Here is a 50,453-nt window from a genome sequence, read left to right as displayed (position 1 = left end):
AAATGGTCCCGTGGTGTAGCGGTTAACATGCCTGCCTGTCACGCAGGAGATCGCCGGTTCGATCCCGGTCGGGACCGCCATTTATGTAAACAACAACGAAACGATTAGGTTTCGTTTTTTTTATGCTCTTTTTGAGGTAGACACTGGACGAAACTTGGACAAACTAGATAGATAAGATACACTGAATATCAGGGAACTTTCCTTAGAACTGCGGAGTTCTAAGGTTTTTTAGGATAGACTCGAATATGAGAGGCTGGGCTTTGCCATGACGATAAAGGACGAATTTCAGTTTATCAGCCGGATCCGTCAAGATGAGGTCCGCCAGTCCGGTTTAGTCGAAGGGATTGGCGATGATGCTGCCCTGTATGGAACGAAATCAGATTACCTTGAAGTTGTCTGTACGGATACGATGGTTGAAGGGGTTCATTTTTTAAAAGAATTATCTTCTCCGAAGGAAATAGGCTATAAGGGGCTTGCCGTAAATGTGAGCGATGTGGCTGCTATGGGCGGCGTGCCAAAGTATTATCTTGTGGCCATTGCGGTACCCAAAACATGGTCAGAACAGGAGCTTGCCGAATTATATGCAGGAATGGACGAGCTGGCTGAACCGCTCCGCATCGATTTGATTGGGGGAGACACGGTCTCGACCTCGGATAAGCTCGTTCTTACCGTGACGGTGGTTGGTGAGGTGAAAAAGGGCAAGCAAAGGCTGCGGAAGGATGCACGTCCGGGAGATGCTGTATTTGTAACAGGTACAATCGGCGATTCGGCTGCAGGGCTACAAGCTTTGCTTGGAAATCTTCACCCAGACCGGGATGCAGCGTCTTTTCTAATCAACAGGCATAAGCGCCCTGTCCCTCAGGTGAAAGCAGGGCAGATTATGAGCTCTGCCGACCGCGTATCGCTGAATGACATCAGTGACGGACTGGCGAGTGAACTAAATGAAATAAGCGAGTCCAGCTGTGTTAAAATAGTGATAGATAAAACAAGACTTCCAATGAGTGACTCAATGAAGTCACTGAACCACGAGGATGCAGAAAAATGGATGCTGTTTGGTGGAGAAGACTTTGAATTAACGGGCACTGTTTCACGGGCTGTATTCACTGATCTGCAAAAGAGATGCCTGGCAGAAGGAATCCTTCTTACGGAAATTGGACGTGTTGAAGAAGGGCCGGCAGGTGTATTTTTTACTGAGGACGGAAAGCAGACGAAGCTTGAGAAGTCCGGATATAATCATTTTAAGTAAGGTGAAGTTATGATAAAGCATGTAGTGAAATCAACTCATACAGACGAAACGACGCGTCTTGCCATAAGACTCGGAGAGCTTTTGAAGCCGGGGGCTGTCATTACACTTGAAGGTGATCTTGGGGCCGGAAAGACGACATTTACTAAGGGACTGGCAAAAGGTCTTGGCATTCGCAAAAATGTCAACAGTCCTACGTTTACGATTATGAAAGAATACCGGGATGGCCGGATTCCTTTGTATCATATGGATGTGTACCGCATGGAAGACAGCGGAGAGGATCTCGGATTTGATGAATATTTTGAGGGTGACGGCGTGACTGTTGTGGAATGGGCAAGCATGATCGAAGAACAGCTTCCAAAGGAGCGGCTTGACATCAGAATTCACCGCTCAGGAGACGATGAGCGTGAAATCATTCTCATTCCTCTCGGTGAGGACTATATTGGTTTATGTGAGGAGCTTGTAACCGGATGAAAGCATTAGCAATTGATACGTCAAACCTGACACTTGGGGTGGCCCTTGTGGGGGAAGAAACGGTGATGGGTGAGTATGTCTCGCACGTCAAACAGAATCATTCGGTCCGTGCGATGCCTGCTGTTGAGTGGGTGCTGAATGAGTGCGGCGTGAAGCCTGCGGAGCTTGACCGAGTAATCGTAGCAGAGGGCCCGGGTTCCTACACCGGGCTTAGAATCGGCGTCAGCATTGCAAAGACACTTGCCTGGACTCTGAACATTCCGCTTGTCAGTGTTTCAAGTCTTGAAGTGCTTGCAGCAGGAGGCACTTACTTTTACGGAATGATCTGCCCGCTGTTTGATGCTCGCAGGGGACAAGTGTATACAGGACTTTATGAATATGAAGACGGCGTTCTTTTAAATAGAAGAAAAGATTGTAATCTTCTTCTTGCAGACTGGCTTGAAGAGCTGAAGAAAGAAGATAAGCAGGTTTTGTTTATTGGCAATGACGTCAGCCTTCACAGGGAACTTATCGAACAGATTCTTGGCGAACAGGCCATATTTGCAGCGATGACAGAGAACAATCCCAGACCATCCATGCTTGGGAAAATCGGGCTAAAAAAAGATCCTGTTGATCTCCATACATTTGTCCCGAACTATATTCGCATGGCTGAAGCAGAAGTAAAGTGGCTGGAACAACAGAAATAAGCAGGTGAAAGAGATGAAGCAGGATACAATGGTCATCCGGCCAATGAATGTAACGGATATAGATGCTGTCTATGAAATTGAAACTCAGTCCTTTGCCACTCCTTGGCTGAAGGAGTCTTTTCATAATGAACTGACGCAGAACCATTTTGCTAAATACCTGGTTGTGGAATTCGACCGGCAGATTATCGGCTATTGCGGACTTTGGATTATTATGGATGAGGCGCAGGTAACGAATATTGCTGTTCTTCCTGCTTTCAGAGGCAATAAAATCGGCGAAACACTACTTCGGCAGGCGATTGGCGTTGCAAAGGAGTATGGGGCAGGGAAAATCTCGCTTGAGGTCAGGGTGTCAAACCATGTGGCACAGTCCCTGTACAAAAAACTCGGGTTTCAGCCGGGCGGAATCAGAAAGCGGTATTATACCGATAACGGAGAAGATGCTTTAGTAATGTGGGTGGGTTTAAAATGACGAAAAAAGATCTGTACGTACTTGGTATTGAGACAAGCTGTGATGAGACAGCTGTATCAATCGTAAAAAATGGACGGGAAATCATCTCAAATGTAGTGGCTTCTCAAATTGAAAGCCATAAACGTTTCGGCGGAGTTGTTCCCGAAATAGCTTCAAGGCATCATGTGGAGCAGCTGACGATTGTTCTGGAAGAAGCGCTGAAGCAGGCTGACATGGGCTTTAAAGATCTCGATGCAATTGCTGTAACAGAGGGGCCGGGACTGGTCGGAGCCCTTTTGATTGGTGTCAATGCGGCAAAGGCTCTTGCATTTGCCCATCAGCTGCCGCTTGTTGGCGTTCACCATATTGCGGGGCATATATATGCCAACCAGCTTATTTCTGAGCTGAAATTTCCGCTGCTGTCGCTTGTCGTTTCAGGCGGACATACGGAACTTGTCTATATGAAGGAACACGCATCTTTTGAGGTCATTGGAGAGACGCTGGATGATGCTGCCGGAGAAGCATATGACAAAGTAGCAAGAACGCTGAAGCTCCCTTATCCGGGAGGCCCTCACATCGACCGTTTGGCTGCAGAAGGAACGCCATCCATTGATCTGCCGCGGGCATGGCTTGAGCCGGATTCCTTTAACTTCAGCTTCAGCGGTCTGAAATCAGCGGTTATTAACACTCTCCACAATGCTGAACAGCGCGGAGAAGTGATTGAGCCCAAAGACCTTGCTGCAAGCTTCCAGGCAAGCGTCATTGAAGTCCTTGTTACAAAGACAGCTGCAGCTGCGGAGAAATATGGAGTGAATCAAGTTCTTCTTGCCGGCGGTGTTGCTGCAAACAGGGGATTACGTGCAGCCCTTACGGAGAAGTTCAGCGGGCTTCAGGATCTTGAGCTTATCATACCGCCGCTGTCTCTCTGCACAGACAACGCAGCAATGATTGCAGCAGCAGGAACCGTCTTTTATGAAAAAGGATACAGAGGGTCGATGAGAATGAACGCAAATCCAGGTCTTGAGCTTCCGAATTAATGGTTATCAACAAGTTATTCACACTCCGTCCAATAACTCCTGCAAGAATTTATGAAAGCTTGTGGAATATGGACGGGGATAACCTGTGGGTAATGTGGATAAAAAACGGTTAAAATGTGGATAATGTGTATAATTCACATGAAACCTTGTAAAACTTGAACTTTAGATTGTGGATAACAAAAAACTCAGCACCGGTTATGGCGCTGAGTTTTTTTATCCACAATTTTTTTTAATCTTCCTGCAGCTGCTCCCAGTCATTCATCAGCTGTTCAAGCTCTTCCTGCAGGACTTCGTTTTCCTGATTAATCTCCTGAACCCTTGTGTGGTCCTGATAAATCTCAGGATCGCAGAGGAGCTGTTCATTTTCTTCTACTTTTTCCTCAATAGCTGAAATGCGCTCTTCCACTTCCTGAAGCTTGCGCTGCTTTTGCCGCACTTGTTTTTTCAGTTCTTTTTCCTGTTCATAGGAGAGCTTATTTCCGTTTTCTTTCTCTTTCACTTCAGGGGCAGCATCCAAAGCAGCAAGCTCGAGCTGCTCTGCTTTTTTATGTTGATAGTAATCGTAATCTCCGAGGTATTCAGTTACACCGCCCGGCGAAAGCTCGTATACCTTTGTCGCGATTCTGTTGATGAAATACCGGTCATGGGAAACAAACAGAATCGTCCCCGGGTAATCAATCAGTGCATTTTCAAGCACTTCCTTGCTGTCCAGATCAAGATGGTTTGTCGGCTCATCCAGAATGAGCAGATTGGCTTTTTGCAGCATCAGCTTTGCAAGGGCAAGCCGTGCCTTTTGTCCGCCGCTTAAGGTTGATACATTTTTCAGGACATCGTCACCGGAAAAAAGGAAGTTTCCGAGTACAGTGCGGATTTCCTTTTCGGTAAGCATCGGGTAGTCATCCCATAATTCATCAAGCACCCGTTTATTGGACGTCAAATTCGCCTGCTCCTGATCGTAATAGCCAATCTTGACGCCGGACCCAAGCTGAAATGAACCCTTTAGTGGAGAGAGTCTTTCAATGATCGTTTTCAAAAGTGTCGACTTCCCGACTCCGTTCGGTCCGACGAGCGCGATGCTGTCACCTCGTGAAACGGAAAAAGAGACATTTGAAATAATCGGATTCGTTCCATCATAGGAAACGGCGATATCATTCGCTTTTAAAACATCATTTCCGCTCTGACGCTCGATATCAAATTTAAAGTGGGCAGACTTCTCATCCCCAAGGGGCCTGTCCATCAGATCCATGCGCTGCAGTTTTTTCTGACGGCTTTGCGCGCGCTTGGTGGTTGACGCTCTAGCCATGTTCCGCTGGATAAAATCCTTCAGCTTCGCCACTTCATCCTGCTGTTTTTCAAATAATTTCAGCTCGCGTTCATAGTTTTCAGCGGCCTGCTCGAGGTAGCGGCTGTAGTTGCCGATGTACTTTCTGCTTGCGTGTCTTGAAATCTCGTACACCTGGTTAACTACCTTATCAAGGAAATACCGGTCATGGGAGACGATCAAAAGAGCACCGCTGTATCCCTGCAGGTATTGCTCAAGCCAGGAAAGTGTAGCGATATCCAGGTGGTTTGTCGGTTCATCCAGCACGAGCAGATCAGGACTTGTCAAAAGAAGCTTACCGAGGGCAAGCCGTGTTTTCTGGCCTCCGCTCAAACGCTGGATCGGTGTTGAGATGTCAAAGTCAGCGAACCCGAGTCCGTGAAGAACAGAACGGATGTCTGCTTCATACTGATAGCCGCCTTTTACTTTAAATTCAACCTGCAGACGGTCGTATTCATTCAGCAGCTGCTGAAATTCCCGTTCTGAAGGGTCTGTTTCGGCCATTTTCATCTCCAGGCTGCGCATCGTTTTTTCCATGTCCTTCAGCGACTGGAAAACGGAGTTCATTTCATCCCAGATGGAAAGCTCGGATTCGAGGCCGGTGTCCTGTGCAAGGTAGCCGATCCTCATATCTTTCGGCTTGATGATCTCTCCTGATTCATAGGAAAGCTGTCCTGCGATAATCTTCAGGAGCGTTGATTTTCCGGCACCGTTTCGGCCCACGAGTGCAATCTTGTCCCGCGTTTGTACTTCAAGTTTAATGTTCGATAATATAAGATCAGCAGCAAAATATTTTGTCAGCTGGTTAATTTGCAGCAAAATCATGTCTTTTCACCTCAGGCTATGATAGTTTAAGTGTAGCTTATCCGAGGGGCACCCGCAATGATTGGGACTTCTGGAAGCGTGTATTTGTCACAATAAGTAAAAAGACAGATTTATAAAAATAGTGTATAGTCTAGGTATGAGGGGCGTAAAAAGATGTCAAATTTTACTCATTTTAACCAGCAGGGCAGAGCCAGGATGGTTGATATATCAGAAAAAAATGATTCAGTCCGCACAGCCGAAGCCATTTCAAGCGTCATCATGAGCCCGGACGTGCATGATAAAATCGTGCATCAGCAGCTTGAAAAAGGCGACGTTCTTGCTGTTGCGCAGGTAGCAGGCATCATGGCTGCCAAAAACACATGGAACATCATTCCGATGTGCCACCCGATTCCGCTTAAAGGGATTGATATCTCATTTGACTGGGAAAAAGACGATGGACAAGTCCGCCTGGTCATACACGCTGCAGTCAAAACAAAAGGAAGTACAGGTGTTGAAATGGAAGCGCTAACTTCCGCTTCCGTCTGTGCACTGACGGTTTATGATATGTGCAAGGCTTTAGACAAGGGCCTTGTTATTGGTCCAACGTACTTATCTCAAAAGACCGGCGGGAAAAATGGGGATTACAAGAGAGATAAATCTGCATCTTTGAATGTGGGGGTTAGAACGTGAACAACATCGAGCAATCAAAAATTCCGCAGGCGACTGCAAAACGCCTGCCTCTATACTACCGTTTTTTAAAAAACCTGCATGCTTCAGGGAAGCAGCGGGTGTCATCGGCTGAACTGAGCGATGCCGTGAAGGTCGATTCCGCGACAATCCGCAGAGACTTCTCCTACTTTGGGGCTCTCGGAAAAAAAGGATACGGCTATAACGTCAATTACCTGCTGTCTTTTTTCAGAAAGACGCTTGACCAGGACGAGGTCACAAAGGTTACGCTGATTGGAGTGGGAAACCTCGGGACAGCTTTCCTTCATTATAACTTTACGAAAAACAACAATACGCTGATCTCACTTGCATTTGATGTGGATGAGAACAAAATCGGCACCGAAATCGGCGATGTGCCGATCTATCACCTTGATCACATGGAAGAGCACCTGCCTGAGGATGTGACAGTCGCGATTTTGACCGTCCCTGCCCAGGCCGCCCAGGCGATTACAGACAGACTGATTGCAAAGGGCATTAAAGGCATTTTGAACTTCACGCCGGCAAGGCTGAATGTGCCCGAGGAAATCAGAATTCACCATATCGATCTCGCCGTCGAGCTGCAGTCGCTCGTCTACTTTTTAAAACATTATCCGAACGCATAAAGAAAGAGGTGAAAACTATGCCAAACCTTGGATTTGGAAGTCTGCTGCTGATTGTTTTTGCTGCTTTATTAATCTTCGGTCCCAAAAAGCTCCCGGAACTCGGAAAAGCGGTAGGGAATTCTCTGCGCGAGTTCAAGTCAGCCACAAAAGGCCTAGCTGATGACGACGATGAAGACAAAAAGAAGGAAGAGAAGTAAGATAGGATGAAAGCAGTTATGAAACAAAACGACATGTCGGTCGTCGATCACATTGCTGAGCTCAGAAAAAGGATCATCATCACCGTCTTTTTCCTGTTTCTCGCTGTGATTGCCGGCTTCTTACTCGCAAAGCCAATCATCATTTATCTGCAGCATACGACAGAAGCAGAGAACTTGACGCTGAATTCATTCCGCATGACAGACCCGATCATGGTCTATATGCAGTTTACCTTTATCATCGCCTTTATCCTGACGTCGCCGGTCATTCTCTATCAGCTTTGGGCCTTTGTCAGCCCGGGGCTCTATGAAAAAGAACGCCGCGTCACGCTGAGCTATATCCCGATCAGCATCGGACTGTTTTTGGCCGGTCTGAGCTTCTCGTATTTCCTGCTGTTTCCGTTCGTAGTGGATTTTATGGAGCGGCTCTCAAATGACCTTGATATTAACCAGGTCATCGGGATCAATGAGTATTTTCAGTTTCTCATTCAGCTGACCATTCCGTTTGGGCTGCTGTTTCAGCTGCCGGTTGTCATCATGTTTTTGACAAGGCTCGGGATTGTCACGCCGATGTTCCTGTCAAAGGTGAGGAAATACGCATACTTTGTTCTGCTTGTGATCGCAGCGCTTATCACACCTCCGGAGATTGTCTCGCATCTCATGGTGTCTGTGCCGCTTTTCATTTTGTATGAAGTCAGTATTTTCGTCTCAAGGTTTGCCTACCGGAAAGCTCAGAAAACACAGTTTGAGGAAGAAAATAAAGAAGGGTAATCCGCTGCCGGATTACCCTTTTTTCTTCGTTTTCACTTTATACGAAAGAGTGAACATTCGGAATGCCACTCCAAGGTCAAACGTTGCAATCAGCATCAGCAGGATGGTCGGAAAAGACCAGAGCCCGTTTTCCGAGCTGTTCACCGCAAGATAGGTGAACAGGATACCCATTGCCAAGTAGAAAATTCCCATCGATACCGGGCTTGTTCTCATTCTTACATGCCTCCAAAAATAAATTGCATTTGTTCCGCCTTTTTCATCATTTCTTCAAGCTGTTCGCGGTTTGACTGCAGCAGCACGACCAGTGTATTCATGGCGACGTGCGCAAAAATCGGAACGAGCAGGCGCTTTGTCCGGATATACAGGAAGGCAAACACAAAACCCATCGATCCGTACAGCAGCAAATGCTGCGGCTCACCGTGCACAAGCGCAAAAACGATTGAACTGATCAAAGCCGACAGAAAGAAATTCATGCGCTGATAGAGAGCGCCAAACAGAATCTTTCTGAAAATGATTTCCTCAAGGATCGGTCCAATAATGGATGTCACTAGTATTAGAAGAGGCGTAACCTTTAATACTTCCATGATAATCTGTGTATTTTCTGATTCTCCCTGAATTCCGAGCACTCTTGTTTCAATGCTCGCTGCGAGAACCTGCACAGTCAGCGCCAAGAATACCCCGGCCACTGCCCAGAGGATGGACACACTTACCGGAGCCGCGTCACCTCTTAATTCCTTGTTGTCTCTGAAGTGGGTGCGCATGAAAAACAGGACGAGGACAAATGCAGCCGCAAAGCTGAAAACGGTCCAGTATCCGGATGCCATAATCTGAGCCATTCTCATGGATTCGCCTTCGCCTACACCAAGCTTAAGGAGCAGCGGGATGCCAAGAATGCCTGAAAACTGCATGACGATGTATGTCAAAATGATTAGCCAGTATTCTTTCTTCAATCGAATGACTCCTTTTTTCGCCGATTATCGGTCATATGTTTATGTGTCAACTAGGCATTATTGTACCATAAACAGGGCAGCATGTAGGAGGATAACGCCTTTATGGTATGCCTCAGAGCGGTGAAACATGTAATTGATGACGATTTCAATTTTTTTTGACTTATCACTTGAATTTGAGTGAGAGATTCTATAATATAATACTTGTGTTAGCACTCAAGACATCTGAGTGCTAATAAATAAGAAAATTTAAATCAATGAAATTTGAGGAGGTTGTTTCACTTGTTAAAGCCATTAGGTGATCGTGTCGTAATTGAGCTTGTACAATCTGAAGAAAAGACTGCCAGCGGAATCGTATTGCCGGACAGCGCGAAAGAAAAGCCGCAAGAGGGCAAAGTTGTAGCAGTAGGTACTGGTCGTGTGCTTGACAACGGTGAGCGTGTTGCTCTTGAAGTTGCAGAAGGCGATCGTATTATCTTCTCAAAATACTCTGGTACTGAAGTGAAGTATGAGGGTGCTGAATACTTAATCTTACGCGAAAGCGACATTTTAGCAGTTATCGGCTAATTTTATAAATATCATAAAAAACTTTTCAGGAGGTAAGAAATTATGGCTAAAGACATTAAATTCAGTGAAGACGCTCGCCGTGCAATGCTGCGCGGAGTTGACGCACTTGCAAATGCTGTAAAAGTAACACTTGGACCAAAAGGACGCAACGTGGTTCTTGAGAAAAAATTCGGATCTCCGCTAATCACAAATGACGGTGTAACCATCGCAAAAGAAATCGAGCTTGAAGATGCATTCGAAAACATGGGTGCAAAGCTTGTTGCTGAAGTTGCAAGCAAAACAAACGACGTAGCGGGAGACGGTACAACAACTGCAACGGTTCTTGCTCAGGCAATGATCCGCGAAGGTCTTAAAAACGTAACTGCAGGCGCTAACCCAATGGGTATCCGCAAAGGAATTGAAAAAGCGGTTGTTGTTGCAACAGAAGAGCTTAAAGCGATCTCTAAACCAATCGAAAGCAAAGAATCCATTGCTCAAGTAGCTGCGATTTCTGCTGCTGACGACGAAGTAGGACAATTGATTGCTGAAGCAATGGAGCGCGTTGGCAACGACGGCGTTATCACAATCGAAGAATCAAAAGGCTTCACAACGGAGCTTGAAGTGGTTGAAGGTATGCAGTTCGACCGCGGATATGCATCTCCATACATGGTTACTGATTCAGACAAAATGGAAGCTGTCCTAGACAACCCATACATCTTAATCACTGACAAAAAAATCACAAACATTCAGGAGATCCTTCCTGTACTTGAGCAGGTTGTACAGCAAGGCAAGCCTCTACTATTGATTGCTGAGGATGTTGAAGGTGAAGCTCTTGCTACTCTAGTAGTAAACAAACTTCGCGGAACATTCAATGCAGTAGCTGTTAAAGCTCCTGGATTCGGCGACCGCCGCAAAGCAATGCTTGAGGACATCTCTGTTCTTACAGGCGGAGAAGTAATCACTGAAGACTTAGGCCTTGACCTGAAATCAGCGAACATCTCCCAGCTTGGACGCGCTTCTAAAGTTGTTGTAACAAAAGAAAACACAACAATTGTTGAAGGCGCTGGCGAGTCTGACAAAATCGCAGGCCGCGTAAAACAAATCCGTGCTCAATTAGAAGAAACAACTTCTGAGTTCGACAAAGAAAAATTACAAGAACGCCTTGCTAAACTTGCTGGCGGTGTAGCAGTCATCAAAGTTGGTGCTGCAACTGAAACAGAACTTAAAGAGCGCAAACTTCGCATTGAAGATGCCCTTAACTCTACTCGCGCTGCAGTAGAAGAAGGTATCGTATCAGGCGGTGGTACTGCCCTTGTGAATGTATACAACAAAGTAGCATCTGTTGAAGGAGAAGGCGACTTCGCTACAGGCGTAAACATCGTTCTTCGCGCACTTGAAGAGCCAGTACGCCAAATCGCTCACAACGCAGGCCTTGAAGGCTCCGTTATCGTTGAGCGCCTGAAGCATGCTGAAGTAGGCACTGGATTCAACGCTGCAACTGGCGCATGGGTAAACATGATCGAAGCCGGTATCGTTGACCCGACAAAAGTAACGCGTTCAGCTCTTCAAAACGCTGCATCTGTAGCGGCTATGTTCTTAACTACTGAAGCAGTAGTTGCTGACAAGCCAGAAGAAAACGCTCCTGCAATGCCTGATATGGGCGGTATGGGTGGAATGGGCGGCATGATGTAATCATTGCCCAAAAACCTGAGATAGCATAATTTGCTATCTTCAGAAGAATGAGAGGTTTCCCAATAGGATTTGGGAAGCCTCTTTTTTATTTTTCGTCGTTATGGATCTAAATGAAATTTGATATTTAATATACTTACAGGTCTCGGTAAACACAGCATGTATACATATAAAAACTAAAAAACTAAATACCCCCCATCACTTGACCTAGAGCCACCTCTAACAGTTACCATGGTTTCACAAGAGCAAAAAGAGGTATAGAAACATAGAGAGTATTGTGCTCTATACTTTGCTTTCTCTTAATCTGAAACTATCATTCTGGAGGTTTTTAAATGATTACTGCTAAAGCAAGAGCTGTTGACGGGCCGGACAAGCCATTTAAGGAAGCCGAAATTAAACGTCGCGATCTGGACACTAAAGATGTATTAATTGAAATTAAATTTGCGGGGATTTGCCATTCTGACATTCATACAGCGCACGGGGAATGGGGAGAGGTGAACTATCCGCTAGTCCCGGGCCATGAGATTGCGGGGATTGTCACGGATGTAGGGCCCGAGGTTACGAAATACAAGGTCGGTGACCGCGTAGGAGTCGGATGTATGGTAGACTCATGCGGAGATTGTGAGAACTGCCACCAAGGGGAGGAACAATACTGTCTGAGAGGAAATGTTCCTACCTATGCCGGTGTCGACAAATACGGTGAGCCGACGCAGGGCGGTTATTCTACTCATATTGTTGTGGTTGAGGACTTTGTGCTGAGCATTCCGGATGAGATTGAGCTTGATCAGGCTGCGCCGCTTCTTTGTGCGGGCATTACGACCTTTTCTCCGCTGCATCACTGGAAGGCAGGTCCGGGCAAAAAGGTAGCGGTTGTCGGTCTCGGTGGTCTTGGCCATATGGCTGTTAAGATTGCACACGCTATGGGAGCGGAAGTGACGGTGCTTTCCCAATCCCTTAAGAAAAAAGAAGACGGCATGCGGTTTGGAGCCGCTGATTACTATGCCACAAGTGATCCGGAGACGTTTGAAAAGCTTGCCGGTACGTTTGACCTGATTATTAACACGGTGAGTGCCAAATTGAAGCTGGATGATTATCTTTCCCTTCTTGCACTTGACGGCAGCCTGGTAAACGTCGGTGCACCTGCAGAGCCGCTGTCACTAAACGTATTCTCTCTGATTGGTCATCGCCGTTCGTTTGCGGGATCATTAATTGGAGGGATCCGTGAAACACAGGAGATGCTGAACTTCTGTGCAGAACATAAGATTGGCCCTGAAATTGAAGTGATTTCAGCCGATCAAATTAACGAAGCATACGACCGTGTATTGAATTCAGATGTGAAGTATCGTTTTGTCATTGATATCAGCACAATGTGAAGTGCCAAAAAGGAAAGCAATAAAGGTTATATTCAGGGTTTCCAAAAATTCAATTTTGGGAAACCCTTTTTATTTTTCTCCAAATGCTTTAACCTATAGCTTTAGATTCCTGCGTTAAACTTCACGCATAAAATGTTTTATTAAATAGGTAAGGGATATACATAGGTGGATCTAATCTAGCCAAAGATTTTCATAGTTTTTTGTGCAGGTTTAAAAGACAGTAATTCAGAAACTGAATTTATTCTGTCATGGCATATTCAAGAAAATAATAAAAAGGAGCATGAATTATGAATATCAATGAAGAGTATGAATGGTTAAAATTTTTTTTCGATTGTTACTATAATCAATCTTTTGAAGGTAACTTAGATGAGAGATTTATTGATATCTTGGATTCTGAGAAAGAGTGGGTAATAGAGAAATTAAGACATGAAATTTTGGAATTGGAAAAGGTTTATACCAAAATAGATAGTGAAAAATGGAATGAAATTGAAGCTTTAGTCCACGAAAACAGTTTAAGATATCTTCCGTATGATTTTGGAGAAGAATTTATTAGAACTGCCAAAAGGCATTTATTTTACAAATGATAAGCCACTTCCTGTACATGGGAAAGTGGCTTTTTTGTTATTAAAGATCTTTCGTTATATTTCCCTATTGCAAAAGATGGGATGTCCTCATTCTGCTTTAACTTAGATGAATATTAAAACGATTTGTGCATCTCCCCCATATCCATAAAAAATAAAACTTTCTATAATTAGGAAAAGATCAAATTCCTAGACAGAGGTGAACAGAAATGAACCTATTTAAAATAGGCGTCATCGGAATCGGAAACATGGGAACATCCCATATTCAAAGGTTACTCAATAAGGAAATTGCCGGTGCTGCCGTAACTGCGGTGTGTGATGGCAGGGAGGAACGGCTGAGCTTGTACAGAGGCTCAGCTGAGATCGATTGCTTCACTGATGTAGATAAATTCTTCAATGAGGCTGACATGGATGGTGTCATTATCGCAACACCTCACTACAGTCATCCTGAGCTCGCACTAAAGGCTTTTTCAAAAGGTCTCCATGTCCTTCTTGAAAAACCGGCAGGAGTTTATACAAGGAATGTTCTTGAAATGAACGAGGCTGCCAAAGAAAGCGGGAAGGTGTTCAGCCTGATGTACAATCAGCGGACGAGCCCTCTTTATCAGAAGCTGAGAGCTCTGATTCAGGCTGGGGAAATTGGTGAAATTAAGCGCACCAATTGGATTGTGACAAATTGGTACCGCTCTCAAAGCTATTATGATTCTAGTGACTGGCGGGCTACCTGGTCTGGAGAAGGCGGCGGTGTGCTACTGAATCAGGCCCCGCATCAGATCGACCTGTGGCAGTGGACGACCGGACTGATGCCGGTGAAGGTTCAGGCGTTCTGTAAGGAAGGAAAGAACCATGATATTGAAGTGGAGGATGAAGTGACCGCTTTTGTGGAGTATGAGAACGGTGCGACGGGTGTGTTCATTACTTCGACCGGTGAGGCGCCTGGAACGAATCGCTTTGAAATTGCAGGGGACAGGGGCAAGCTCGTGGTCGAAAACGATCAGCTGCTTTTTTATAGGTTGACCCAATCGGAAAGGGAGTTCAATGCCACCTTTACGGGGGGCTTTGGGGAGCCGGAATGCTGGAAGATAGAGGTGCCGGTTTATGGGGAGAGTACAGAGCATAAGGGCATCATCCAGAACTGGACGGATGCGGTCCTGAATGGCGCTCCCTTGCTCTCACCAGGGGAAGAAGGGGTGAAGGGCCTTGAAATCAGCAATGCCATTTATCTCTCCTCCTGGATGAAAGAAGCAGTGACACTGCCGTTGGACGCGGATTTGTATTATGAGAAGCTGCAGGAAAAGATACAAGGTTCCACTTTTACAAAAAAGACTGTGAAGAACGTGATACTGGATGTTCAAGGAACACATTAAGGGGAGTGGGAAAATGGTGAAGGATGGAATGACATATGCCCCAAAAGGAAAGCCGAATCCGGTTGTAGGGGAGAATGAGTTCTTTATCTCGGCGGTAGCGCTCGATCACGGGCATATCTATGGCATGTGCAACGGCCTGGTGGAAGCGGGAGCCACCTTGAAATGGGTGTATGACCCGGATCCTGAAAAAGTGGAAGCATTTATAAAGGCTTTTCCGACCGTACAAGCGGCACAATCGCTCGAGCAGGTTCTGGAGGATGAATCGGTTGCTTTGATAGCTGCTGCGGCAATCCCATCAGAGAGAAGTTCATTAGGAAATAAGGTGATGGAAGCCGGAAAGGATTATTTTACTGATAAAACTCCGTTTACTGCCCTGTCTCAACTAGAGGAGACAAAGAGGGTGGCTGCCAAAACGAAGCAGAAATATATGGTTTATTTCAGTGAGCGTCTGCACGTGGAAGGGGCCGTTTTCGCTGGAGAGCTGATACAACAGCAGGCCATTGGGAAAGTCGTTCAGGTGACGGGATTTGGTCCGCACCGATTGAACGCAGCAAGCAGGCCGGCATGGTTTTTCAATAAGGAGCAATATGGCGGCATTTTGTGTGATATCGGCAGCCATCAAATTGAACAGTTTCTATTTTATGCAGGCTGTAAGGATGCCAAGGTGCTGCATAGCAAAGCAGGAAACTATAATAACCCCGAATACCCGGAGCTTGAAGATTATGGAGATGCCACTCTGGTAGGAGATAATGGCGCAACTCAATACTTCCGGGTCGACTGGCTGACACCCGACGGCCTGAGCACATGGGGGGATGGAAGAACGTTCATCACCGGAACGGAAGGGACGATCGAAATCAGAAAGTATGTCGATGTCGCAAGATCCAGTACGACCGACCATGTGTATTTAGTGAATAAGCAAGGCGAGCAGTATTTCGATGTCGCAGGAAAAATTGGCTTCCCGTTTTTTGGTCAGCTGATTCTCGACTGCATCAACAGGACAGAAACGGCCATGACGCAGGAGCATGTATTCAAAGCATCGGAACTTTGTTTAAAAGCACAAGAGCAGGCCATGTTCCTGACACCTGAAGCAAGTAAAATCTGAAAACGGCTGCCCGCTGTCAAACAGAAGGAGGATTTATGAAACCTATAAATGAAAGCGTCATCACTACCAGCCGGCATCAGCCAATCGTGTTGAAGTCGAAAAAAAGCAGGAGATGGGAGACTCCTTTTGCAGGCTATGCGTTTCTTTCTCCATGGCTGATTGGGTTCTTTCTATTAACGCTCTACCCTATGGTTCAATCACTCTATTTTTCTTTTACAGACTATTCGTTATTGGAAGCCCCGAACTGGGTCGGGGTGGAGAACTATACAAAAATCTTTACAGAAGACAGGCTTTTTTATAAATCCTTGACCATTACCGTTCTGTTTGTGATCATTTCCGTGCCGCTTAAATTAATCTCCGCCTTGCTGATGGCGATGTTCCTCAATCAAAAGATGAGAGGAATGTCGATCTACCGGACGATGATCTATTTGCCTTCATTGATCGGAACGAGTGTTGCAGTGGCAATCCTTTGGAGAAACATCTTTGGAAGGGAAGGTATGGTGAACGGATTTCTTGCACTATTCGGCATAAAGGGTGAGAACTGGATTGGCAATCCTGATACAGCTTTAAGTACGCTGATTCTTCTGGTGGTTTGGCAGTTCGGTTCCTCCATGGTGATTTTTCTTGCAGGCTTAAAGCAGATTTCTCCGGAGCTGTATGAGGCATCTGCAATTGACGGAGCGTCCAAGGTGAAACAGTTCTTCAAGATTACTCTGCCAATGCTGTCGCCGGTCATCCTTTTCAACCTGGTGCTGCAAACGATTGGATCATTCCAGATGTTCACGCAGGCATTTGTTATTACAAAAGGGGGACCGGTCGAGTCTACATTTATGTTTGCCCTTTACCTTTATCAGAAGGCTTTTGCCGGTTTCGAGATGGGCTATGCGTCCGCACTGGCATGGATTCTCTTGATTATCATCGCCATTTTCACCGCAGTCATCTTTTTAACTTCCAGGTTCTGGGTGTTTTATCAGACAGAAGGAGGTAAAGGCTGATGAAAAAGAAGAGCTGGATCAGTCATCTTGTATTAATCAGTATAAGTGTATTCATGGTATATCCAATCATCTGGTGGGTGGGAGCGGCATTCAAATCCAATGAAGAGATGAACTCCATCAGCATTTTCCCGGACACACTCATTTTTTCCAATTTCACGGAAGGATGGACGGCGATACCTGGCTTTACGTTCACCCATTTCTATGTGAATACGTTTGTACTTATTCTGGCTGTATTGTTTACAACACTGATCTCCTGCAGCCTGGTGGCGTTCGCTTTTGCGAGATTGGATTTTCCTCTGCGTAATTTCTGGTTTGCCATCGTATTAATTACCCTGATGCTGCCAAGTCAGATTACGCTTGTACCGCAGTATGATCTATTCAATGCATTTGGCTGGGTTAATACGTATTTGCCGTTCATTGTTCCGCATCTATTGGCTGGCGGAATCGGCGGGTCGTTTTTCATCTTCCTGCTTGTTCAGTTTATACGCGGCATTCCAAAAGAGCTGGATGAAGCTGCGAAGATGGATGGATGTTCGTGGTTTGGGATCTATTGCAGAATCATCCTTCCTCTGATGAAGCCGCCTCTGGTCACTGTAGGAATCTATTGTTTTCTATGGAATTGGGATGACTTCCTTGGCCACTTGATTTATATCAATTCTGTCGATAAATACACGGTCGGGCTGGCACTGAAGATGTTTGTCGATTCCAATTCAGCGGTGCCTTGGGGACAGCTGTTTGCGATGTCCCTTGTCTCCATCCTTCCGGCCATACTCATTTTCTTCTTCGCGCAGCGTCATATCGTGGAAGGTGTTGCGACAACAGGTCTGAAAGGATAAGGGATTTATAGAGAGAAAAGGCGATATGGCGGCCTTTTCTCTTTCTTATTATGGTAATCTTTACTAGAGATAGAAAGTAGGGAGAACTATGAAAAATCCATTCAAGCAATATCCCATCCACAAAGCTTTTTTTATCACTTTTTCTCTATTTATCGCACTTCTTCTCTTTATTATTGCCTTTGTCAGCTATACGGTTTCTCTGAATCAAATGAAAGAGAATACAACCTATTATCAGCAGAAGCTGTTAAGAGAAAAGAATGAAAAGATCGCATTGCAAAAGAAAGCCATTGAAGAGGTTACACTGGCAATGTCAAGGAACAGTGACCTTCAGGCATATATCCGCGGGGATCAAAACGAATATGAGGCCTATCGTGACATTCTCCAAATCAATAAATCCTTTTTCAATATCGCTTTCAGTGTGCCTCTGATTGATTCGATTCACGTCTTTCTTGAGCAGCAGCCCCTGAAGGATAGGACCGGTCCGATTCATTATTTTACAATGGAGGAGTATACAGCCGAAAACTCGCTTGCCCCTTTGAAGGACGCGGATGCTTCCTGGCTGATGAAGCACAGGATTGATTCCCTTCAGGGGAAGATTGATGTTGTCAGCTATGCAAGAAAGGTGTATGACGGAAACCAGAAAGCACGGGCCGTCATCGTCGTTAACATCAAAGCTGATAAATTCCAGAACATGATGATTGATGAACAGACTCATGTTAACCGGCTTTTGATTGACTCATCCGATACACCCATCACCTTTGTGGGGAATCTTGATGGAGGAAGCCATCTGGCCATTCTCGATGAACTTAAAGGGAATGCCGCCGTGAATTTGAATAAAGAAGGCTCCGTTAAATATGAGGATCATTTTGTCGTCTGGTCGAGGCTTTTCGGATCGGAATGGATTTTAATTGAGGTCACACCGTGGGAGGATGTGGCAATGGGCAGTATCCAGCTGTCCGGCATCCTGATCAGCATCGGTTTAGCTGCCCTCGGAATCGCGATTCTCATCAACTATCACATTTCCAGGCAGTTCACAAAACCGCTTCACATCCTATTGAACCGGATGGAGAATTTCTCCCTTGATGACAAAGATGCAAACCTGCCGGAGGATTATCATAATGAATTTGGTTCCCTATTCATGCGATATAAGAGTTTAATACATAGAATCTATAAACTTTATGGAGACCTGGAAACGGAATATAAGAAAAAGCGCAAGGCAGAGGTCGAAACCTTACAGGCTAACATTAATCCGCACTTTTTATATAACACACTCGATCAGCTGAACTGGATGGCAATTGAGGCGGACCAGCCAAAAATCAGCAAAGTGCTGGAATTGACCGGCAGAATGCTGCGCATCGGCTTATCCAAAGGGGAAAGCTTTATTCCAATCCATGATGAAATCCACCATATAAAATCCTATCTTCAAATTCAGCAGATACGATTAGGAAAAAGCCTGCAATATTCGATCCATGTGGAAGAAGCTTACCTTAGCAGCTATATACCGAAACTGACGCTTCAGCCATTTGTGGAGAACAGCATCATTCATGGCTTTCACAACCGGGACCATGGACGCATCGAAATCAGGCTGTGTGACCTTCATAACCATTTATATATTTTCATCAAGGATAATGGAAAAGGGTTTAACCAGGAAGAAAACCAGCAGATGAAGAAAACAAGCGGCGGCTATGGAATCAAGAATGTAAAAGAGAGATTGGAAGTCTATTTTGGAAACAATTATTCGCTTGATATAAAAAGTGAACCGGATAAAGGGACGATTGCCGTAATCAAAATACCTAAAATACGTATTCCTGAAATGATTGGAGGGCTTGAAGATGTGGAAAGCAGTGATAATCGATGATGACAGGCAAATTCTGCGCATCATGAAAAAAGCGATTCCATGGGAACGGCTCTCCGTTTCCTGTGCAGGTGAAGGGGCGGACGGGGAAGAAGGGTTAAAGCTGATTAAGGAGCACGAGCCAGACATCGTCATCACCGATATCTATATGCCCATCATGAATGGCATGGAGATGCTGCAAGAGTGCCGGGACATGGGCTTTGAAGGTAAAGTGATCATTCTCAGCGGGTATTCCGATTTCGAATATGCACGAACAGCCCTGAGGCTGAACGTTCATGATTATTTATCAAAGCCGGTGAGTATAGACACCATCGAAACCGTCTTAAATGGCGTCATAAAAGAATTAGAAGAGGAGCAGAGCAGCCAGACGCTGCACCAGAATCTCACCAGGCAGCTGGAGTATTACCAAGCTCTATATGAATCCGTTTGGATGAAATCTATCGTGGTGGGAATGGAAGACCCTATGTTTATAGAGGAACAAAAAGAAAGCCTGCAGCTTGAGAACTATAAGCATCAGGTGGTTGTATTGTCCTTTGATGTAAATGATTCAGATAATCGTGATATAGAGCACCTGGTGGAAAAGTTCAAGAACAATCATGATTCGTCCATTGTAAGAATGGACCTCGTGGAATTAAGCATCCGCTACACGGCAGTATTATTAAAGTTTGATCATGCAGCAGCTGCAGAAGCCTGTATGGGAGAAGCACGTAGTTTCGCCGAGTGCCTGCTGGGTGAGCTGCCTGATGCCGCCGTTATCGGCATTGGCAAAGTGGTGGATGATTGGCGGGAAATCAGTCTTTCCACAGAGGAAGCATTAAGGGCTGCAGAAGAAGAGGCGAATCCTCGCAGAATCAGGAGTTACAGTGAATTGGCAGAAGACATGGAGAACCTGGTGAATGCTATGGAATTTACCAGACCTGTTTCCTTCTACCAGGAGATTTCGGAAACGATAAAACATAACCAATTTGAATCCACGCTCAGCGTATTGAAAAAATTTGTTGAAGAATGCAAAGAGGAGAAACGGTACTTATTCTATCATTGGAAGAGGATAGGGAAAGAAGCCTGGATCATCACGACATTCAGTCTCCACGATAATGGAATCAAGTATACGGAGATATTTGAGGAAAAACAGATTGAAAGACAGATAGAGAATCTTGAGAACGAAGAGCAGTTTCAAGAATGGCTGAGCCGGATCATCTTGAATGTACAGGAATATCAGGAGCTGAATGACAAGGAAAATAGAAGGCATAAACAAGCCGTGGATTACATGATTCAATATATCTATGAAAATTATGAACAGAATATCACGCTGAATGAACTTAGCGAGCAGGTATTCATCTCCAGAAATTATTTGAGCCAAATCTTTAAGAAAGCGACAGGGCATTCCTTTAATTATTATTTGACCAAGGTGAGAATGGAAAAGGCGAAGCAGATGATTCTGGAAGGGAATCTGCTGATCTATGAGATTGCAGAAAAGGTGGGTTTCAAAAATACGCCATATTTCAGTTCCCTCTTTAAAAAATACATGGGAGTCAATCCGACAGATCTGCTAAAGAAATAGATAATTGTTCATTTTTAAAATGAATTGTGCATTCCTCTTATATAAACACGATTGAAAGCGCTTTATAATTGGTTCAAGCAAAACATTTCATTAAGGGGGATGGATGGACTTTGAGGAAAAATAAAGTCAAGAAATGGCTAGTATTGTTGATGGCTTCTTTATTATTGGTAAGTCTGGCAGCGTGCAGTGCAAGCAGCAATAGTGCTAGCTCAAGTGATGAAAAGGGCTCCAGCAGCAAGCTCCGCATTGTTTGGTGGGGATCTCAGGAAAGACATGATGCCACCATTAAAGTACTGGAACTCTATAAAAAAAAGAATCCAGATATTACGTTTGAAATGGAATATTCCGGCTGGGATGGATACTGGGATAAGCTGGCTACGCAATCTGCTGCCAAAAATGCACCGGATATCATCCAGATGGATGCCCAATATTTACAGGAATATGCGACCCGAAACCAGCTTGCAGAGCTGGATAAAGTGAATACCGGAGATGTGGATGAGTCACTGGTGGATTCCGGGAAATACAATGACAAGCTATATGCGGTTGCACTGGGGAACAATGCATATGGAATGGTATACAATAAATCCGCTTTCGAGAAACTAGGCGTTTCACTTCCTGAATCCGGATGGACATGGGATGACCTTTTCAATATGGCAAAAGAAATACAGCCAAAGCTCGAGGAAGGAAAATATGTGCTTAGAGATTTCACATTTGATGCCTCTATCTACGAAATGTATCAGTTAAGTAAAGGAAAAGGTCATCTTTCCAAAGAGGACGGTTCCTTCAATATTGATAAACAAACATGGCTGGAATGGGTCAACACGTTCAAGGAGCTTCGTGAGCTTGGAGTGGTGACACCACCGGACGTAACAGTATCAGAACAGGAATATGATCCAAAACAGGATTTGCTTTTAAACAATACGGTCCTGATCAAACAATCTTTTGCTGCTCAATTTCCAAGCTATGACAGTGTGCAGCCGAATACGTTTGCACTTGTAAAAGCCCCTATGAGCAAGGACGCTGGAGGCTATCTGAAGCCTTCGATGTTCTGGTCGGTAAGTGAACATTCCAAGAACAAAGAAGAAGCGCAAAAGTTCATAGACTTCTTCATCAATGATCCAGAAGCAGCGGAAATTCTTGGCGTTTCTCGTGGAATACCTGTTTCCAAAACCATCTTGGATACCATGAAAGAAAGCTTCGAACAATCTCAGCTGTCTCAGTTAACTTTAATTGAAGAAACAGCACCGGATGCCCAGACATTCAATGGCGGTCCAAAAGGATGGGGAGACTTCCAGAACAACGGGTACAGACAAGTTGGGGAAGAGCTGTCCTTTGGTCAAATAGAGCCTGAAGCGGCATACGAGCAACTAAAACAAGTTTTTGAGGATATGATTAATTAATGTGAAGAGAGGGTAATCACCTCTCTTTTTATAAGGCTAAATCTTCGAAAAAGGATGATATCAGAGGGAGGTTGTCATGGCACGCTGCGGACTTATTTTACTGGTAATGGTGTTCATTCTTTTACTGGCGGGATGTCAACAGGAAAGCAAAGAAGATGCAGTGAGAATTCTTATTTTCTCTGACATCCATCCTGCCTATCAAGAAGAAGTGGAAAAAGAGCTGCAGCAAAGGGCCGCAGATTCTCCCTTAAATGTAGAGCTACACCCGCTCTCCAAAGAAAAATTTGCCGTTCTTCTAGCTCAACAGGACGGTGACCTGTATATGGCAGACACAGAATACGTAAAGAGTCTGGCAGGGAAAAGCGGTCTTGAGTCCTTGGGGAAGCTTGCCGGGGCCTCTGATGTGGAGGAGTATAGGAATGGACAGGAGCATTTCGGTGCCTCCCTTCCGTCGGGACTTATCCCCTATAACCAGAATCAGCAGACCTTAGCTGCCTTTGTACCAAGTTTTAGCGACCAAAAAGAAAACAGCATGGAAGTATTGGGAAAACTTCTGAACAGGAGGAATAGATGATGCAAATGCCCACAGACAATGCACTGTACAGGTTGATGGATTGGATGGTAAAGCTTGCTTATCTAAATCTGTTATGGATATTCTTCACCTGTTTGGGAGCCGTATTTTTAGGCTGGGTTCCAGCGACCAAAGCCATGTACAGCATTCTGAGAAGATGGACCCGCAAACAGGAGACGTTCAACGTCGCGGCAAGTTTCTGGAAGGAATACAAAAAAGAGTGGAGTAGCGATATTCTCGCATCATTCCTTTTTTTGATACTTGGAATGCTGTTAGTGATTGATTTAAAATTCTTCTTAGCCGGCTATTCGGCTATGCACACCCTTGGTAAACTTTTCACCATTCAATTGATTACAGTGGCTATCGTTTTGGGAATGAATTATGTGTCCTCTTCCTATCCTGATGAGTGGAGTCTTCTCCAGAAGTTGAAGGACGGATTGATAAGAGGTGCAACATCACCATTTAAAACGTTACTGGTTATCATGACGTCCATTCTGTCGATCCTGCTGCTGTTTCTTATACATCCTGGACTAGTTGTTTTGTTCGGTGGGAGTTTGCTGGCGCTGCTTAATTTAGTATTATATGATGTTTTAAATTTAAAAAGTGAAACTTTTTGTCAGGGGACTTCATCTTAATTGTTGTTCACTTGCACACTGTGGGTGCCGAAATGACTACAGCAAATAAAACTAAGTGTCATTACATAGTTACGAGAAATACCTTACGTTCCACTGAACATATTGGCATCATTTATACGTATAGATTCATGAGATTTTAAAGAAACAATATGAATACATTTATTAGAGAAAGAAGGGCTCGTTTAAAAGAGGCGTTCTTTTTCTATTGAACTATTTTTAGTTCTAGAGCCATTTATTTCTATTAATACCCTTAAAAAACCTCTATTTTCCATCCCGCCCAAATCCTTCAACGCTTTTTACCTCCCCTTTACATTCTTATAAACGCCTTGTAATAAGTCCTTATTACTGCCTTTAAATTGAGCCGGTAGAATCATGGGTGAAGACATCTTGAAGGAGGAATTACCTTGGACAAGAATCATGATCAGCATCAATCAGGCAGTAATTACGATAAATCACGCAGGACGTTCCTGAAGTATTTTCTGGCAGGATCTGCGGTTATGGCACTCGAGACGTCGGGAATTTCCCGCTTGACGTCGATGGTTTCCCGTGCGGAAGCGGCAACGGCGGTTCAGCCTTATGCAGCATCACAAGCAATTGGGAAAGGATTCCCGCAGTCTGTTGCGTCAGGTGATCCGACGCCGACCGGTGCGATGCTTTGGACAAGGGTTGATCCTTCTTTGGAGACTGGTTTAACGAATAAGGAATTCTCCAGTGAAGTCATTTACTGGCTTGAAAATGAAGCTGCAAACGATGTTTCTTTAGAAGATGGCATTAATCAAGGTAAATTCATTATGTTTGAGATAAGTAAAAAAGAAGATTTTTCTGAAGTGGAAATGAGAGGCTTCTCTCCGATCTGGAAGGACCATGACCATGTTGTGCGTGTCGACTTGGATGGTGAGCTTGCTTCCAGTCAGACGTATTATTACCGGTTCATTACGAAAAGCGGACTTGTCAGTAAGACGGCCCGTTTCAAGACACTGCCGGCAGAAGGAGCGGATGTTCAGTCAGCATCCATCGGGTATGTGTCGTGCCAGGATTACACTAATGGCTACTTTAATGCGCTAGGCTACATGGCGGATGAGGAAATGGACTTTTTCCTGCATCTCGGAGACTACATTTATGAGTCGGTCGGCGACGCTGCCTACCAGGGGAATATTGACGGTCGCCAAATTAAACTGCCGAGCGGTCAGAGCAAGGCGTTCACGATTGGGGACTACCGCAAGCTGTACCAGACGTACCGTTCGGACAAGGACCTGCAAAAGCTTCATGAAAAGCATGCCATGATTGGAATCTGGGATGACCATGAGTTTGCCAACGACACGCACTATCCTGCAGTCGCACCTGATGATAATCCGGACTCCGACCCGGCCCGCCGCCTCGTTGCGAATCAGGTCTGGTTTGAATACATTCCGGCCCGTGTCCCTTACAATCCAAATGGAACGTTTGAGGATTCCGTTAAAATCTACCGCACCATTACGTTCGGAAATCTTGCATCGATTATCATGACGGATGAGCGGCTATACAGAAGTGCACACCCTTGCGGACAAGGCACGCTGGACCGTTACCTGGCAGGCGGGTGCGAGGATATTAACCTTTCCAGCCGTACGATGCTTGGGAAAACCCAGAAAGAGTGGTTCTTAAATGAGCTGAAAAATGCCAAAGGAACGTGGAAGATCTGGGGCAATGAAGTGCAAGTGACACAATTGAAAGCGCTGGGGAGATATCTGAACCTCGATGCTTGGGATGGCTACGCTTATGAAAGACAGCAGATTGCCCAAACGGTTTTAGACAATGGAATCAAAAACTTCCTTGCGCTGACAGGTGATTTCCACACGTTTGAAGCATCTTACATGCAAAATGAGTATAAGCGCGGCGGTGAAAAGTACGGGGTGGAGCTGATGGTTGGTTCCGTCACATCAAGTAACTTACGAGAATCCCTTCGCAACTCCATGAACTCAATACCTGATGTTTCGAGTCCAATACCGATGGACGCAGCTGATGAGCTGGTGAAACTGTTAAAAGGGAAATTCAGCAGCGTTACCACTTTTACGGCAGAGCTGCTTTTTAAAGAGCTTCAGAATATCGTGAAAATCGAAAATCCATGGATCGATTTATTTGACAGCACAACTCACGGATATGCCGTGCTGCAGCTCAGCAAGACAAAAGCAACTTGGACTGCTTACTCGGTCGATAATATTGAAAAGCCGGAAGCGACTAAAAAGCTGCTGTGGCAATGTGAAGTTCCAAACGGCGAAGTGAAAATAAACGTTTTAGAAGGAAGTATACTTTAAAAAACAGGAGGGCGTAACCATGCTGCAAAATATCGGAATTCCAGGACTGATTTTAATTGTGATCATTGCATTGATTGTATTCGGGCCTTCAAAACTGCCTGAAATCGGACGTTCTTTCGGGGTAACTCTGCGAGAGTTCAAGAAAGGCACGAAAGACCTGATGTCAGATGAAGAGCCGAAGAAAGCGAAGACAGAAGAAACGGCTGCTGTACAACGGGAATCTTAAGAGCAGAAAAGGAAGGGACTTGGCTGGTCGAACGGCAGGTCCCTTTTTTCTAAGATGGAGGGGTGAAGATGACACAACAGGAGTTTATCCAGAATCATTTGATGGAATTGCGGAAGCGGATTATCACCGTGGCTGTGGCCTATGCGGTTTTATTAATAGCCGGTTTTTTAAGTGTAGAGCACATTTACCGCTGGATTCTTAATGACGCAGAACTTGAGTTGACGGTGCTTGGACCTTCTGATATTCTTTGGATTTATTTTACGCTCGCAAGTATTTGTGCGTTTGCGTGCTGTATTCCGCTGATCACCTATCAGGTGTGGGCATTCATAAAACCAGCATTGAAGCCGGTGGAACGGACGGCAGCTTTGATGTTCATTCCACTGTTATTCCTTTTATTTGTGAGCGGGGTTGCGTTTGGCTACTTTTTAGTTTTTCCGATGGTGTTTGAGTTTATTGTGTCCCTATCGGACGGGATGTTTGAAACGATGTTCACGGCTGAGAAATACTTCCGGTTTTTATTCCAGATCATCCTGCCGCTGGGGCTGCTCTTTGAATTGCCGGCTGTCGTTTTATTCCTGACGGAGCTTGGGCTGTTAACTCCTGTTTTTATGAGAAAATACCGTAAATACGTCTACTTTGGACTGGTTGTCCTGTCGGCTCTCATTACGCCGCCAGATTTCGTATCCCAGCTGTTCGTGCTCATTCCGATGTTCCTGCTGTACGAAATCAGTATCTGGCTCTGTGCGTGGCGTGCGCAGAAGAAAGCTGTAAAACTAGTATCTGAGAGTGTTTGACTGAATAAAGGTACAAAAAAGAAGGCTTCCAGTAAGTTGCTAAAACTTGCGGGGAGCTTCTTTTTAGAATGAATATATATACAGGCGAAATTTTTTTAAAAAAGTTGAAACCTCCACTACTTAGTAATACTATATATAAGTAATAAGTGTTACTGAATAGAATCGAATGAAGTCATACATGATAAAGGAGGTTCTCACCATAGAAAACTTAACAGAAATGCTCAAGGGTTCCCTTGAGGGCTGCGTGCTGGAAATCATCAGCCGGCATGAAACGTATGGCTATGAGATTACCCGCCGTCTGAATGAACTTGGTTTTACGGAAGTGGTGGAAGGGACAGTCTACACGATCCTTGTGAGACTGGAAAAGAAGAACTTGGTAAACATTGAGAAAAAGCCGTCGGATATGGGCCCTCCCAGGAAATTTTACACACTTAATGAGGCTGGCCGGGAGGAACTTGGCCTGTTCTGGAAAAAATGGGATTTTGTATCCGCAAAAATCAACAGTTTAAAGTCCAATTAGCAGGTTGTCTATCAATAAAAAGGAGGAAAAACACCATGATGGAATGGGTTAGAAAAGTAATTGGCGATAAGAAAGAATACAGAACGATGATGGCACGGGTTGAGGCTCTTCCGGAGGATTATCAGTTTGTTTTTAAGAAAATTCAAGGGTACATGTGGAGTTTTTCTTCAGGGAGCGGCATGGATATGCTGCATATCCAGTATGAGCTGATCGAACTGTTCGAAAGCGGAGCAGCAGAAGGCAGACAAGTGCTTGAAATCACAGGGGAAGACGTGGCAGCATTTGCGGATGACCTGGTGGCAACCGCCAGAACGTACACGGCTCAACACCGCGAAAACTTGAATCAGAGCATCATGAAGCGATTGGGAAAAGAGAAATTCAATAAATAATAGAACAGCTGGTTTCATGGACGTTTATGCTGTTCAACTATTTTTTGCTAGAGTAGTAAGTATTACTTAATACTAGATCTGACTAAATAGAGGCTGCGTATCTTAGGCTTGGCTGTTCATTTGGATGGGCAGCCTTTTAATCAGAAAAAGCTGCAGCTTTGTAAAATTAAGGTAAATTTCCTTGTTGTATATTGACTGAACCTGGAGGAAATGTAATGATTGAAAAGAAAGGAATGAGTCTTTTATCCTATTCAAATACCCCTGTCATTCTTCAGAAAATCCTCTCAGTGTGAACTTTTCTAATGATTGATTTATGTTGAAATTCCCTTTAAAAAAGGAGGTGAATCTATTTGTAAACGAATGTTTAAATTTTCTCAGGAATTGTATTCTTATCACCATTTAATCTTAAAGGAGGACAATTTATGGGTCACGATATTTGCGGTTACAATCAGGCAGGAGAAGAGATCGCCTACCTTCGCTTCAGCATGGGCAATGGACACGCGTCCATCGTTTATGGTGTGCTGGATGCTGACGAATATAACGGAGGAGTAAGCGGAACAGGCAGCAGCTCGTCGTTTTCCATGCAGCAGATGGAGAAAGCGTTGAACGAATATCAGAAGTTCTGGAAAATCAATAAAATACCGGAAAGTGAATTCGTTAAGTGGGAAATCAAACAAATACAGGACTTTTTATCTATATGTATGTCAGCGGCAGAAAAAGAAGGAAATGTAAGGGTTTGTTTTAGTTAGGCCTCATGATATCCTCACTCAGAAATCCTCTTAGCACCCCTGCATGAAATTCTGCCTTATATATCCCTGAATTAAAAAAGCTCATTCTCTGCTGAAGCAAAGAATGGGCCTTTTTCCATTAAAATCAGCAAAGCACAATCACCCTGTAAGGCACAGTCTGAGCAGGAATGCTTTTCGTTGCGGCCCCGTAAATCACAGCAAGATCACGGTTAGCCGGATTGCTCGTAAAAGCCTGGCCGTTTGTCAGTAAAACTTGTGTAAAAGGTGACAGATTCAGTTTGAGCTGTCCGTCGCTGCTCACAAGCTGATTATTGAAATACGATACTTTCACATTTTGATTCTGGCTTTCTTTTACCATCACCAGCGCCTGATATTGGGGCGGATAGATGAGGGGGACCGGTGCATTTCCGTCATAATATCCCGTCACAAAATCTCCTGTTGATACCATGGCATGGTCGACAAAATAAGTGGCAGGTGACACAATGAAGTTTACAGTCGAGCCCGATTGATTTTCTACAGTGAATACTTTGAAGCAGCCTTCGCCGCTTTGTCCTGTGTTAAAATCACTGATAGCTGTGACGAGTCCCTGAAACGCATAAAAGTTTTTCATGGATAAGCCTCCATCCTTCGTACGCTTATGTACGTTATGCGGGCAGACACCTAAATGAGTGGGCGGATGCCTACCCTGAGGCAAAACATCAGGATTGATTCTCTTAAAAATTTATGTATGATATTTTTATGAATTCGTTTACAATATTTTCAGCTATAATCATTTCTAGTTTTTAGTATATATAGAGAGGTGTCGAACAGAATGGCTCCAAAGTATCTTCAAGTGGCCGGCCAGATAGAGTCAGATATTATCCATCATGTTTATCAGAAAACAAATAAATTGCTGACGGAAGATGAATATGCCGTAAAATATCAGGTCAGCCGCAACACTGTCCGTAAAGCAATCGATATTCTTGTTAATAAAGGATATGTGTATCAAGTTCAGGGCAGCGGTGTGTTTATCCGCAACCATCACAACAGAGGGCACGTTAATCTTGAAAGACTGCAGGGGGTAACGAACGATTTCAGTGACCGCCTTGTAGAGAACAAACTTCTTGATTTTAAGCTGATAGAAGCAGGTGAGGACCTTGCAGTCAATATGGGCTGCAAAGCCGGAACCTCTATTTATTATGTGAAAAGGCTGCGATATGTTGATGGAGACCCTTTTTCGATTGAAACCTCTTACTTCAACAAAGATCTTGTGAAATATCTTGATGAAAATATCGTGAAGAAATCCATTTATAATTACTTGAGAAATGACCAGAAGCTTGCGATTGGCTTTGCAGACAGAATTATCGGTGCGGACTATCTCACGTCTGAGCAGGCTGATTTACTCGGGTTAAAAGCCAATGATCCGGCACTGGTTGTGGATAATACGGTTTGTTTAACAAACGGCGCAATCTTTGATTATTCACAGTCCGTGCATCATTTCAAACATGTGAAATTGCTGAAAGTATCGAATATGAAAGGGAGTTAAGTGTGAAGAGGGCTGAGAGCTCTCTTTTTTTTGTGAGCTAAAAAAGGGTTTACATTTGAAATCTAGTAAGTTATTATAAGTTTATAAAATTTGTACCTATGAATTTAAATCATACTTATGAAAGGGTGTACATAGATGGTTGAACAAGCAATTGAAATAAGCCCTGAAGATATTTTTGGATTGATCGCGTTTTCAGGAGATGCGAAAGCAAGTTATCATGCAGCCCTGCATCTGCTCAGAGAAAACAAAATCGAAGAGGCAGAAGCTGAAGTAGCGAAAGGTGATTCCGTATTAAAGGAAGCACACGCGATTCAGACAAAGTTTGTCACACTTGAGGCTCAAGGAAAATCAGCAAAAGTCGGCGTCCTGATGGTTCATGCCCAGGATCACTTGATGAATACTATTCTAGTAAAAGAATTATTGGATCATATGATGGCTATGCAAAAAGAAATTAACAATTTGAAAGGGATGAATTGATATGGTAAAGATCGGACTATTTTGTGCAGCAGGCATGTCAACTAGTATGTTAGTGGAGAAAATGAAAGCGGTTGCCTCTGAGCGCGGTGTAGAGGCTCAAATTGCAGCATACCCTGAGTCAGAGATGGAGAAGTATGCGGATGAAATCGATGTCGCTTTGCTTGGTCCTCAAGTGAAATACTTACTGAACAAAGGAAAATCAATCTGTGAACCAAAAGGTGTTGCGATTGATGTTGTCAACACGGTTGACTACGGCATGATGAACGGCGCAAAAGTATTTGATCAAGCATTGAAACTAGCAAATAAATAAACGGGGTGAATGATTTTGAAAATGCCAAAGGATTTCCTTTTCGGTGCAGCATCGGCTTCATACCAAGTAGAGGGTGCATGGAACGAGGATGGTAAAGGAGTTTCAAACTGGGATGTCTTTTCAAAGATTCCCGGTAAAACATTTGAAGGAACGAACGGTGATGTGGCCATTGACCACTATCACAGATATAAAGAAGACATCGCGCTCATGGCAGAAATGGGCCTTGAATCATACCGCTTCTCAATTGCCTGGACACGCATTATCCCGGACGGTACTGGAGAGGTAAACCAAAAGGGACTTGATTTCTATAACAATGTCATTGATGAATGTCTGAAATATGGCATTATCCCTTTCGTGACACTGTATCACTGGGATCTGCCGCAGCCTCTTGAAGAAGACGGAGGATGGCGGAACACGAAAACATCTGATGCATTTGTCAGATTTGCTGAAGTTTGCTATAAAGCTTTCGGCGACCGTGTACGAAACTGGATTACGTTTAACGAGACTGTTATCTTCTGTTCGTTAGGCTACTTAACAGGCGCACATCCGCCGGGAATCGAAGGGGATGCCAAAGCCTACTTCCAGGCAACACATAATGTATTTGTTGCTCATGCACGTGCAGTGGAAAGCTTCAAGAAGTCAGGCTATGAAGGCGAAATCGGCATCACTCACGTATTCAACCCTGCGTTCAGCATTGATAACGACGAAGAAAATAAATTTGCTGAAAGACATGCGAATGCCTATTCGACACACTGGTATTATGATCCAATCTTAAAAGGATCTTACCCTGAATACGTAACGGATGCGCTTGAAGCTCAAGGGCTGCTTCCGGAAATGACAGAGGAAGAGCTTGATTTGCTTCGCCGGACGGCTCCTATGAATGATTTCATCGGACTGAACTATTACTGTCCGCAGCGGGTCATGAAAAACGATTCAGCACTCGTTATGTCAGGCGGCCGCGAGAATTCAACAGGCAAGCCTGGAAATCCGTCATTCGACGGCGTATACAAAACAGTCATGATGGATGATAAAGAATATACGAAATGGGGATGGGAAATCGCTCCTGACGCATTCCTTGATGGTATGCGCATGCTTAAAGAGCGTTACGGAAACATCAAGATCTACATCACTGAAAATGGTCTGGGAGATGAAGACCCGATCGCAGGCGAAGAGATTCTTGATCAGCCCCGCATCGACTACATTGAAAGCCATCTAAGAGCTGTAAAGAATGCCGTAAGCGAAGGAATTAATGTTTCAGGATACTTTGCCTGGTCTGTCATTGATTTGCTGAGCTGGCTGAATGGATATAAAAAACAATACGGATTTATCTACGTTGACCACAAAAATGGTCTTGCACGAAAACGGAAGCAGTCGTTCTTTTGGTACAAGGACATCATCGCCACTCGCGCAGAAGAACTTTAAGGAGGCAATCTGATGGGCCGCTTAGAAAGTATATTTGAAAAGTTCATGCCTTTCTTCCTTCGATTTGCAAATGCGAAACCGACACTTGCAATTAAGGATGGATTTATTTTAACAATGCCGATGACGATCATCGGCTCCCTTTTCCTGCTCATTCTTGCTGCTCCGATTCCTGGCTGGGCAGAAACTATGGTAAAATTGTTCGGTGAACAGTGGAGCCTGCCGCTTACTCAGGTTGTCGGTTCTACATTTGATATTCTGGCGCTGATCGGCGTCTTTGGAATTGCATACTCATACGTTAAGAATGAAAAAATAGAAGGTACGCCGGCCGGTATTTTAGGAATCATTGCCTTCCTGATTATTACCCAGGCTTCTGTCCTGACAAAAGACGGCGAAACGGTCACAGGCGTTATTCCAAAAGTCTGGACTGGCGGACAAGGTGTACTTGCAGCCATTGTAGTCGGACTATTTGTTGGATTCGTTTATGCTCAATTTATTAAACGCGACATTCGCATTAAGATGCCGGATGGTGTTCCTCCTGGTGTAGCGAACTCGTTCTCTGCCTTAATTCCGGGATTTGCGGTTATCACAGCTGCAGTCATTGTATTTGCACTTTGTCAGGCTTTTGCTGATAAGACATTTACTGAAGTTGTTTATACACTGCTTCAGGTACCTGTGCAAAACTTGACGGACACGCTTACTGGAGCAGTCCTGATCATGGTCTTGATGTCCCTTTTATGGTGGTGCGGAATTCATGGTGCTGCCATCATCATGGGGGTTATGGGACCGCTTCTTACAGCCAATGCCCTGCAAAACCAGGCAATTATTGATTCTGGTGAAGCACTGGTTGTCGGAGAAAATGCCAAAGTTGTAACCATTCAATTCCTGGATGTATTTACAAAACTCGGGGGATCAGGGATTACGATCGGTTTCATTATCGCGGCACTTATGGTGGCAAGGTCGTCACACTTAAAGCAGCTCGGCCGATTATCTCTTGGCCCAGGACTATTTAACATCAACGAACCAATCATTTTCGGTATGCCGATTGTGTTCAACCCAATCATGTTTGTTCCATTTATCGTGGTTCCTGCACTTGCATCGTTCATGGTCTACTTCTCCATCATTTGGGGATGGGTAGAACCGTTCAACGCCCTTCAGGTTCCTTGGACGACACCGCCGATTGTTTCAGGCTTTTTGATTGGCGGCTGGAGAGCTGCCCTGCTGCAGCTTGCAACGATTGCGATGTCTGTGGCAATCTATCTGCCATTCGTCAGAATGCAGGACCGCTTATCTTACAGCGAAGAGCTTAAAGCAAAAGAACAGTCAGAAAGTGCGATTGCTTGAAAGAACTGAATATAAAATTACCCCCCGCACACAGATGCAGGGGGTAATTCTTTATTTTCATGAGAGCGGCCATATTAAATAGGAAAGAAGGAGATACAGATGAAGCATCTATTAGCTTTTGATATTGGCGGAACCGATTTGAAAATCGGGAAATTTTCTCTTGCAGGTGAGCTTATAGAGTCCGGGAAACTGTCTTTGGAGAACAGAAAAGGCGAGACGATTCTATCTCAAATTGAAAGGCAGATTGATTCGGATACAGCAGGTTTAGCTCTCAGCATTCCAGGATATATTGATCCGGCCACGGGTTTCATTGAAATGGGCGGTGCGATTGTCGATTTTAATGGCTTTAACATTTTTGACTACTTTAAAGAGAGATATCCCGGCCTGACTATTAGTGCAGAAAATGATGCGAATTGTGCAGCGCTTGCGGAAAAATGGAAAGGAAGTGCAAAGGAAGAGCGGGACTTTCTTTTCCTTACGATTGGAACGGGTATTGGCGGTGCCATTTACCTGAACGACGCTCTTTACCGCGGTGTGCGCAACCGTTCGGGTGAGTTTGGTCACATGTTCAGCGAACACGTTACAAGTGACGTTGCAGAAAGTCATAAGTTTAACAAATCAGCGACGCTTGCAATCCTCCGTCAGAAATACGCAGAGTGCAAGAACATCCCTTTTCAAGATATATCCGGCGAGCAAATCTTTGAAGCCTATGACAATGGGGAAGAAGCAGCCTCGCGTCTTGTCGGTGACTTATACACCGGACTCGCAATGAACATATTGAATTTATATTATGTATTTGCACCTCCTGTTTTTTATATCGGTGGCGGCATTATTTCAAGAAAAACATTCATGCATGAATTAGAGCAGCGGATCCTGGAAATTGAACCGGCATTCTCGGCTGCAATGAAGCCGGCAAGTTTCGGAAACCAATCAGGCATAATCGGTGCAGTCTATCATCATATCGCTTCAAAAAACATGGAGTAACGCAGAAAAAATAAGAACCACAGACTAAATTGGGGTGCACAGGTTCGAATACTATAAGTGAATACCAGTAAATGAAGCCTGATTCAAGTATGAATGAGGCTTTTTCTTCAGCTTTTCACCTTCATGCTGACTTTATCTGATTCATCCTCGTATCGCCCGGCGATACAGCTTGCAAAAAGGAAGGAAAGCCTTCATAGTTAAAGGAAAGGGGGGCCGATATGAGACGCGATATACAACCGAATGAACGGGCATTTTCTTCAAAGGAAGCCGCGGAAGAAGTGGGGATTGCAACGCCCACCGTCCGTAAATATGGCCAGATCTTAGAACGGAACGGATATGAATTCTTAAAAGATGGAGACAGGCGAATTTTCGTTCAGACTGATCTGAATGCGCTTATAGCGCTCCGCGATACGGACAAGCCGCTGGACGAAACGGCAAAGGATCTAGTGGAACGGCAAAAGGAGCGTTTAACAGAATCCGATACGTCAGAGATTGCTGTATCAGGTACATACAATCAGCTGCCGAATGACCCGGCTCAGCTGAAAGAAGCTCTGATGTATGTGGTAAATGAGCTTGCAGCCGCGCGGGAGATGAATCTGGAGCTGAAAAACGATATGTCTCACCTGAAAACAGCTGTCTCCAGACTTCAGCAGGACCACCACGTCATCAGCTCCACAATCGGAAATTCAGCTCACAAGACGAACGTGAAAATGGAAAAGCTGATTCAGCAGCAGAGTGCCCACTATGAAGCGCTTCTTGAAGAGGAAAAAGAAAAGAGCGAGCTGCTTCAAAAGCAAATTCAGGCCATGCGTGATGAGCAGAAGCAGGAATGGAATTCGCAGAATGACTTTAACAGACGCCTTGAAGAAAGAATGCAGGGGCCTAAAGAGAGCTGGAACTGGCTGTTTTCTTTATTCAAAAAATAACAAAGCAGGAGTCAACCCCATCATAAGCGGATTGACTCTTTTTTTATTGTATCGCCCGGCGATATGTCCAAAATAGACACGATATGATAGAAATCTGTCTGTATCGGCAAAAGGTGATCTCATTCCCGGGGAAATATCTGCATGTTTCAACGTTATTCAATCAATTATTCTCTCACACTCTAAATCTCGCTTCCGCATCAGGATCAATCTCTATGCCGAGTCCGGGCCTGTCAGGAAGATGTACGTATCCATCTTTAAAAAGCACCGGGTTTTGGACAAGTGTCCTGGCAAGAGGCGAATCGGAAACTGTATATTCCATTAGAAAACCATTAGAAATACTGGCGGCAAAATGAGTGCTTGCAGCGACCAATATGCCTGTTTTAAATGCGTGGGGGACGATCATTTTTTGCTCGGCATAAGCAAGATCAGCGATTTTCTTTCCTTCCGTCAATCCTCCGCACCTGCCCAAATCAGGCTGGATAATATCCACCCGGCCTTCTTTAATAAGTCTTTCAAACGCTTTTCTTCCGCTCTCATTTTCCCCTGCCGCGATATGAATGTCGGTTGCTGCCGAAAGCATGGCATAGCCCTCCAGATCATCCGGAGCAAGCGGTTCTTCTATCCAGTGCACACCATACTCTTCAAACCGCCTGGCCATTTTAATGGCATGCTTGGCATCCCATCGCTGTCCGATATCGATCATAAGCTCTGTCCGTTCTCCGATAACAGACCGAATGGCCTTCACAGCCTCAACATCAAAATAGTCGTCTGCGCCAAATGGACCCCAGCCAAATTTAATGGCTTTATACCCCATGTCCATAAACTTTTCTGCCAGCAGGCAGGCGTCTTTAATCGTTTCAGGCATAACGAGGCTTGCGTAAGCTTTTACGCGGTTTCTGTATACGCCGCCCAGCATTTGAGCGGTTGTCCGTTCTGCGGTTTTGCCGACAATATCCCATAAAGCCATATCAATTCCGCTGATGGCGTGGATGGCTGCCCCCTGTCTTCCATAGTAGGAGGAGCCATGAAACATATCGTTCCAAAGCTTCTCACGGTCAAAAGGATCTTCTCCAATAATGATATCCTTTAACCCATTGCTTATTAAATGAGAGGCCGACGCTTCAATAATAGCTTTAGCCACTTGCGGTGAAGAATCAACCTCTCCTATTCCAGTTATACCTTCATCAGTATGAATCCGGACCAGCAGTGTATCCTGTGTCCCGTCACAGCGGAGGGCATCGATTTCCGGCAGTCGCAAGTATATGGCTTCTACGTCAGTAATTTTCACGAGTCTTTCACCTATTTCGTATGGAATATGAGTTATGAATGATACCTGGACAAACGCCATGTCTTCCTGAAATGAGTAGGAGAGACACCTTCATGCTGAAGAAATGTTGTCAAAAAAGCATTGTAGCTGCTGAAGCCTGATGCCTCTGCAACTTCGCTCACTTGATTGTCGGAATAGATCAGGATCTTTTTCGCATGGCCAATCTTCAGCTTGGTTAAGTATTCTTTAGGAGAAATGCCATAATAGCGCTTGAACTGGCGGATGAAGTGATAATAGCTTAAGCCTGCCGCTTTGGCAGCATCCTGGATGTCTGCTGCTTGAGAGAAATGCTCTTCCATGTACATTCTGCCATGTTCAAGCGACTCAGGCTTTGCTCTGTTCAGGTCTTTAGGTTCGGTTCGGCTGTACTTCAGCAGCTGTGTCAGCATTTGATAGATGAGAATGTTGGTTTCGGTTTCTGCTTTGTCATCAGCCGATTCGCCCGTTTTTAAAATCCGGATCAGCGTTGTCTCATACTCCTCTTTTCCTGCCGTGCCTCTGATTAAAGTGGAGGGGGATGGAAACCATTTTTCCATGAGATGCTTCATTTCATCGCCATTAAAGACGAGGTACATCATTTCGTACGGATCTTCAGGGTCTGCTTTATATTTGTGTGGGAGTCTCATGTCGTACAGGAGCCCATCACCAGGTTCGAGTTTCATCCATTGATCATTTATAGCAAACCAGCCTTTGCCGGAGGTAACATATAGAAATTCCCATGCAGGGTAATAGTCACGTTCGAAATAAAACTCGGGCGACATCTTGTTGAATCCGCCGATTAAAGGAAAAAACAAATGCGAGCGGGCAAACCCGCTCGGCGAATAAACATGTTCAAAGTATTTTTTTTCGCTCATCGACTCACAGCTTCTTCTTCAAACGCCTTTGCATCTGAACACCACGGCGTCATGCCGAGAAGCATTTTTCGCAGGTTTGTATCCGCTTTTGCTTTTAAAGCCTCTGAAGGCTCATATCCCGGCCAGGTGCGGACGAAGGAAGGTGCGTAATTAAAAATGAGGGAGCGTCTTGTTTCCTCAGATAAATTGTTTAAAGCTGAGTGATAGGCAGAGCCGTGAAAAACAACGGCTGTTCCCTTTTTCACGTTCATTCGGACATGCCCAGGCATATCTTCCTGATTCTCAACCTTTGGCAGCTCATCGTTGCTCATGTGAACACTTCCCGGAAGGAAAGCAAGACATCCCCCGTCATAGCTTACGTCAGACAGGAAGTAGAACACTTTAATCATGAAGGGAACCGGTTTTTCATCGACAAACAGCATTGTGCCCGTGTCACGGTGCCAGTTTGTATGAGCTGCTTTTTTCGGAGGCTTGATTAAGCCGTCGTTATCGATCATCACGAACTGGTCTCCAAGGAGGTCCCGCATCACATTCATCATTTTTGGATTTTCCATCAGCTCAAGAAAGGCCTCTTCATGCTCAATGATTCCGCAGATCTGATCGACATGATCAAGGACTCCGGTTTCAGGATTTTTACGGTTTTCCTCGCGAAACACTGTCATCGCCTGATCCAGCTTCTCATTATAGTAAGCGGTTTCTTTTTGCGGCAGAAAATCCTCAAAAACCAAGTATCCGTCTCGTTCCCACATCATTTTTTGTTCAATAGTTAAACCGTGTAAATTCATTCCGTCTCCCCCTTAATCCCTTGAATAACCTCATTATAGAAGAAAGTTTATTGATAGGCTATATTGATTTATGCTCAATATACACAAAAAATTGCTGTTATTTATCACAGCAATTTACGGGTTTATGAAAGAGCGGATAATGTTTTTTTAGAGGGTGACCTGAGTAATTTACTAAAACACAAGCTTGTCAAAAGAGAGAATACAAAGTATATTTAATTGAGAATGATAATCAATCGTAATTGCACAATCAAAATAGATGATTCATTAAGGGGATGAAGGGTGTGAAGAAACACGAATTGTTTGATGTAACAGTCATAGGAGGAGGTCCGGCGGGGCTGTATTCTGCTTTTTACAGCGGGCTTAGAGAAATGAAAACGAAAATTATTGAATTTCAGCCGATGCTTGGCGGAAAGGTTCATGTATATCCAGAGAAGATGATTTGGGATATTGGAGGAATGACTCCCATTACAGGTGCAAAATTAATTGAACAGCTTGTTAAGCAGGGGCTGACGTTTCAGCCGGAGGTCGTGCTGAATGAGAAAATCGTGTCCATTTCAAAAACTGAAGAGGGAATCTTCGAACTAGAAGCAGCATCAGGCCGCACACATTTCTCCAAGACGATTATCGCGGCAGTTGGAGGCGGCATACTGAATCCTCAGAAACTCGAAATTGAAGGGGCAGAGAGATTTGAAGTATCAAACTTGAATTACACGATTAAATCGTTAAAGCGCTTTAAAGACAAGACGGTCATTATTTCAGGGGGCGGGAATTCAGCGATAGACTGGGCGCTTGAACTGGAGCCGGTAGCAAAGAGCGTCTATGTTGTGTACCGAAAGGATGCGCTAAAAGGCCATGAAGCACAAGTATCCCAGCTGATGAACAGCAGAGCGGAGTGCCTTTTCCATACATCGATTACAAAACTCCTCGCTTCTGATGATCACGAACGAATCGAGAAGGTAGAACTGACGAATCATCAAACAGGAGATACCTTCTTCCTCGAAGTAGATGAAGTTGTCATTAACCATGGATACGAAAGGGATGCGGCCCTGTTGCAAAACAGCAGCCTGAACATAGCCCTTGCTGAGGAATTTTATATTGCCGGGAACCAATCAAGCGAATCATCTGTAGAAGGTCTTTATGCAGCGGGAGATATTCTCATGCATGAAGGCAAACTGCATCTGATTGCGGGAGCTTTTCAGGATGCAGCAAACGCCGTGAACAAGGCAAAGCAGTACATACAGCCGGGAGCGCATAAAGCAGCAATGGTTTCTTCTCATAATGAGGTGTTTAAAGAGCGGAACAGAGAATTAGTTAAAGAGATGATGAGATAGCTGAATAATAGAGAGGGCTCATCTCTCTTGATTTATGAAACAGTAATATATATAAAGCAATGCGTTTTATGGGGGGGGGATTGCATTGCTTTATGTATTTTCAAGAACGATTGTATATTTTTTTTGAATATGGAACGTATCAAGTAAAAATACTTGCCGCCGAATATACCAACAATAAACTCATGATCACTCGAAAGAACTTGTCATATTCAGAAAAGAATTTTTTGAACATTGAACCGAACCCAGACCACAATAAAAGTGCTGTCCACCCTAGAAGAATAGACAGAGATAAGTAAAAACCTATTGCTTCATATGATGAATAGTACGGTAATACAAAAATACTCATAACGGTTAAAAAGAACAAAATGCTTTTGATATTTATTAGCTGGAAGATAAACCCTGATAAAAAAGAAGATCTCTCGATGCTGGAATCTTCCCCCGAGCCTTTTCGGAAGCCCACCCTCCATGCCAAGTAGAGTAAATATGCCGCACCAGCTGCTTTAAAATACGGCTCTACTAAAGGTATCGAATCGTATAAGCTTGTAGTAAATACTCCGCTTAAAAGACCTAATAATGCAAATCCTGCCAATATTCCGCTGTTGAATTTCCATGATTTTATAAAACCGAATTTCCGTCCTTCATTCATCATTAAAATATTGCTTGGACCTGGTGTAACTGAAGTAATAATTACATAGGAAAGAAACGCTGCTATATTCATAAATCCACCCTCGTTTTCTAATTTACTATTGAACAGTCTTTATTGTAAGATGACATTGATGATAAATAAAATCGAAATTGTTATTTTCATTATCATTTTTTTCGATAATATTTTCAGGTAAGGAGAAACGTTATGGAAATCAGACACCTAGTAACATTTATGACGATTGTGGAAATAGGAAGTTATACAGCCGCTGCTTCTAAGCTAGGCTATACGCAATCCACAATTACTGCACATATACAATCGCTTGAACAAGAAATTGGAGGAGAGTTATTTACTTATGTAAAAAGGAAACTGCAGCTTACTCATACAGGCAGGGAACTGATCCCCCTAGCCGAAGATCTACTGGCTACTCATGAACAAATAAAAAATATGCGGGGTGCCAATGAATTTGGGGGAGTTTTAAAAGTGGCTGCTCCGGAATCACTGACTATTTCAAGGCTGTCCCCAATTATTAGAGAGTTCACTTTAAAATATCCTCATGTCAGACTTATACTTAGCAACGGTACATGCGGGCAAAACCAAATTGACTTGATGACAGGACGGGCAGATGTCGCCTTTATGGTCTATCCGGAATTCAAACCGGAGAAATGCTATCATTATCCATTGCTTGAGGAGAAAATTGTCCTTGTGGGCAGCAATAATAGCCTGTACCATTTTGACCAGTACAAAAGAAACCAAACCAACCATTTTTTTATCACAAATGAAGAAGGCTGCAGTTACAGGTCGATGTTTGAAAAATATCTCTTGAAACGTGATCTATACAACTTTCAAATAATGGAATTATGGAGTATAGAAGCTATTAAAAAGATTGTTATGAGTGGGATTGGCTTTTCTGTATTGCCTTACATTACTGTTAAAGAAGAAATAGAAAGGGGAGAATTGAAAATCATTCATCACAATGAAAAGTTTGATCAAATTTATTCTCATATGCTGATAAAAAGGAAAAAATGGCTGTCTCCAGCAGTAAAAGCATTTGTTGAGCTTGTTTTAAATTCAACCAATGAAACGGATAAAGGTGTTCAAAATAAAATCGTGGAATTAACCAATTGATTATAGAACTGACAAATAATTAATAGAGTGCTGAATACAGTGCGATATCAGTTGGAAATGGAAATGACATTCTCAGACGTGGTCACACAACTCGGACAAAACAAAGCAAATGCCATAGAGGCTCTTTGCGGCGTTTCCCAGAAAGTGACGTCTAATATGGGAATCCTGGGAGAGCAGGTTGATCGCGGGACTGTAAACTAAAAGCATAATACGAAAGTCGCCTCCATCCTGTGAAGCGGCTTTTTTAAATTATGGATAAAATCATAGCTCACATGAATCTGCTGTGAATGTGCTCACTTTTGATTTGAGGAAAAGGTTTCGTGATATTGTTAAGAAAAGATTAAATGTGTAAAAAGAAACAGGAATTTGTCGTTTTATTTCGAATGTGTATAGAGTTAAGCAGCATGCCCGATAAATGGTCCTAGGAGGATGAGAATGGCTCAAAATGATATGATGCATCCGAAATTAAGCAAAGTGATTGAAAATATAGAGCGTGTCATGGTCGGGAAGCGCGATGTCGCTGTACTCAGCCTTGTGGCAATTCTTGCGGAAGGACATGTTCTGCTTGAAGATGTGCCGGGAGTCGGAAAAACGATGATGGTCAGATCCCTTGCAAGATCTGTGGGAGCGGATTTTAAGAGAATCCAGTTCACGCCTGACTTGCTTCCTTCTGATGTCACAGGTGTTTCCATTTACAACCCGAAAACCCTGGAATTCGAATACCGTCCGGGTCCGATCATGGGCAACATTGTCCTTGCGGATGAAATCAACCGGACATCTCCTAAAACGCAGTCTGCTCTCCTTGAAGGAATGGAGGAGGCCAATGTAACGGTTGACGGGGTGACGAAATCACTCGGCAAGCCGTTTTTCGTAATGGCTACACAGAACCCTATTGAGTATGAAGGCACGTACCCTCTGCCTGAAGCACAGCTGGACCGGTTCCTTTTCAAAATCAGGATGGGATACCCATCTGCAGGTGAAGAGCTTGAGATCCTGAACCTTGCGGAGAAAGAACGTCCGATTCACACTCTTGAACCTGTCATCACAAAAGAAGAACTTGTTAAGTTGCAGGGTGAAATTCAAACCGTGTATGTGGACGAAACGGTTAAACGGTATATTATTGACCTCGTCACAAAAACACGCAAACATCCGTCCGTTTATTTAGGAGCAAGTCCCCGCGGGTCCATCGCCCTCATGAAAGCCGCGCAGGCATATGCCTTTTTATACGGCCGTGATTATGTGATTCCGGATGATATCCAGTTCCTTGCTCCTTACACCCTTCCTCACCGGATGATCCTTAAGTCCGAAGCGAAATACGAAGGAAAGTCTGCCGAACAGCTGCTGACTGAAATCATTTCCAGGACGCCCGTTCCTGTGCAAAGGTCGATGAGCCGTTAATGAAAAGTTTTTTTCTGAAAATCCGGTATGTCTGGAAGCTTGTCAGTCTGTTGTTTTTCACGGCGGTTACCTTTGCATATGCGATGTTTCAGGGGGGATTTGTCAGCTGGTTTCTTTTTTACAGCTTTATGCCCATTTCCCTGTATTCCCTGCTCGTTGCCCTCTGCCCGCTGCGGACGTTTGAAGTCACAAGGGCCATTAATCAGGAGCAGTTTTCAGTGGGGGAAAAGCTGATCGGGACAATAACAATTGAGCGTGCCTTCCCGTTTCCCTTGTTTTACTTGGTGGTGGAGGATGTACTGCCGGAAAAACTCTCAAAACTTATGGAGATGCAGGAGCCGAAAAAGCTGCTGTATCCATGGTTTAAAAAGAAAATCATCATGAGCTACGAATTAAGCCGGATGCCAAGGGGAGAACACCGGTTTACACAGGTCCGGGTAAGAACCGGCGACTTGTTCGGACTGATTGATAAAGAAGTGACATTTGATGCCGAAAACTACTTTCTCGTCTATCCGCATTCTGTTGATTTATCCTACAGACAGAATGAAAAACAGTTTGAGCAGGGGGCAGCGAGCTCAAAAGCGAAGTTCTGGCAGGACACGACTATGGCTATCGGCATAAGGGATTACCAGCCGGGAGACAGGTTCTCCTGGATTGACTGGAAATCAACTGCAAGACGCGACCGCATTATGACAAAGGAATTTGAACAGATGCAGAGTCACGATGTTGTAGTGATGATGGACCGCACGCCATCAGATGTATTTGAGGAAATCGTCACGTTCTCGGCATCCCTTGCTAAATCAATCATCAAAAGCGGTGCCAAACTCGGATTTGTTTCCATCGGCAGCGAAAAGTCCATTTTTTCCATTGGGGAGACGGAACAGCATTTGCAGCAGATCTACTACCACCTTGCAAAAACGGACTGCGACAGCGGGACATCGTTTGCGGAAATTGCAGAAACGGAGCTTCCTGTCTGGCAATCTAAAAATGCGACCCCTCTGCTTGTTACATCCGCCTTATCTCTTGATTTGGTCAGAAAGCTTGAACGCCTGGGATCGCGCAGCCATGCGACGCTCGTCTTTCTTGTGAAAAAAGAGGGTGAACGGATAACAAGTGAAGAAAAAGTGATGATGGACCGGCTGATCAAACGGAAAATCATAACAAAAGCCGTCGGAGCGGGACGGTTTGAAGAAGCCTTTAAAGAGGTGAGCATGCTGTGAGTGAACAATTTGAAAGACAGACAGCGATTTTCATCTACTATGCCTTTGCCTTTCTTTTATTATGGGAGTGGCTAAGACCCCTTCAGGACTTTACCGAAACAGGAAACACCCTTGTGTTTGTCCTCTTTATCGGGATCAGCTTCTTTTTCATTTCAATTGGAGCCAAATGGTACACCGCTGCTGCTGTAAAAATCGTCTATATTCTGTTTGTGCAGCATCTTTTGTTTTTTGAAGGATCTCTTTTGAATCCTTCCTGGATAGGGACGTTTATAAATGACATTAGAGATAACATTGCTCTTATGATGAATGCGTCATGGATGGACATAACCTCACCGTTCAGGACGCTGCTGTTCTTTGTCCTGCTTTGGCTGCTTGTGTACCTGATTAATTATTGGATCGTTGTCCAAAAGCGCATCATGTTCTTTTTTATCATAACTCTTGTGTATGTCACCGTTCTTGATACGTTTACAGAGTATGATGCAAGCATCGCCATTGTAAGAATTGTCGTGATTGGCTTTGTGCTGATTGGTCTTCTGTATCTTGAAAGACTGCGTATTCATGAACGGATTAAGAGGGACCGCTATATGACAGTCAAGTGGGTTCTGCCGCTTAGTGCCTTGATCGGTTCTGCCGTTTTTGTCGGAATCCTTGCCCCGAAAGCGGAGCCGCAGTGGCCGGACCCGGTTCCTTATCTGACGGCTTACGGCAGTCAGGATGAAGGGCCGAACGGCGGTGTCAATAAAATTGGATACGGCCCGAATGATGAACAGCTCGGCGGTTCTTTTGTAGCTGACAATACCCCTGTTTTCACCGCAGTTGCTGAAGACCGTCACTACTGGAAAGTGGAGACAAAAGATGTTTATACGGGAAAGGGATGGGAACTGTCAGATCCTGAAGCGGATAATGTGCAGATGGATCCAGATGAAATCACGGTCCTTTCTACAGAAGAAGGGACAGAGACCGTTCCGATGACAGCCAGTGTGGAAATTGACCGAAGGTACAGATATGATCACATCATTTACCCTGCAGGCGTGCAGTCTGTCAGTCTCCCTGAGAATGCCATTCTCGATGTGAACCCGGTTTCTGAACAGATGAGACCGCGCATTTCAGAAGACAGAGGCTACTTTCCGCCCGGCTCCTACGAAACAGCATACAATTTTCCTAATTTTAAAATTGACGAACTGCGGAAAGTCACATCAAATGAAGGACTCTCAGAAGAGGAGATTGCCCGGTATACACAGCTGCCTGAAGAACTTCCGCAGCGTGTCCGCGATCTTGCGCTTAATCTGACGGAGAGCAACGGCAATTACTATGATAAGGCAAAATCAATCGAGACGTACCTGGGCGGTTCACAGTTTTCCTATGAAAGAACAGACGTAGCAGTTCCAAGAGGGGAAGAGGATTACGTTGACCAGTTCCTTTTTGAGACGTTTAAAGGCTACTGTGATAACTTCTCCACTTCCATGATCGTTCTGCTTCGTGCTGCGGATATTCCTGCCCGCTGGGTGAAGGGCTATTCAGACGGTTCTTTCGTCCAGAGCCTTGGAGGCAGCAAAAAAGAGTATACAGTGACAAACAATAATGCCCACTCCTGGGTTGAAGTATATTTCAGCGGCATCGGCTGGGTGCCGTTTGAGCCGACGAAAAGCTTTACAAACCCCTATGATTTTACGTTTAATCTCAATACTTCCGAAACGCCTGAAGCCGAAACACCTGAACAAAGAGAACCTGAGCGGGAGCCTGTTCCTGAAGATAGCCAGACGGCAAACTCAGACAGCACATCAAAAAATCCACTTCCGTTTAACATTCAGATCGGCAGTACTGCTTTTTATCTCATTCTGGCAGCTGCTGCGGTCATTGCGTTAGTTCTATATAAAACAAGATTAAGATGGATGCCGTACGTGATCCTGTTCAGGTATAAGCACCGGAAGGACGAAAAGGTCTACGGCGAGGCCTACAATGCCCTTCTTAAACAGCTTGAACGATACGGTCTGAAGCGTCAGGACGGACAGACCCTGCGTGATTATGCCCGCTATATCGACTCGTTTTTCGATATGCGGGATATGACTCAGCTGACGGCCAGCTATGAGAAATCGCTGTACAGGGGAGACAGTTCGAAAGAAGAATGGATAAAATCGATAAAGTTGTGGGAAAATTTAATTAAAAAGATAGCATCTTGACCGAATTGCGGGAGATTGTTAGAATAGGGAAAATTAATAGTACTTACCCTTCATATATCCTCGATAATATGGTTCGAGAGTCTCTACCGGATTGCCGCAAATAATCTGACTATGAAGGCAGAATATACACCTGTAAAAGCTGGAATTCTGCCTTCTTTTCTTTTTGAATTGGAAGGTGTAGTTCCAGCTTTTTTTATGCTCAATTTCTGAATCCTATTTTTTAGGGTATCTTTTAAATGAGGTGAACATCCGTGAACAACTTGCATGATGAAATGGTAGTCGTTTTGGATTTCGGAAGTCAGTACAACCAGCTGATTACCCGCAGAATCCGTGAGCTTGGCGTATACAGTGAGCTTCATCCTCACACGCTGACAGCAGAAGAGATCAAGGAAATGAACCCTAAAGGAATTATCCTTTCAGGCGGACCAAACAGTGTTTATGGCGAAAATGCCTTCCGCTGCGATGAGCGGATTTTTGACCTGGGCATCCCGGTTTTCGGGATTTGCTACGGTATGCAGCTGATGACTCACTACCTTGGCGGGAAAGTAGAAGCTGCCAATCACCGTGAGTATGGAAAAGCGACATTGAACGTTCAAACAGAAACTGCTCTTTTCGCAGATCTTCCTAAACAGCAGATTGTGTGGATGAGCCACGGCGATCTTGTAGCTGATATCCCGAATGACTTTATCGTTGATGCAACTAGCCCATCATGCCCTTTTGCTGCAATCAGCAATGAGGAAAGACGTCTTTACGGCGTTCAGTTCCATCCGGAAGTGCGCCATTCAGAATTCGGAAACGATATGCTCCGCAATTTCGTATTCGGAGTGTGCGGATGCAGCGGTGAATGGTCCATCGAAAGCTTTATCGAGCTTGAGCTTCAAAAAATCCGCGATGAAGTCGGCGACAAAAAAGTGCTTTGTGCACTGAGCGGGGGCGTAGATTCTTCCGTTGTGGCCGTACTTATTCATAAGGCGATCGGCGATCAGCTGACTTGTATCTTCGTTGATCACGGACTTCTCCGCAAAGATGAAGCTGAAGGCGTAATGAAGACATTCAGTGAAGGCTTTAACATGAACGTCATTAAAGTGGATGCAAAAGACCGCTTCATGGACAAGCTCCGCGGCGTATCCGATCCTGAGCAAAAACGTAAAATCATCGGCAATGAGTTCATTTATGTATTTGATGATGAGGCAACGAAGCTAGAAGGAATTGAATTCCTTGCGCAGGGTACGCTTTACACAGATATTATCGAGAGCGGAACGGCAACAGCTCAAACGATTAAATCGCATCATAACGTAGGCGGACTTCCGGAGGATATGCAGTTCAAACTGATTGAGCCGCTGAACACTCTCTTCAAGGATGAAGTGCGCGCGCTTGGTTCTGAGCTTGGCATTCCTGATGCAATCGTTTGGCGCCAGCCTTTCCCGGGTCCTGGACTTGGGATTCGCGTATTGGGTGAGATCTCAGAAGAAAAACTTGAGATTGTTCGTGAATCAGATGCAATCCTTCGTGAAGAAATCGCAAAAGCGGGTCTTGAACGGGATGTATGGCAGTACTTCACTGTTCTCCCTGATATACGCAGTGTAGGTGTTATGGGGGATGCAAGAACATATGATTACACAATCGGCATACGCGCCGTAACGTCAATCGACGGCATGACCTCTGACTGGGCACGTATTCCGTGGGAAGTTCTCGAGATCATCTCTACTCGCATTGTAAATGAAGTAAAACACATAAACCGCGTAGTTTATGACATCACGAGCAAGCCGCCGGCTACAATTGAATGGGAATAAACGAACAAAAACGAACATTTTATATAAAATGTTCGTTTTTTTTGTTGACGACTTTGTGCCTATGCTGATAAGATAGACCTATCAAAAATATTGTCTAAATACGTCGTATAAAGTTGGGGATATGGCCCAAAAGTTTCTACCAAGCTGCCGTAAAGAGCTTGACTACGAGGTATTATATAGTTCGGTGCATTTGGATAACTCTAATGTGTGCCAATCTGTCTAATATCCATGTCGTCAAGCGCTCCTCTGCAGCAGGGAGCGCTTTTTTTGCACTTATCTGTTTGTTCATACACGGGCCCCCGGCACGACGTTAAGATACAGGAGGATTTAACATGAAAAAGTATTTTCAGTTTGAAGAGCTTGGCACGAACTATCGCCGCGAGTTTATCGGAGGACTGACAACGTTCTTATCAATGGCTTACATCCTGTTCGTCAATCCGCTGACACTTTCTCTGGCGTCAGTTCCTGATTTTCCAAACGAATTAAGAATGGATCAGGGAGCTGTGTTTACGGCGACTGCTCTTGCTGCAGCTATTGGATCTCTATTGATGGGGCTCATAGCCAGGTATCCGATAGCGCTTGCTCCGGGAATGGGGCTGAACGCATTCTTCGCCTTTACAGTTGTTCTAACAATGGGCATCCCTTGGCAGACAGCATTATCAGGCGTTCTTGTTTCGGGTCTGATCTTTATTGTTTTGACAACTTCAGGTCTCCGAGAAAAAATCATTAACTCAATCCCGGAGGAACTGAAGTACGCTGTTGGAGCCGGTATTGGATTGTTTATTACTTTTGTAGGTTTTCAGAATGCGGGAATCATAACAAACAACGACGCTGTGCTTGTAGGTCTCGGCAATTTGAAAGACGGAAACGCATTGCTTGCGATTTTCGGAGTATTTGTGACTGTTATCTTTATGGTTAAGCGAATTAACGGCGGAATTTTCTACGGAATGATCCTTACAGCAATTGTGGGAATGATCTTTCAATTAATTGACGTTCCGACACAAGTGGTTGGAGCTGTTCCAAGTCTTGAACCTACATTCGGTGCTGCTTTTGCAAATCTTGATCAATTATTCACCATTCAAATGCTGGTTGTCATTCTGACTTTCCTTTTTGCAGATTTCTTTGATACTGCAGGAACACTTGTAGCGGTAGCTAACCAGGCAGGGCTTATTAAAGAAAATAAACTTCCTAGAGCAAGTAAAGCGTTATTTGCAGACTCTGCTGCAACGGTTATTGGTTCGATTCTGGGTACATCAACAACGACTTCCTACATTGAATCATCTGCAGGAGTTGCGGCAGGTGCGAGAACGGGATTTGCATCCGTCGTAACAGCCGGGCTGTTCCTTCTCGCCTTGTTCTTCTCGCCGCTGCTCGGTGTCATCACAGCGCCGGTAACAGCGCCTGCACTTATTATAGTAGGAATACTCATGGTTTCATCTCTCGGAAAAATAGACTGGAACAAGTTTGAGATTGCTGTACCGGCATTCCTGACTATCATTGCCATGCCGCTCACGTACAGCATCGCAACAGGAATTGCTATTGGGTTTATCTTTTATCCGGTAACAATGATTGTGAAAGGGAAGGCGAAAGAGATTCATCCGATCATGTATGGATTGTTCATCATCTTCATCCTCTACTTTGTCTTTTTGGCAGGATAATAGAATAGAAGGAAAAAAGAGATGCTGCGGCATCTCTTTTTTTGTTGACTTTACCTTCTGGTGTTGGTATATTAACTCTTGTGCTTTTTAAGAGAAGCGCACGGAGCTGAAAAATACCATTAAAAAAACGTTGACGCATCAAAGTTATCGTGGTATATTAATATCTGTTGTCGCGAACGAATGACAACACAGCTTCTGAAAAAAGATGTTGACTTTATGAATCTAGTATAGTATGATTTAAAAGTTGCTCTTGAAGCAAAAAAATGATCTTTGAAAACTAAACAAAACCAAAAGCGTACCAAACGTTTTAAATTTTTTAAGTCAGCAACATTTATGAGTCACAAATTTTCTTCGGAGAGTTTGATCCTGGCTCAGGACGAACGCTGGCGGCGTGCCTAATACATGCAAGTCGAGCGGA

At 44.4% G+C, this 50,453-nt stretch carries 50 protein-coding genes, 1 tRNA gene, 1 rRNA gene and 2 riboswitches; of the genes, 44 read left to right on the top strand and 8 right to left on the bottom strand.

Annotation, left to right across the window (positions count from 1 at the left end):
• Positions 1-4 precede the first annotated feature (4 nt).
• From AZ46_RS12810 to tsaD, 6 genes are all read left to right on the top strand, one after another.
• A tRNA-Asp gene (locus AZ46_RS12810) sits at positions 5-80 on the top strand.
• Between the two features lie 185 nt (positions 81-265).
• Positions 266-1,246 (top strand): thiamine-phosphate kinase, encoded by a 981-nt coding sequence (gene thiL / locus AZ46_RS12805; RefSeq protein WP_051827347.1) that lies wholly within the window; start codon positions 266-268, stop codon positions 1,244-1,246.
• A gap of 9 nt (positions 1,247-1,255) precedes the next feature.
• Complete coding sequence (gene tsaE, locus AZ46_RS12800; protein WP_029286220.1) at positions 1,256-1,717, top strand: tRNA (adenosine(37)-N6)-threonylcarbamoyltransferase complex ATPase subunit type 1 TsaE; 462 nt, start codon at positions 1,256-1,258, stop codon at positions 1,715-1,717.
• Positions 1,714-2,403: a tRNA (adenosine(37)-N6)-threonylcarbamoyltransferase complex dimerization subunit type 1 TsaB gene (gene tsaB, locus AZ46_RS12795; RefSeq protein ID WP_029286218.1), complete on the top strand. Its 690-nt coding sequence runs from the start codon at positions 1,714-1,716 to the stop codon at positions 2,401-2,403. The genes tsaE and tsaB overlap by 4 nt, the downstream gene beginning before the upstream one ends.
• Positions 2,404-2,416: 13 nt before the next feature.
• Entirely contained in the window at positions 2,417-2,872 is a 456-nt protein-coding gene (gene rimI, locus AZ46_RS12790; RefSeq protein ID WP_234703432.1) for a ribosomal protein S18-alanine N-acetyltransferase, read from the top strand.
• Positions 2,869-3,888, top strand: coding sequence for a tRNA (adenosine(37)-N6)-threonylcarbamoyltransferase complex transferase subunit TsaD (tsaD, locus tag AZ46_RS12785; protein WP_029286214.1), 1,020 nt, complete (start codon positions 2,869-2,871; stop codon positions 3,886-3,888). The genes rimI and tsaD overlap by 4 nt, the downstream gene beginning before the upstream one ends.
• Before the next feature lie 229 nt (positions 3,889-4,117).
• Here the strand turns inward: tsaD and abc-f are convergent, their stop codons facing one another.
• Complete coding sequence (gene abc-f / locus AZ46_RS12780; RefSeq protein WP_029286212.1) at positions 4,118-6,034, bottom strand: ribosomal protection-like ABC-F family protein; 1,917 nt, start codon at positions 6,032-6,034, stop codon at positions 4,118-4,120.
• A gap of 153 nt (positions 6,035-6,187) precedes the next feature.
• On the opposite strand from abc-f, the gene moaC reads away from it, so the two are divergent.
• Genes moaC through tatC (AZ46_RS12760) form a run of 4 tightly spaced genes read left to right on the top strand, consistent with a single transcriptional unit; the run spans position 6,188 to position 8,306 of the window.
• Positions 6,188-6,703 (top strand): cyclic pyranopterin monophosphate synthase MoaC, encoded by a 516-nt coding sequence (moaC, locus tag AZ46_RS12775; protein ID WP_029286210.1) that lies wholly within the window; start codon positions 6,188-6,190, stop codon positions 6,701-6,703.
• Positions 6,700-7,341 (top strand): redox-sensing transcriptional repressor Rex, encoded by a 642-nt coding sequence (locus AZ46_RS12770; protein WP_029286208.1) that lies wholly within the window; start codon positions 6,700-6,702, stop codon positions 7,339-7,341. Before moaC ends, AZ46_RS12770 begins: the two co-directional genes overlap by 4 nt.
• Before the next feature lie 17 nt (positions 7,342-7,358).
• Positions 7,359-7,538, top strand: coding sequence for a twin-arginine translocase TatA/TatE family subunit (locus tag AZ46_RS12765; protein WP_029286206.1), 180 nt, complete (start codon positions 7,359-7,361; stop codon positions 7,536-7,538).
• Positions 7,539-7,556: 18 nt separating this feature from the next.
• Positions 7,557-8,306, top strand: coding sequence for a twin-arginine translocase subunit TatC (gene tatC / locus AZ46_RS12760; protein ID WP_029286204.1), 750 nt, complete (start codon positions 7,557-7,559; stop codon positions 8,304-8,306).
• 12 nt (positions 8,307-8,318) lie between these two features.
• Here the strand turns inward: tatC (AZ46_RS12760) and AZ46_RS12755 are convergent, their stop codons facing one another.
• Together AZ46_RS12755 and AZ46_RS12750 are read right to left on the bottom strand one after the other, a co-directional pair.
• Positions 8,319-8,519 carry a YdiK family protein gene (locus AZ46_RS12755; protein WP_029286202.1) on the bottom strand — a complete coding sequence of 67 codons (201 nt, stop codon included), beginning with the start codon at positions 8,517-8,519 and terminating at the stop codon, positions 8,319-8,321.
• 2 nt (positions 8,520-8,521) lie between these two features.
• Positions 8,522-9,256, bottom strand: coding sequence for a CPBP family intramembrane glutamic endopeptidase (locus AZ46_RS12750; RefSeq protein WP_029286200.1), 735 nt, complete (start codon positions 9,254-9,256; stop codon positions 8,522-8,524).
• Between the two features lie 279 nt (positions 9,257-9,535).
• Here AZ46_RS12750 and groES point away from each other — a divergent pair, with 279 nt between their 5' ends.
• From groES to AZ46_RS12655, 19 genes are all read left to right on the top strand, one after another.
• Positions 9,536-9,820 (top strand): co-chaperone GroES, encoded by a 285-nt coding sequence (groES, locus tag AZ46_RS12745; protein WP_029286198.1) that lies wholly within the window; start codon positions 9,536-9,538, stop codon positions 9,818-9,820.
• 42 nt (positions 9,821-9,862) lie between these two features.
• The gene (groL, locus tag AZ46_RS12740) at positions 9,863-11,491 is read left to right on the top strand and encodes a chaperonin GroEL (protein WP_029286195.1); all 1,629 of its coding nucleotides are present in this window, start codon (positions 9,863-9,865) and stop codon (positions 11,489-11,491) included.
• 329 nt (positions 11,492-11,820) lie between these two features.
• Positions 11,821-12,861: an NAD(P)-dependent alcohol dehydrogenase gene (locus AZ46_RS12735; RefSeq protein WP_029286193.1), complete on the top strand. Its 1,041-nt coding sequence runs from the start codon at positions 11,821-11,823 to the stop codon at positions 12,859-12,861.
• A 287-nt stretch (positions 12,862-13,148) separates the two neighbouring features.
• Positions 13,149-13,445: a hypothetical protein gene (locus tag AZ46_RS12730; RefSeq protein WP_029286191.1), complete on the top strand. Its 297-nt coding sequence runs from the start codon at positions 13,149-13,151 to the stop codon at positions 13,443-13,445.
• A gap of 206 nt (positions 13,446-13,651) precedes the next feature.
• On the top strand, positions 13,652-14,809 hold the full coding sequence (locus AZ46_RS12725; RefSeq protein ID WP_029286190.1) for a Gfo/Idh/MocA family protein: 1,158 nt from the start codon (positions 13,652-13,654) through the stop codon (positions 14,807-14,809).
• A 13-nt stretch (positions 14,810-14,822) separates the two neighbouring features.
• Positions 14,823-15,911 (top strand): Gfo/Idh/MocA family protein, encoded by a 1,089-nt coding sequence (locus AZ46_RS12720; RefSeq protein ID WP_029286188.1) that lies wholly within the window; start codon positions 14,823-14,825, stop codon positions 15,909-15,911.
• Between the two features lie 35 nt (positions 15,912-15,946).
• The gene (locus AZ46_RS12715; protein WP_051865537.1) at positions 15,947-16,906 is read left to right on the top strand and encodes a carbohydrate ABC transporter permease; all 960 of its coding nucleotides are present in this window, start codon (positions 15,947-15,949) and stop codon (positions 16,904-16,906) included.
• Positions 16,906-17,742, top strand: coding sequence for a carbohydrate ABC transporter permease (locus AZ46_RS12710; protein WP_029286184.1), 837 nt, complete (start codon positions 16,906-16,908; stop codon positions 17,740-17,742). Before AZ46_RS12715 ends, AZ46_RS12710 begins: the two co-directional genes overlap by 1 nt.
• An 88-nt stretch (positions 17,743-17,830) precedes the next feature.
• Entirely contained in the window at positions 17,831-19,600 is a 1,770-nt protein-coding gene (locus AZ46_RS12705; protein WP_029286181.1) for a cache domain-containing sensor histidine kinase, read from the top strand.
• On the top strand, positions 19,575-21,158 hold the full coding sequence (locus tag AZ46_RS12700) for a response regulator (protein ID WP_029286179.1): 1,584 nt from the start codon (positions 19,575-19,577) through the stop codon (positions 21,156-21,158). The genes AZ46_RS12705 and AZ46_RS12700 overlap by 26 nt, the downstream gene beginning before the upstream one ends.
• 110 nt (positions 21,159-21,268) lie before the next feature.
• Complete coding sequence (locus AZ46_RS12695; protein ID WP_051865535.1) at positions 21,269-22,558, top strand: ABC transporter substrate-binding protein; 1,290 nt, start codon at positions 21,269-21,271, stop codon at positions 22,556-22,558.
• Positions 22,559-22,634: 76 nt separating this feature from the next.
• The gene (locus tag AZ46_RS12690) at positions 22,635-23,132 is read left to right on the top strand and encodes a hypothetical protein (protein WP_029286176.1); all 498 of its coding nucleotides are present in this window, start codon (positions 22,635-22,637) and stop codon (positions 23,130-23,132) included.
• Complete coding sequence (locus AZ46_RS12685) at positions 23,132-23,764, top strand: YesL family protein (RefSeq protein WP_029286174.1); 633 nt, start codon at positions 23,132-23,134, stop codon at positions 23,762-23,764. Before AZ46_RS12690 ends, AZ46_RS12685 begins: the two co-directional genes overlap by 1 nt.
• A 404-nt stretch (positions 23,765-24,168) precedes the next feature.
• A complete protein-coding gene (locus tag AZ46_RS12680) occupies positions 24,169-26,055 on the top strand; it encodes an alkaline phosphatase D family protein (RefSeq protein WP_051865532.1) in 1,887 nt (628 codons plus the stop codon).
• A 19-nt stretch (positions 26,056-26,074) separates the two neighbouring features.
• On the top strand, positions 26,075-26,281 hold the full coding sequence (locus AZ46_RS12675; protein WP_029286170.1) for a twin-arginine translocase TatA/TatE family subunit: 207 nt from the start codon (positions 26,075-26,077) through the stop codon (positions 26,279-26,281).
• Positions 26,282-26,349: 68 nt separating this feature from the next.
• Positions 26,350-27,075 (top strand): twin-arginine translocase subunit TatC, encoded by a 726-nt coding sequence (gene tatC / locus AZ46_RS12670; RefSeq protein WP_029286168.1) that lies wholly within the window; start codon positions 26,350-26,352, stop codon positions 27,073-27,075.
• Positions 27,076-27,274: 199 nt separating this feature from the next.
• Positions 27,275-27,595, top strand: coding sequence for a PadR family transcriptional regulator (locus tag AZ46_RS12665; RefSeq protein WP_029286166.1), 321 nt, complete (start codon positions 27,275-27,277; stop codon positions 27,593-27,595).
• Positions 27,596-27,630: 35 nt separating this feature from the next.
• Positions 27,631-27,984, top strand: a complete 354-nt coding sequence (locus AZ46_RS12660; RefSeq protein ID WP_029286164.1) for a DUF1048 domain-containing protein — start codon at positions 27,631-27,633, stop codon at positions 27,982-27,984.
• A 422-nt stretch (positions 27,985-28,406) separates the two neighbouring features.
• On the top strand, positions 28,407-28,733 hold the full coding sequence (locus tag AZ46_RS12655) for a hypothetical protein (protein ID WP_029286162.1): 327 nt from the start codon (positions 28,407-28,409) through the stop codon (positions 28,731-28,733).
• Positions 28,734-28,857: 124 nt separating this feature from the next.
• Here AZ46_RS12655 and AZ46_RS12650 read toward each other — a convergent pair whose 3' ends face one another.
• Entirely contained in the window at positions 28,858-29,343 is a 486-nt protein-coding gene (locus AZ46_RS12650) for a hypothetical protein (RefSeq protein WP_029286161.1), read from the bottom strand.
• Positions 29,344-29,544: 201 nt separating this feature from the next.
• Here AZ46_RS12650 and AZ46_RS12645 point away from each other — a divergent pair, with 201 nt between their 5' ends.
• The 7 genes from AZ46_RS12645 (at position 29,545) to AZ46_RS12615 (ending at position 35,718) form a co-directional block, all read left to right on the top strand.
• Positions 29,545-30,258: a GntR family transcriptional regulator gene (locus AZ46_RS12645; protein WP_029286159.1), complete on the top strand. Its 714-nt coding sequence runs from the start codon at positions 29,545-29,547 to the stop codon at positions 30,256-30,258.
• 135 nt (positions 30,259-30,393) lie between these two features.
• Positions 30,394-30,735 (top strand): PTS lactose/cellobiose transporter subunit IIA, encoded by a 342-nt coding sequence (locus tag AZ46_RS12640; RefSeq protein ID WP_029286157.1) that lies wholly within the window; start codon positions 30,394-30,396, stop codon positions 30,733-30,735.
• Position 30,736: 1 nt separating this feature from the next.
• Positions 30,737-31,045 carry a PTS sugar transporter subunit IIB gene (locus AZ46_RS12635; protein ID WP_029286155.1) on the top strand — a complete coding sequence of 103 codons (309 nt, stop codon included), beginning with the start codon at positions 30,737-30,739 and terminating at the stop codon, positions 31,043-31,045.
• A 15-nt stretch (positions 31,046-31,060) separates the two neighbouring features.
• Positions 31,061-32,467, top strand: coding sequence for a GH1 family beta-glucosidase (locus AZ46_RS12630; RefSeq protein WP_029286153.1), 1,407 nt, complete (start codon positions 31,061-31,063; stop codon positions 32,465-32,467).
• Positions 32,468-32,479: 12 nt separating this feature from the next.
• Positions 32,480-33,808: a PTS sugar transporter subunit IIC gene (locus AZ46_RS12625; RefSeq protein WP_029286152.1), complete on the top strand. Its 1,329-nt coding sequence runs from the start codon at positions 32,480-32,482 to the stop codon at positions 33,806-33,808.
• Between the two features lie 99 nt (positions 33,809-33,907).
• Positions 33,908-34,792, top strand: a complete 885-nt coding sequence (locus tag AZ46_RS12620) for an ROK family protein (RefSeq protein ID WP_029286150.1) — start codon at positions 33,908-33,910, stop codon at positions 34,790-34,792.
• A 218-nt stretch (positions 34,793-35,010) separates the two neighbouring features.
• Positions 35,011-35,718, top strand: coding sequence for a hypothetical protein (locus AZ46_RS12615; RefSeq protein ID WP_029286148.1), 708 nt, complete (start codon positions 35,011-35,013; stop codon positions 35,716-35,718).
• Between the two features lie 172 nt (positions 35,719-35,890).
• Here AZ46_RS12615 and AZ46_RS12610 read toward each other — a convergent pair whose 3' ends face one another.
• From AZ46_RS12610 to AZ46_RS12600, 3 genes are read right to left on the bottom strand one after another with little or no spacing between them, the layout of a single operon-like run.
• Complete coding sequence (locus tag AZ46_RS12610) at positions 35,891-37,006, bottom strand: mandelate racemase/muconate lactonizing enzyme family protein (RefSeq protein ID WP_029286146.1); 1,116 nt, start codon at positions 37,004-37,006, stop codon at positions 35,891-35,893.
• Positions 37,007-37,038: 32 nt separating this feature from the next.
• Positions 37,039-37,899, bottom strand: a complete 861-nt coding sequence (locus tag AZ46_RS12605; protein WP_029286144.1) for a helix-turn-helix domain-containing protein — start codon at positions 37,897-37,899, stop codon at positions 37,039-37,041.
• Positions 37,896-38,684 (bottom strand): phytanoyl-CoA dioxygenase family protein, encoded by a 789-nt coding sequence (locus tag AZ46_RS12600; RefSeq protein ID WP_029286142.1) that lies wholly within the window; start codon positions 38,682-38,684, stop codon positions 37,896-37,898. Before AZ46_RS12600 ends, AZ46_RS12605 begins: the two co-directional genes overlap by 4 nt.
• A gap of 281 nt (positions 38,685-38,965) precedes the next feature.
• On the opposite strand from AZ46_RS12600, the gene AZ46_RS12595 reads away from it, so the two are divergent.
• Positions 38,966-40,015 (top strand): NAD(P)/FAD-dependent oxidoreductase, encoded by a 1,050-nt coding sequence (locus tag AZ46_RS12595; RefSeq protein ID WP_029286141.1) that lies wholly within the window; start codon positions 38,966-38,968, stop codon positions 40,013-40,015.
• A gap of 139 nt (positions 40,016-40,154) precedes the next feature.
• Here AZ46_RS12595 and AZ46_RS12590 read toward each other — a convergent pair whose 3' ends face one another.
• A complete protein-coding gene (locus tag AZ46_RS12590) occupies positions 40,155-40,733 on the bottom strand; it encodes a LysE family translocator (protein ID WP_029286139.1) in 579 nt (192 codons plus the stop codon).
• Between the two features lie 132 nt (positions 40,734-40,865).
• On the opposite strand from AZ46_RS12590, the gene AZ46_RS12585 reads away from it, so the two are divergent.
• The 7 genes from AZ46_RS12585 to AZ46_RS12555 form a co-directional block, all read left to right on the top strand.
• Positions 40,866-41,786: a LysR family transcriptional regulator gene (locus AZ46_RS12585; protein WP_029286137.1), complete on the top strand. Its 921-nt coding sequence runs from the start codon at positions 40,866-40,868 to the stop codon at positions 41,784-41,786.
• Positions 41,787-42,221: 435 nt separating this feature from the next.
• The gene (locus AZ46_RS12580; RefSeq protein ID WP_029286135.1) at positions 42,222-43,184 is read left to right on the top strand and encodes an AAA family ATPase; all 963 of its coding nucleotides are present in this window, start codon (positions 42,222-42,224) and stop codon (positions 43,182-43,184) included.
• Positions 43,184-44,404 (top strand): DUF58 domain-containing protein, encoded by a 1,221-nt coding sequence (locus AZ46_RS12575; RefSeq protein WP_029286133.1) that lies wholly within the window; start codon positions 43,184-43,186, stop codon positions 44,402-44,404. Before AZ46_RS12580 ends, AZ46_RS12575 begins: the two co-directional genes overlap by 1 nt.
• Positions 44,401-46,584: a transglutaminase TgpA family protein gene (locus tag AZ46_RS12570; protein WP_029286131.1), complete on the top strand. Its 2,184-nt coding sequence runs from the start codon at positions 44,401-44,403 to the stop codon at positions 46,582-46,584. Before AZ46_RS12575 ends, AZ46_RS12570 begins: the two co-directional genes overlap by 4 nt.
• Positions 46,585-46,614: 30 nt before the next feature.
• Positions 46,615-46,716: riboswitch (purine riboswitch) on the top strand.
• Positions 46,717-46,856: 140 nt separating this feature from the next.
• Complete coding sequence (gene guaA, locus AZ46_RS12565; protein ID WP_029286129.1) at positions 46,857-48,377, top strand: glutamine-hydrolyzing GMP synthase; 1,521 nt, start codon at positions 46,857-46,859, stop codon at positions 48,375-48,377.
• Between the two features lie 83 nt (positions 48,378-48,460).
• A riboswitch (purine riboswitch) is annotated at positions 48,461-48,562 on the top strand.
• 147 nt (positions 48,563-48,709) lie between these two features.
• Positions 48,710-50,035: an NCS2 family permease gene (locus AZ46_RS12560; RefSeq protein ID WP_029286127.1), complete on the top strand. Its 1,326-nt coding sequence runs from the start codon at positions 48,710-48,712 to the stop codon at positions 50,033-50,035.
• A 348-nt stretch (positions 50,036-50,383) separates the two neighbouring features.
• A 16S ribosomal RNA gene (locus tag AZ46_RS12555) occupies positions 50,384-50,453 on the top strand; the annotation flags it as partial.

Source organism: Metabacillus indicus LMG 22858 (assembly GCF_000708755.2).
Classification (GTDB): Bacteria; Bacillota; Bacilli; order Bacillales; family Bacillaceae; genus Bacillus_P; species Bacillus_P indicus.
This window is presented reverse-complemented; position numbering and strand designations above follow the sequence as displayed.

Bases quoted from the DNA above. Each gene is read 5' to 3' on its own strand.
- AZ46_RS12755 (WP_029286202.1), bottom strand. From the start codon at position 8,519: ATGAGAACAAGCCCGGTATCGATGGGAATTTTCTACTTGGCAATGGGT.
- AZ46_RS12650 (WP_029286161.1), bottom strand. From the start codon at position 29,343: ATGAAAAACTTTTATGCGTTTCAGGGACTCGTCACAGCTATCAGTGAT.
- AZ46_RS12635 (WP_029286155.1), top strand. From the start codon at position 30,737: ATGGTAAAGATCGGACTATTTTGTGCAGCAGGCATGTCAACTAGTATG.
- AZ46_RS12560 (WP_029286127.1), top strand. From the start codon at position 48,710: ATGAAAAAGTATTTTCAGTTTGAAGAGCTTGGCACGAACTATCGCCGC.
- AZ46_RS12660 (WP_029286164.1), top strand. From the start codon at position 27,631: ATGATGGAATGGGTTAGAAAAGTAATTGGCGATAAGAAAGAATACAGA.
- abc-f (WP_029286212.1), bottom strand. From the start codon at position 6,034: ATGATTTTGCTGCAAATTAACCAGCTGACAAAATATTTTGCTGCTGAT.
- AZ46_RS12645 (WP_029286159.1), top strand. From the start codon at position 29,545: ATGGCTCCAAAGTATCTTCAAGTGGCCGGCCAGATAGAGTCAGATATT.
- AZ46_RS12730 (WP_029286191.1), top strand. From the start codon at position 13,149: ATGAATATCAATGAAGAGTATGAATGGTTAAAATTTTTTTTCGATTGT.
- thiL (WP_051827347.1), top strand. From the start codon at position 266: ATGACGATAAAGGACGAATTTCAGTTTATCAGCCGGATCCGTCAAGAT.
- moaC (WP_029286210.1), top strand. From the start codon at position 6,188: ATGTCAAATTTTACTCATTTTAACCAGCAGGGCAGAGCCAGGATGGTT.
- AZ46_RS12600 (WP_029286142.1), bottom strand. From the start codon at position 38,684: ATGAATTTACACGGTTTAACTATTGAACAAAAAATGATGTGGGAACGA.
- AZ46_RS12765 (WP_029286206.1), top strand. From the start codon at position 7,359: ATGCCAAACCTTGGATTTGGAAGTCTGCTGCTGATTGTTTTTGCTGCT.
- AZ46_RS12725 (WP_029286190.1), top strand. From the start codon at position 13,652: ATGAACCTATTTAAAATAGGCGTCATCGGAATCGGAAACATGGGAACA.
- AZ46_RS12675 (WP_029286170.1), top strand. From the start codon at position 26,075: ATGCTGCAAAATATCGGAATTCCAGGACTGATTTTAATTGTGATCATT.
- AZ46_RS12655 (WP_029286162.1), top strand. From the start codon at position 28,407: ATGGGTCACGATATTTGCGGTTACAATCAGGCAGGAGAAGAGATCGCC.
- groL (WP_029286195.1), top strand. From the start codon at position 9,863: ATGGCTAAAGACATTAAATTCAGTGAAGACGCTCGCCGTGCAATGCTG.
- rimI (WP_234703432.1), top strand. From the start codon at position 2,417: ATGAAGCAGGATACAATGGTCATCCGGCCAATGAATGTAACGGATATA.
- guaA (WP_029286129.1), top strand. From the start codon at position 46,857: ATGGTAGTCGTTTTGGATTTCGGAAGTCAGTACAACCAGCTGATTACC.
- AZ46_RS12710 (WP_029286184.1), top strand. From the start codon at position 16,906: ATGAAAAAGAAGAGCTGGATCAGTCATCTTGTATTAATCAGTATAAGT.
- tsaE (WP_029286220.1), top strand. From the start codon at position 1,256: ATGATAAAGCATGTAGTGAAATCAACTCATACAGACGAAACGACGCGT.
- AZ46_RS12700 (WP_029286179.1), top strand. From the start codon at position 19,575: ATGTGGAAAGCAGTGATAATCGATGATGACAGGCAAATTCTGCGCATC.
- tatC (WP_029286168.1), top strand. From the start codon at position 26,350: ATGACACAACAGGAGTTTATCCAGAATCATTTGATGGAATTGCGGAAG.
- tsaD (WP_029286214.1), top strand. From the start codon at position 2,869: ATGACGAAAAAAGATCTGTACGTACTTGGTATTGAGACAAGCTGTGAT.
- AZ46_RS12615 (WP_029286148.1), top strand. From the start codon at position 35,011: ATGAGACGCGATATACAACCGAATGAACGGGCATTTTCTTCAAAGGAA.
- AZ46_RS12580 (WP_029286135.1), top strand. From the start codon at position 42,222: ATGGCTCAAAATGATATGATGCATCCGAAATTAAGCAAAGTGATTGAA.
- AZ46_RS12625 (WP_029286152.1), top strand. From the start codon at position 32,480: ATGGGCCGCTTAGAAAGTATATTTGAAAAGTTCATGCCTTTCTTCCTT.
- AZ46_RS12605 (WP_029286144.1), bottom strand. From the start codon at position 37,899: ATGAGCGAAAAAAAATACTTTGAACATGTTTATTCGCCGAGCGGGTTT.
- AZ46_RS12585 (WP_029286137.1), top strand. From the start codon at position 40,866: ATGGAAATCAGACACCTAGTAACATTTATGACGATTGTGGAAATAGGA.
- AZ46_RS12620 (WP_029286150.1), top strand. From the start codon at position 33,908: ATGAAGCATCTATTAGCTTTTGATATTGGCGGAACCGATTTGAAAATC.
- AZ46_RS12575 (WP_029286133.1), top strand. From the start codon at position 43,184: ATGAAAAGTTTTTTTCTGAAAATCCGGTATGTCTGGAAGCTTGTCAGT.
- AZ46_RS12715 (WP_051865537.1), top strand. From the start codon at position 15,947: ATGAAACCTATAAATGAAAGCGTCATCACTACCAGCCGGCATCAGCCA.
- AZ46_RS12690 (WP_029286176.1), top strand. From the start codon at position 22,635: ATGGCACGCTGCGGACTTATTTTACTGGTAATGGTGTTCATTCTTTTA.
- AZ46_RS12590 (WP_029286139.1), bottom strand. From the start codon at position 40,733: ATGAATATAGCAGCGTTTCTTTCCTATGTAATTATTACTTCAGTTACA.
- tatC (WP_029286204.1), top strand. From the start codon at position 7,557: ATGAAACAAAACGACATGTCGGTCGTCGATCACATTGCTGAGCTCAGA.
- AZ46_RS12640 (WP_029286157.1), top strand. From the start codon at position 30,394: ATGGTTGAACAAGCAATTGAAATAAGCCCTGAAGATATTTTTGGATTG.
- AZ46_RS12735 (WP_029286193.1), top strand. From the start codon at position 11,821: ATGATTACTGCTAAAGCAAGAGCTGTTGACGGGCCGGACAAGCCATTT.
- AZ46_RS12685 (WP_029286174.1), top strand. From the start codon at position 23,132: ATGCAAATGCCCACAGACAATGCACTGTACAGGTTGATGGATTGGATG.
- AZ46_RS12720 (WP_029286188.1), top strand. From the start codon at position 14,823: ATGGTGAAGGATGGAATGACATATGCCCCAAAAGGAAAGCCGAATCCG.
- tsaB (WP_029286218.1), top strand. From the start codon at position 1,714: ATGAAAGCATTAGCAATTGATACGTCAAACCTGACACTTGGGGTGGCC.
- AZ46_RS12705 (WP_029286181.1), top strand. From the start codon at position 17,831: ATGAAAAATCCATTCAAGCAATATCCCATCCACAAAGCTTTTTTTATC.